Raw genomic sequence first — 45,424 nt, 5'->3', positions numbered from 1 at the left:
AAAAATACTTGAAGTGAGCGTCAATACCCCAGAATTTTATGGATATAGTAAACGAGAGAAGACAGAAGAATTCAAGTTAGCGTACAAAAAAAGAGCCTGTCATGAAGGAAAAAACGGAGAAATAAAAAGATTTCATGGTTTAGACCGAGCCCGTGGCTATGGTCTAAAAAGTATGCAAATGCAAGCAAAATTAACGGTATTAGCGGTAAATTTAAAGAGGATAGCCAGCCTGGTATCCTCTTGTTTTGATAAAAAATATTGTGTTATGGAAGTAAAACTGTTCTTTATGGGAAATTACTTGAAATATTTACTCAAGACTGCTTGAAATAGGGTATTTTTTCAGTGATCTCGAACCGTCCCCTTGACACCCCCCAGGCTGTCTCGCCAAGTAATTTGTAGATGGTTTTGTAACAGTCTGCCGTTCCCTTGACAATCATTTCGGGTGTTTTTCTTGATTGAGGGACATAATTATGGTACAATAAACCCATAAAGGGGGGGGAGTTGTGCCTCAAATTATTCCAATTCGTGATTTAAAAAACACCAGTGAAATATCTCAAATGTGTCATGTCTCCAACGAACCTATTTTTATTACAAAGAATGGTTATGGTGATATGGTAATCATGAGCATGAAAGTATACGAAGAAAAAATGTTTATGCTTGATGTTTATAGCAAACTTATTGCAGCCGAGGAGCAGATAGTGGAAGGGAAAACATTTGATGCTGAAGTGGCTTTAAAAAGTATACGAGATAAATATAATGTATAAATTGATTGTTTCAGAGCTTGCATATCAAGATTTGGACAATATTGTTTCGTACATCGCCATACAATTGGCTAATCCAAAGGCAGCCGGGGATTTTCTTGATGAAATGACTGCATGTTTTGGTTTTCTAAAAAGAAATCCGCTGATGTATGGACAATGTCAAGATAAACGACTGGGAAAAGAAGGCTACCGTAAAGCGTTAATTAAAAATTACGTGCTTGTGTACAAAGTTAATGAAGCATCCCAAACAGTCAGTATTATGCGTTTTTTCCACGGTACACAGGATTATATAAAATTAATATGATTGGCATAAGGCATCCTGTTTCTGGCAGGTGTTTTTTTTATGCTCTAGCAAGCTGCTACTGTCACCACGCAGACAGAGGTTATTGTCTAATTTAGAAAGATTCTTGCCCGAAATGAAGGTATTAGTCATAATTGCAAGAAATAGTTAGTATCGATTGAAGGGAGGTTTTCGTTTGTACATTCAATTTTTAGGAGCTGCAGAAACGGTAACGGGTTCTTGTTTTTTAGTTGATACAGGTTCCACCAGAGTTATGGTGGACTGTGGTTTATTTCAAGGTTCCAAGGAAATTAAAGAGCGCAACTACCGAAATTTTCCCATCAGTCCGGGCAGTGTGGACTTCGTGGTACTAACCCATGCCCATATTGATCACAGTGGGTTGTTACCGAAATTTATTAAACAAGGCTTTAAAGGAAAAGTCATCACCACCTCTGCCACCGTAGATTTGTGTGAAATACTATTGCCCGATTGCGGTCATATCCAGGAGATGGAGGTTGAACGGAAAAACCGCAAATATCGCCGTCAGGGTCGCAAGTTAATTGAGCCTATTTACACCGCGGATGATGGTGCCTATGCATTGAAGTTTTTTGAACGGGTAGATTACGATACAACAGTATCTGTTGGTTCCGATGTACGAGTTTGTTTCCGGGATGCCGGGCATATTTTAGGTTCCTCCATGGTTGAAATGTGGGTGAGGGAAAATGGCCAAGAAACCAAGCTGGTTTTCTCCGGCGATATTGGCAACACCGGCCAGCCTTATCTTAAGGATCCTTCCGTGATTGCCGAAGCCGACTATGTCATTATGGAATCCACCTACGGTAACCGTGAACATCAGGATTTGGACAATAAGCTGGAGCTTTTGCAGCAGGCCATTGTAGATACCTATAACAAAGGCGGTAAATTAATTATTCCTGCCTTTGCCGCCGGGCGTACCCAGGATGTTCTCTACAGCATCAATGTGCTGAAGATGAAAAAGGCCATTCCGGAAATGCCCATTTATATCGACAGTCCCATGGCTATCAATGCCACCGAGATTTTCAAAAAGAATTGCAACCTCTACGATGAAGAGACCAAGGAATTAATCTCCAAAGGCTGCAACCCACTGGAAATGTCCAACATCAGAACTACATTAACAATGGAAGCATCCAGAGAACTGAACTTTATGAATGGCCGGGCCATTATTATCTCTGCCAGCGGGATGTGTGATGCAGGACGCATTAAGCACCATCTGCGTCATAACCTATGGCGCTCGGATTCTACTATCCTGTTCGTAGGCTACCAAGCTGAAGGCACCCTGGGTCGCCGCATTCTTTCCGGTGAAAAGACTGTCCGCATACACGGGGAGGAAGTGGTGGTCAAGGCAGAAATTCGCCGCATTGATGGTTATTCTGCCCACGCGGATCAAACGGCTCTCCTCAATTGGGTCAAACAGTTTAGTAATAAATTGAAGAAGGTCTTTGTGGTACACGGGGAAGCAAAGGCTGCTGCCAACCTGGAAAGCTTGATTAAAGCAGAGGGTATAGAGGCTAGTGTGCCTTACTGGTTGGAGAAGATTGAATTGGCTAAGGTCCAGCAAGCTGTACCGGAAGTTCTTCTGGAAACTTGGGGTAATATTCAAAAGAGAATGCAGGGCATGCTACAAGGGGAGTTGTCGCCTACCAAGTATTCTGTACTGCTGCGGCAGTTGGCTGAGCTAGAGGCTCAGATGAACCAGGTGCTGCCCGAAGAAAAAACACAATCCAATGTAAGCTAAAGAGGGGGGACTCGGGTGCACGGTATCACGATGGAGCGTAGAGGACCACTGCAATATATTCAGTTTGCTTCCTTTCAACAAACGGGTAAAATCACCCATGGTTTTACCACTCGTTTGGGTGGGGTCAGTTCAGTTCCCTATGATGGCCTCAATATGGCTTTCCATGTGGGGGATGATCCGGAAAAGGTGAGAATGAACCGTAAGCTGGTTTGTGAAGCCCTGGGTGTGAAAGCAGAGGACTTGGTGGCTGGTGTACAAGTGCATGGTAGTGAGGTAGCAGTGGTAACAGCCGAAGACAGGGGACGGGGTGCATTAGACTATGCTACCGCTCTGAGCGATACCGATGCCCTCATCACCAATGTTCCCGAGGTTCCTCTATCCAGTTATTATGCCGACTGTGTGCCGATACTCCTGTATGACCCGGTAAAAACCTGCGTGGGTTTGGCCCACGCAGGTTGGCGGGGCACTGTCCAAGGAATTGCCGGCAAGACGGTAGCTCGCATGAGTGAAGTATACGGCTCTAATCCAGCCGATATTTTGGCAGCCATAGGTCCCTCTATTGGGCCTTGCTGTTACCAAGTGGACGTACCTGTACAGCAAGCCTTAGCAAAGAAATTTTCCTACTGGCAAGAGTTGCTTACTCCAGCCGGTACCGATCGCTGGCTGTTAAATTTATGGGAAACCAACCGTAAAATTTTACTGGCTGCCGGTGTGTCGGGGAACCATATTACGGTGGCAAGCCTTTGTACGTCCTGCCGTCATAAGGAGTTATTTTCTTACCGGGCAGATCGGGGAAAAACCGGACGGATGGCATCTCTCATCATGATAAAGGGAGGCTAGAAGATGCCCAAGATTCTCATTGTGGACGATGAACAACCCATTCGCGAACTGGTGAGATTTAATCTGGAAAAAGAGGGTTTTCAGGTACTGCAGGCTGCTGATGGCAACATGGCTTTGGAAATAGCCAGAAAAGAGACACCGGATATTATTGTGCTGGATGTAATGCTTCCCGGACAGGATGGCTTTGCGGTATGTCGGTCATTACAGCAGGATCATACTACCCGTACCATACCCATTATCATGCTTAGTGCCCGGGGAGAAGAGTTGGATAAAGTACTGGGGCTGGAGATGGGTGCAGATGATTACATTACGAAGCCCTTTAGTCCCAGGGAACTTATTGCCAGAGTGAAGGCTCGGCTGCGACGCCAAACGGTAGATCATCAGGTTTCCGAAGAACCGGGGAGAGTCATTATTGGTAAATTGATTATTGATCCGGATCGTTTTGTGGTGTCCTACAATGGCATCAAACAAGATCTTACCCCGAAGGAATTTGAATTGCTGCGTTATTTGGCCAGCAATCCGGGCAAAGTATTTACCAGGGATTTTCTCTTAGAGCAAATCTGGGGGTATGATTTTTCCGGCGATTCCAGAACCGTGGACGTACATATCAGACACATACGCCAGAAATTAGAGCAGATTCCTGAGGCACCACAGCTGATTGATACGGTGCGAGGTGTTGGTTACCGCTTTAAGGAGGTCTAAGAATCAAATGCTCACGAGCATTCGTCAGCGTGCCATTGGTAGTTATGTATTACTGTTTGGCATCTTTATTCTGCTGACCCTTTTTCATCGATGGGGTTTGGTAAATCTTTTAACGGTACTGTTGGGTTCTTTTTGGGCTACAGTCTTTTTGGCTTGGCTGACAGCCAGGCGTTTAATTACTCCGGTGGAACAAATTACCTCAGCGGCTCAGGAGATGGCCGGGGGGGTATTAGATACGGAAATCCGGGTGCAGGGTGAACACGAGTTGGACGAACTGGCCTGGAGTATTAACTACATGGCACGGCAATTGCGCAAAAACCTCTTTCTGATTACAGAGGAACGCAACCGTGCCAGAGCTATTTTAAACAGCATGGCCGATGGTGTGATTGCTCTGGATAAAAATGGGAGGGTTATTTTAATTAACCCGGTGGTGGAGAGCATTTTTGATATTAAGGAAGAATGTTGGATTGGTACTGAGTTAATTAAAGTAATCCGCAATCACGAACTAGAGCAGCTTTTTATCCGTGCCTTGCAGGACATGCAGCCGGTGTTAAATAACGAGTTGCAAGTACTTACCCCGGAACCCCGGTTATTTAGGGTACAAATATCCCCTTTGAAGGGTGCTCAGCATAAGAAAATGGGCGTAGTGGGTCTTCTTACAGATGTAACAGAAAGAAGAAAATTAGAGCAAATGAGAACAGAGTTTGCGGCGAACGTTTCCCACGAACTGCGGACACCTTTAACCTCCATTAACGGGTTTGTGGAAACTCTGTTGGATGGTGCTATGGAACAACCCCACGTTGCGAAAAACTTTTTAGAGATCATTCATACAGAAGGCAAGCGATTGGCTAATTTAATCGATGATTTGTTAAAGCTCTCCCGTTTGGAAGATCGGCGCACCATCCTACACAAGCAGCCGGTTGATTTAGCTGATATTATCCATAACACCATCAAGATGTTTGAAGGCTTGGCCCAGGATAAAAATATCGAATTGACCGAAGTCATTCCCAGCGATTTGCCACCGGTACCGGGGGATTTCGGTTTTCTATCACAGGTGATCGTCAACTTGGTGGATAACGCCATTAAATATACCCTAACAGGTGGGAAAGTTAACGTTGAAGTGACGTTTAATCAGCAGTCAATCACAGTGACTGTCTCTGACACGGGTATTGGCATTTCGGAGGAGAGTCTACCAAGGGTCTTTGAGCGGTTCTATCGAGTGGATAAGGCCAGAAGTCGCGAAATGGGGGGAACTGGCCTTGGTTTGTCCATTTCCAAGCATATTGTGGAAGCTCATGGGGGGAAAATAAAAGCAACCAGCAGCCAGGAAGGAAGTACCTTTTATTTTACCTTGCCTTTAGATTAGAAAGACTTGGCTTGCGCCAAGTCTTTGACGCAGGCAGAAGCCGTAGTTTTTCTTATACTTTCGTCAATAGAATCTTTATACTCTCTGAAAGTGGAACTAACCGTTGGTTGAAAGACCTAGGTAACAGCAGTCTGTTTATTAACAGGATTTTAACATTATGACAACAAAGGGATAACATGATGTTGTTACACTTGAGGCAATGCGAAATGATGGGTTTGTTCATATAGGGGGTAACACGGTGGCTTATAAAATCACAGCAAAAGGTTTAAACCTATATTACCGGGAAATGCAGGCATTGAACAAGATAAACTTAGACATTGAAGAAAGGCATGTGACTGCACTGATCGGACCTTCGGGATGTGGTAAGTCCACCTTTTTACGTACTTTAAATAGAATGAATGACTTAATTGAGGGTGTGCGGGTAGAGGGACAGATTTTGCTGGATGGGGAAGATATTTACCAATCGTCAGTGGATGTAGTGGCCCTGCGGAAAAAGGTGGGGATGGTATTCCAACGTCCCAATCCCTTCCCCATGACGATTTATGAAAATATTGCTTACGGGCCCAAAATCCATGGTCAAAGGAATCGACGCTTATTAGACCAAATAGTGGAAAGCAGCTTGCAAGCCGCAGCTCTCTGGGAAGAGGTTAAGGATCGCCTCCACAAGCCGGCCTTGGGACTATCCGGTGGTCAGCAGCAGCGACTTTGCATTGCCAGGTTGTTGGCGGTAGAACCGGAAATTTTACTGATGGATGAGCCAACTTCCGCCTTAGACCCCATTTCTACCTTAAAAGTAGAAGAATTAATTCGGGAACTAAAGAGTAAATATACCATTGTGATTGTCACTCATAACATGCAGCAGGCCGCACGGGTTTCTGATACCACAGCCTTTTTCTTAAGCGGTGAGTTGGTTGAGTTTGGCGACACTGAGTTAATCTTTACCGGTCCTAGGGATAAACGTACGGAAGATTATATTACCGGTCGCTTTGGTTAAAGACTCTTGATGACAGTAAGGGGGTTTCAACTTTGTCCACCCGGCAATCCTTTGATAAAGCGCTGGCGGATTTGCAGCAGGATGTTCTGCGAATGGCCAGTGTAGTGGAAAAATTGATTTATAATGCAGTTAAATCCTTGGCTACCCAGGACCCCATCTTAGCAGGTGAAGTCATCGAGGGGGATGATCTGGTAGATGAGCAGCGTTTTCAAATTGAAGATAAAATCATCAAAATTATTGCCACCCAGCAGCCGATGGCGAAGGATTTACGTATTTTAATCACAGGTATCCGCATTATTATAAGTTTAGAGAGGATGGCAGACCACTCGGTGGATATTGCCAGGGTTACCATGTGCCTGGTAGAGGAGAAACTGATTAAACCACTGGTGAGTATTACAGCCATGGCCAAACTGGCCCAACAAATGGTTAGGGATGGGTTGGATGCCTATGTGCATAACGATCCTGATAAAGCCAGAGAAATGTGTGAGGCAGACGATGAGGTGGATCATATTTACCACCAAACTTACAAACACTTGGTTTCCTTTATGAAAAGAGATCCTGATACCATTGGTCAGGCAACCTATTTATTGTTTGTGGCCAGATTCCTGGAGCGCATTGCCGACCATGCCACAAATATTGGGGAAGCGGTGATTTTTCAAGCAACCGGAGAATGGAAAGAACTAAACTAAACGAGAAGAAAATGTGCGAAAGTTTAAAAACGCCCTAAAGGGCGTTTTTTTTACAAAGGAATTCATCTACTACCTGTCGAAGCCTTTTATGGTAATACAAGGCAGGTGTGGTCATGACAGAAAATTTTTCATATGAGGAAAGACAAAGGAGACCCAGGAAAAAACGGGTTGTCAAAAAAGGTCGGTTGTTATTTTTTGGCCTCCTATTTGCCACAGTCTTGCTGTGTTCATTGTGGTATCTGGTGCTTGGCATCAAAACCCTAATTTTTCATCAACTGCTAGAAATTCAAGATTTGCAGTCAAGTGTTGTGAGACAGGAATTTTCTATACAGGGAGTTTTAATTAAGCAGGAATACCCGATATCCTTACCCTTAAAGGGGAGTATGAAATTTACTGTATCTGACGGGGAAAGGGTTAAAGCCGGTACTCAGCTTGGTATACTGAGTGCTTCCGATTTGGAGTCGGCTTCCGGTGCCAAAACCTATACAGTAAAGTCAACTACCAGTGGTATGCTATGTACTCATGTGGATGGTTTTGAAAATATTCTCATTCCTGGCAATATTGACATTGTACAAATCCCATCTTTGGATAAAATAAATAGTAATGGTGTTCCCCCTACTGTGGTGGAAAAGGGACAAGTAGTGGCTAAAGTTATTGATAATCTAGCACCGATCTACGTCTATGGCCATGTCACCAAGGAACAACTTAGTAAAATTGAGGCTAAAAAAGATTCCGGTGTTAAGGTGCACTGGCAACAGCATCTGTTAGAGGCCAAAGTAGATAAGCTGATTTCTAATGAGCAGCCGGGAATGCTATTAATATTGAAAAATTATCCCGATGAAATTATGCATCAGCGTAAAATTGATTTTCAGTTGGTAATCGGTGAATTGGAGGGCCTACTGGTGGATGAAGCATCCCTGGTGTCTAAGGATAATAGCCCAGGTTTATATATCCTCTGGAAGGGTTTGATCCGTTGGGTTCCCGTAGAGATTACCAACCGCATGGCAGGAAAAGTACAGATAACTGGACAAGATCTTCAACCCGGCATACGCTATATTTTAAACCCTGAGTACGCACGGGAGGGAGACAGGATACAATAAGGCGGGAGAAAACTTGAGCATAAGTCAAAATATTACTTTGATCAAAGAACAAATTGCCAGAAGTGCTGAGAAATCCGGCAGAAATCTAAACGACATTAAGCTTATCGCGGTTAGCAAGAATATGACTGCAGATAAAGCCAGAGAAGCTGTTGCTGCTGGCTTGGTTGATTTAGGTGAGAACCGGGTACAAGAACTGACGGACAAGCATCCTTTAGTAGAGGGAGCCCACTGGCATCTGATAGGACATCTACAGACCAATAAAGTTAAATACATTGTGGGTAAGGTTGTCATGGTTCATTCACTGGATCGTTGGTCTCTGGCGCTGGAACTGGACCGACGGGCTAGGGAAGCAGGGATTGTCATACCAACTTTGGTGCAGGTAAATGTGGCAGGCGAAGAAACCAAATTTGGTCTCGCGGTACCGGAAGTGAGAGAGTTTATTAGCGAAGCAGCAACTTTACCGGGTATCTCTATTCAGGGGCTAATGACCATTGCACCCTATGTAGAGAATCCAGAGGAAGTAAGGCCGGTGTTCAAACAGTTAAGAAATATCTCCTACGGCCTAAGGGAAATCCCCGGTGTAAGGATGGAACAGCTTTCGATGGGGATGAGCAATGATTTTGCAGTCGCCCTAGAGGAGGGCTCCACCATGATAAGAATTGGTACAGCAATCTTTGGCAGCCGGAAATAAGGAGGGATACTTATGGCCATAGGGATGTTTGATAAGATGCTCGCCATGATGGGTTTTGATGATGTGGAGGAATCAAAGGAGGAAAAGGAATTCGAAAGGAATGAAGTACAACCACAAACCACGCGTAAAAACGCTCCCGTGGTAAGTCTGCATACCGGACGGCAGTTTCGAGTGGTGGTCTGTGAGCCTGCTTCCTTTGATGAGGCCCAAAATATTGCCGATAACCTGAAAAACCGTCGGGCAGTGGTGGTAAACTTGGAAAAGGCCGGTGCTGAGCAAGCCCGGCGCATTGTTGATTTTGTCAGTGGGACAACCTTTGCTTTAAGCGGTAATATGGAAAAGGTGGGTCAAAATATTTTTCTTTTTGTACCTAATAACATAGACATTGCCAATGAAACCAGGAGAGAGTATAAAGAGAAAAGCATTTTTTCCTGGGCTAAGTCACAATAAGAATAGAACGGGGTTGAAGTATGTATAACATCATTTCTTTTCTTAACATTGCTTTTTGGGTTTATGAGATGATGCTGTTAGCCAGGATTTTGCTGTCCTGGTTTCCGCATAATCCTCACAATTCGGTGGTTCGCTTTTTGTATGAGACGACCGATCCTTATCTCAACATCTTTAGAAGAATCATCCCACCTTTGGGCATGATAGATATTTCACCTATTGTTGCTTTCCTGGTGTTACGGATGATTCAGAACTTAATCTTTGGCTTGGTGAGATAAATGAAACTGAACCGCCAGTCTTTCTTAAATCACCTCAACGATCCAGAGGAAAAGGCATTGCTGGCTAAGGTTCTGGACAGCGTTGAAAGGGTTCTCAAGCAGCACTGTCCAATCATCACAAATTTTTATGACCCGTACCATACGGGTCTGATCATTTCTATGCTGGAACGTATCCCCGATTTGGATTTTGCCACCTTTGGCGGATACGATGCCGCTGAGAGAGTTCGCACAGCCATTTTTCCAAGTTATTTAGACGAGTCTGAAGTGGATTTTCGGATTTCTTTATTGGCAGTGGAAGGTAATTTTAAACTGGTTAAGGTAAACCACCGGGACTTTTTAGGTTCCATTCTAGGTCTGGGTATCAAAAGAGAACTGATAGGAGATCTCATTGTCACTGAGGAAGGCTGTCAGGTGGCAGCTACGGAGGAAGTGGTAGCCTATCTTAGGGCCAATCTAACCAAGGTACACAAAGTAAAAGTGGAAGTAAGGGAAATAACACCCGCAGAGCTTACGTTACCAGACTTAAAAGTGAAGGAGATCAATACCACTGTAGCTTCTTTGCGGTTAGACGCTATAGCGGCAGCGGGCTTTGGCACTTCCCGCAGCCGTATTGCCAGAGAAATTCTCTCAGAAAAACTGAGTATTAACTGGCAGAGTTGCTCAGATGTGGCCGCACAGCTCAAGGCAGGAGATATACTTTCGATGCGAGGGCGCGGCAGGGTTGAGGTGGCGGAGGTTAAAGGAAACACCAAAAGTGGCCGAATAGGTATAGTATTAAAAAGATATTTGTAATACGAATCCACATTAAATAAGTTCCCTTAAAGTGGATTCGTAGAAACAGTATAAAATGGCAGCAAAGTGGTATAACCGGAGGTGTTTTTCAGATGTCTGTTTTAACGCCCTTAGAAATTCAAACCAGGGAATTTACCAAGACCTTGCGTGGCTACGATGTAAAGCAGGTAGATGCCTGGGTGCAAAAAATTAAAGAAAATTATGAAAAAATTTATGTGGAGAACCACGAACTCAAAGAACGTCTGGGCAAAAGTGAGGAAAGTATTGTTCACTACCGGGATCTTGAGGATGCGTTACAAAGGACATTGGTCATGGCCCAAAAAGGTGCCGAAGACATGCGTAGCAATGCTGAAAAAGAGTCAAAAATGATGTTAGAGCAGGCGGAAACTTCAGCTAAGGCCATGAAGCAGAAGGCTGAGGAAGAGGCAGAACGGCTGGTCAACGATGCTTCTCGCAAAGCAGAAGAAATGCTAAAAATAGCCGACGAGCGAGTGGGTGCTATCCTGGAGGAATACCGCAGGCTGGAGAAACAAGCCAATATCTTTAAGGTGAAGTTTAAAGCATTTTTAGAGGCTCAGCTTTCAATGGTTGAGGGGAATCTGGACGTGACTGAGGAAGAAAATGGCGAGAAAGAAAGCGCCTAGAATACTGGTAAGCCCGACTGTTTTAAGAAATATTGACCTTTGTGTCAGATTTGGATATAATAATGACGTTTAAATATGCTTATCTCCAGTGAACGGGAAAGTAAATTGGTGGGAGTCTGTACAGAGAGTCCGGGATTGGTGCAAGCCGGGCCAGAGCCATCCTTTGAAGATCACCCGGGAGGTGCCTACTGAAACCCTGGATTAGGGGAGTAAGTTTGGCCGTTAACATCGACGTTAAAGGTGTATCGAGTGTTCAGGTTTTATCTGTTCATGAGGGTGGTACCGCGGGTTATCAGCTCGTCCCTTTTTAGGGACGGGTTTTTTATTTTGCATAAACAAACGTCAGGAGTGAACGATATTGGATTACAGCAAAACCTTAAATTTGCCCCAAACCGAGTTTCCCATGCGGGGCAATTTACCCCAAAGGGAACCGGAAATTTTAAAACAATGGCAAGAGATGGATCTGTACAATAAGGTTCAGGAGAAGAACCAAGGCAAGACTAAGTATATTCTGCACGACGGTCCTCCTTATGCCAACGGGCATATTCACCTGGGGCATACCTTGAATAAAGTTTTGAAGGATATGATTGTTAAATACCGCTCCATGAGTGGTTACGACTCCCCCTATATCCCAGGCTGGGATACCCATGGTCTGCCCATTGAGCAACAGGCCATCAAGCAACTGGGTATTAACCGTCACCAGATTGATCCGGTGGAGTTTCGCAAAAAGTGCAAAGATTATGCCTTGGAGTTTGTCAATATTCAAAGTGAAGAATTTCAGCGTTTGGGCGTACGGGGAGACTGGGCGCGTCCCTACATTACTTTACTGCCTCAGTACGAAGCCACTCAGATCCGTGTATTTGGTGAAATGGCCAAGAAGGGCTACATCTATAAAGGCTTAAAACCGGTTTACTGGTGTGCCAGTTGCGAAACGGCCCTGGCCGAAGCGGAAGTGGAGTATGCCGACAAGACCTCACCGTCCATTTATGTAAAATTCGCTGTTAAAGATGGCAAGGGCGTGCTGCCCGAAGATGCAGCGTTGGTTATTTGGACCACCACTCCCTGGACCTTGCCCGCCAACGTAGCCATTAGTGTACACCCGGAATTTGAGTACGTTTTAGCGCTGGTGAAGGGGCAGAAAGTAGTAGTGGCTAAAGAACTGCTGGCAGCCTTTAAGAAGGTAATGGAAACAGAAGAAGCAGAAATTTTGGCCACTTATAAAGGGGAACAGCTGGACCGGGTGGTTTGCCACCATCCCTTTGTGGAGCGCGATTCCCTGATTATCTTAGGCGATCATGTTACGCTGGAGGCCGGTACCGGTGCGGTACACACCGCTCCAGGACATGGTGAGGATGACTTTATTGTAGGGAAAAAATACAATCTGCCTGTGCTGGCTCCCATAGACAACAAGGGTAAGTTCACTGCCGAGGGCGGCAAGTTTGCCGGCCAGTTTATTCTAGATGCTAACAAAACCATTATTGACGAATTAAAAGAACGGGAAGCACTGATGGGACATGCTCAGATTAAGCACCAGTACCCCCACTGCTGGCGTTGTAAGCAACCCATTATTTTCCGGGCCACGGAGCAGTGGTTTGCTTCGGTGGAAGGTTTCCGTCAGGATGCCTTGAATGCCATTCGTAATGTTAAATGGGTACCGGAATGGGGCCAAAACCGTATTTACAACATGGTGGAGGGTCGCGGCGACTGGTGCGTCTCTCGTCAAAGGACCTGGGGTGTGCCTATTCCCATTTTCTACTGCAACGACTGCGGCAAAGAAATTATTACCGAGGAAACCATCGCTCATATTCAAAAACTGTTTAAAGAGTATGGTTCAGACATTTGGTTTGCCAAAGACGCCAACGAATTAGTGCCACCGGGCCTCACCTGCCCCTGCTGTGGCAAAGGTAAGGACTTCCGTAAAGAAACCGATATCATGGATGTTTGGTTTGACTCCGGCTCCAGTCACTTGGCCGTATTGGATCAGCCCGAGCTGTGGCCGGAACTGCAGTGGCCGGCAGACTTATATTTGGAAGGCAGCGATCAGCACCGTGGCTGGTTTAACTCTTCCCTGTCCACCTCGGTGGCTGTTACTGGTAAACCACCTTACAAAGCTGTACTAACCCATGGTTTCCTGGTGGATGAAAAGGGACGCAAGATGTCTAAGTCCCTGGGGAATGTGGTAGATCCCCTGAAAGTAATTAACCAAATGGGTGCCGATATTCTGCGGTTATGGGTTTCTTCTGCAGACTACCGCAGTGATCTGTCAGTATCTCCTAACATTATCAAACAGATGACCGAGTCCTACCGGAAGATCAGAAATACTGCCCGGTTCCTATTGGGCAATCTGTATGATTTTGATCCGGCTAAAGATAAGGTAACCTATGAAAAATTGCCCGAACTGGATCGGGTAGCCCTATTGGAACTGCACAAGTTAATTAAGCGGGTACTTAGTGCCTACGAAAACTACGAGTTCCACGTTGTTTACCATGCTGTTCACAATTACTGTGTAGTGGATCTCAGCGCTTTCTACTTGGATATCATCAAGGATCGCCTGTATACGGCACCACCGGCTTCCCTGGAGCGCCGGGCTGCTCAGACCGTGCTCTACGAAGCACTGGATGCTTTGGTGCGGCTACTGACACCGGTACTGGCCTTTACCACTGAGGAAATTTACAAACATATGCCAGTGGTTGGCGAGAGATTAGCCAGTGTGCAGTTACTGGATATGCCCGAAGTAAATGAGGAATATCTGGATGTGGAACTGGAGAAAAAATGGGATAAGTTTCAGGAAATCCGCAAAGAGGTACTAAAGTCTCTGGAACTGGCTCGCCAAAATAAAGTTATCGGTAACGCTTTGGAAGCGAAAGTAGATCTCTACGTCGCTGGCGAAGTGGCAGACCTGTTGCAACCGATGGCAGATGAGCTAACTACTCTGTTCATTGTTTCCACAGTAAACCTACAGCAGCTCAAAGCTGCACCGGCAGAGGCAGTCCGAGCAGAAGAACTGGAGCTGGCTGTGCTAGTAACTCCAGCTGAAGGTGATAAGTGCGAACGCTGCTGGATGTATCATGAAGCAGTGGGCCAAGATACCGAACACACCACCCTGTGTCCTCGGTGTGCGGGAGTGGTGAAGGAACATCATAGTTACTAGATAAAGCCAACAAAAAAATTCAAGAAACTATAAAATCCAGCCTCAGGGGGCTGGATTTTTGTTTCACTTTCAGAAATTAAAAAGTATAAGAAAAACTAAGGCTTTCGCCTGCGTCAAGGACTTTGCGAAGCCAAGTTTTTCTAATAATGCTTTTTCATCTTTTCGAATAAAAAATAAATTATTGATTATAGTCAAATTATTGTTTTTTTTCAAAAAGTAATCATTGCTATACATAACTTTTTTTGGCATAATAAATACAATCTAACAAAATTTGGTACAGAAGTTGTAAATTACAAAAGTAGTTACCTCCGAGCTTTGGAACCTGTGATAGTAGATTATGGTTCTCTAGCCGTTAGGGTTCACCTGGAAACGGGTGCGCCTCCCGTGTGGAAAGGATGGTAGGTTTATTAAACATGCCTTTAACCGCACTTTTATGCGGTTTTTTTGTATATAAAGATAGAGTTCTCCGAGCCATAATACCTAATACTGTTGTGATGGTGCTATGGCCGTATAGGGTTAATCGGGAAACGGGTTAGCCTCCCTTTGGAAAGGAGAGCGCATTATTCCGCCTTGTTATGTAGGGTTGGTTTGTGCTGCTTTCTTTAGGAGCATATGCCGACTTTTTTGTTGTTTAGAAATGTAATCATTAAACTATAGTAAGACTTAACTTTGTGGTCGGAGGCGATGGGATGACAACAAAGATTAGTGATACGGATGCTATTTTAACCTTGGCCTTAGTTATTGCAGATATGGCTACACTGATTGAGCACGATGTGGTGCACAGAAATATTATTAACGTTACTAATGAGCTAGTTTGTAATGCCTCAGAGAAACCATTGTCAAATGATTTTTTTAATACTTTGGATATTTTAGTGGACCTATTAAAGCGGGAAAAAGAAAATTCGTTTAAAAGAATAGACGGGTACTGAGTATCTGTCATCATAGAATATAAACGCTAATCAGGCCAACACCGAGTTATAAAAGAAAGCACGGTGTTGGCCTGATTAGCGTTTATATCTATAGGTTTATTTTGGCCTCTCTCACGGTGACTGAGTTCGGGCTTGAGCAACCACTCTTTCCGGAAAAGCATGTTTAAATTGTATTTTTGCCCATTCTCTATAGGAGGTGCCAGCGTTAAAAAGGTCTTCGAGTATTTGTTTCATTTCTTCGAGTTCTTTTATGTCACCAGAGGGTAGCTGTTGGACAACGGAAGAGGTACTTTCTGGTGTCACAGTTCCGGCAGACTTTTCCCACCGCGTCTCAAGTTCCTTCCTAATAACTTCCTTTTTTTCCTCTAACAACTCAGCCTGAGTTTGTAGGTGTTCCGGCAAACTATTTTGCAGGGGCAGTTTATTGTTAACCAGGTAACTGTAATAAGAATTTATGGATGGCTGATTATTTAGTTGTTCTACCAATTTCTTAATTCTTTCCTCGGGAGATGTAAACATCTCCCCTTCGCCGTTTATCAGCCATGATTCTGAGACACCATACCGAACACAAATATGTTTTAGTAAGGAATCAGAAGCCTTTTTTGAGGCACTTTCAATATTTCCGACATGACTTCTATCTATGCCCAAGTCCTGAGCCATCAAAGACTGGGTTAAGCCAAGGGTATCCCTTAGTAATTTAAATCTTTCTGAAATACTCATATACATTCCTTCTCAGAAGTATTTATTAATAACGTCGATTCTTAGAAGCATATTGCTGTTGACTTGGTGTCTCAGAAGCATTATACTGACGTTAACTATTAAGGTTAAAAATACCAATTGAATCGATAATTTTACAAGCATCGGTGGGAAAGGAGAGTGCGAATGAAAAATTCTTAAGATTATTTTGGATAAGCAACACAAAAAACCAAAAAATGAAAACAAAAAACGAGCAGTTAAAAACCACTATACATCAAATACTTTTATTTTACTTTAAATATCGGACATTTTCTTACTGATAGTAACAAATTTTAAGTTTTCTGACAAGGGTTTTAGAAAAACAATAGTAGAAGATACATGGCTCATCCAAAAATATTTAGTTGATTAGTTTATGAAGTTAGTATTCTTAGTTTAATAAATTAAGAAAGTTAAATGGGAGAGCTAAAATGTACAGGGATATACCACTTGAAGAAGCAGTAGCCATCTTAATGAAGTATACAAAACCGATTGGTTTTGATGAAATCGATATAATTGATGCTTTGGGACGAGTTTTAAATGAGAATATTATTACTAGTTTTTCTCTTCCTCCTTTTAATAGGTCTCCTTTGGATGGATATGCTGTTATAGCCGAAGATACAATTTCCGCCAGCAAAGAACAGCCAATCCTTCTGAGGGTAAATCAAAATATCTTTGCCGGTGATTTGCCGTTAAGGCCCATAGTATCTGGAGAAGCTGCTGCTATAGCTACCGGTGCACCAATTCCCCCTGGTGCCAATGCCGTAATAAAAATAGAAGACACGCAACTGGTAGAAGACAACGTCTTACTATTTTCTCAACTTAAACCGGGTGATAATTTTATCAATCAAGGTGACGATGTTCCCGCAGGAGAGCAGATCCTTTCCAAAGGGATGCTGATTACTCCTGCCGTTATAGGCTTATTAGCTTCTTTAGGAAGAAAAACTGTAAAAGTTTTTAAAAGGCCTAAAGTAGCAGCCTTATCCATTGGTGATGAATTAGTAGGGATTGATGAACCCAGGGCGCCAGGGAAAATATACAACAGTAATCTCTACGCAATTTCTGCTCAGATAACGGAGGCAGGGGGGGTGCCGGTTCCCTATCGGAATACTGTTGATGACAAGAATCAGATAGCTTTTTTGCTGGATAGTTGCTTACAGGAAAATGATATGGTCATTACCACGGGCGGGGTATCAGTGGGCAAAAGAGACTATGTCAAAGAATCCATAACCCTAAGTGGGGCTAACACCCTTTTTTGGAAAGTAAATATAAAACCGGGAACCCCGGTTGTCTGCGGTGAGAAAAATGGTCGCCTGATCGTTGGCCTATCTGGAAATCCCGCAGCAGCTATGATTACTTTTTATATGCTGATTAGACCTGTTTTACAAAAAATAAGTGGTTTGCAACAGGTAAATTTACCCCATGTAACGGCTATTATGGAGGAACCCTTTACGAAAAAAAGCAAGCAACGACGCATGATGCGGGCAAATGTTTACTGGAAAAACGGTTATTATCATGCTGTTCCAAGTGGCACGCAGAGTCCGGGGGCTTTAAAATCAATGTTGCAATGCAATGCACTTATTGATATCCCTGGGGGAAAAGGCCCACTAAATATTGGTGAAGAAGTGAAGGTCATATTATTATCGCCTAACTATATTTTATAGTATTGTTATATTCTAATAATTCATAATATTTTAAATATTTTAAATAGATAAGGAGGTGGGTAAATGGCAAACATTCCCATGGTATCAGTTGTAGGAAAATCAGACGCTGGCAAAACAACCTTTATAGAAAAACTAATTAAAGAGCTAAAGTACAGAAATATCAAGGTATGTACAATAAAACACGATGTCCATGGCTTTGACATTGATAAACCAGGCAAGGATACCTGGCGCCACTCCCAAGCTGGTGCAGATACAGTGGTCATATCTTCACCTCAAAAAATGGCCATGATTACAAGGGTTTTTGAGGAATTAAACTTAGATCAGATTGCAGAAATAGTTAGTGATGATACTGACATTATCATAACGGAAGGTTATAAAAGATCGAATAAACCTAAAATTGAAATCAGTCGTTCCGAGAGAGGCACAGAACTTTTGTGTACTCCGGATGAACTAATTGGGTTGGTAAGTGATATACCCTGGAGTATAGGTGTGCCAGTTTTCCAACTTGATGATGCACCAGGGGTTGCAGACTTGTTGCAGGATAAATTTAAACTGCGCTCCTGAGGGTAAAATCTAAAGAAGGGAGTGTGGGTTTAAAAAATCCGACCCAATTAGTGATATTTCAATAGTTAAAACTAATTTTTTGAGTCCCATATATACAAGGGGGGATCAGTACATCATGCGGAAGATGAATAGGCGCGATTTTTTGAAAAATATAAGCCTTGGAACTGCCGGGTTAACTTTGGTAGCTACTCCTGCCCTAGCCGGAGAGTCCCAGGGTAAAATTACCGGAGAAAAACTACCTGGCAAAATTAGAAAAGTTAAAGAAACCTATTCTATATGTTGTTTCTGTGGCTGCGGTTGCGGCCTATTGCTGTATTCTAACGAAGAAGACCGTTTAGTCTTTTGTGAAGGTTACCCAGACCATCCAGTTAATGCCGGAACCATTTGTCCTAAGGGAAACGGCATCATTGAAGGAAATACCGTTATCAACAAAAAAAGAAACCGTGAATCTAACAGACGGCGGGTTACCAAACCCCTTTACCGTGCTCCTGGTAGTAGTAAATGGGAAGAGAAAAGCTGGGACTGGGTTATGGCTGAGATTGCTCAGCGGGTTAAGAAAACCCGTGATGAATCCTTTGTGGAGAAGGATGAGCATGGCGTAACTGTCAACAGGACAACTGCCATGGCTCACGTTGGTGCAGCAGCCCTTGATAATGAAGAGATTTACCTATTGCACAAAATGTACAGAGCCCTGGGCATGCTCAATATTGAACACTGTGCCCGCCTCTGACACTCGTCCACGGTAGCCGGTCTGGCTCCCAGTTTCGGACGCGGAATTATGACCAATCACTTTGTTGATTATAGAAATGCCGATGTAATTTTAATCATTGGCTCAAATACTGCCGAAAACCACCCCATGGGCATGAAATGGGCCATGAAAGCCAAGGAAAAAGGTGCTCAACTTATTGCCGTTGATCCAAGGGTAAGTAAATCAGCCAGTATGTGTCATGTCCATGCACGGCTACGGCCTGGTACCGACATTGCATTCATTAATGGCATGATGAATTATATTATTGAGAACGATCTTTGGTTTAAAGACTATGTGCTCAATTATACCAATGCCAGCTTTTTAATACACCCAGATTATCAATGCGAAGACGGTGTCTTCTCAGGCTTTACAGATATTGATGGAAAACTAAGTTATGATACCGCTACCTGGCAATACCAAATGGATGGCGATGTCATCAAAAAGGATCCCACCTTACAAGATCCCAATTGTGTTTTCCAAATCCTCAAGAAGCATGTAAGCCGCTATGATATTAAGACTGTCTGTCAAATTACTGGTACATCGGAAGATACATACAGAAAGGTCTGTGAAATGTATGCTTCCAGTGGCAAGCGGGATAAAGCAGGCTGTGTTATCTATGGTATGGGTATAACCATGCACTCCGTTGGCACACAAAATGCCAGAGCACTTTGCATACTGCAACTGCTCCTTGGCAATATGGGTATTCCCGGCGGTGGTGTCAATGCTCAGCGTGGTGAACAAAACGTTCAGGGTTCCACCGATATGGCTATGTTGCATGGCAATCTACCCGGTTACCTAGGCATGGTTTACGCCAATAAACACAAAACATTGGCGGAGTATATTGAAAAGGAAACCCCCACGGGATATTGGTCTAATAAACCTAAGTTTTTAATCAGTCAGTTAAAGGCATGGTACGGGGATAAAGCAACCCCAGAAAATGATTTTTGTTATGATTGGCTGCCTAAACATGACGGAAAAAATCGCTCCTATATGAGTTTATTCAATTACATGGACACAGGTGAAGTTAAGGGATTTTTTGTAGCCGGTCAGAACCCCTCCGTTGGCGGACCCTCCACTATCCAAGCCAACCAAGCCATGGAAAATTTGGAGTGGCTGGTGGTTTATGATATTTTTGAAATTGAAACAGCAGCTTTTTGGAAACGACCAGGGGCTGATCCAAGTAAGATCAAGACCGAAGTATTCCTTTTGCCGGCGGCCATGTCCTTTGAAAAGGAAGGCTCGGTTACCAATGCCGGGCGCTGGATGCAGTGGCGTTATAAGGCTGTTAATCCGCCCGGGGAAGCTAAATCCGACCTCTGGATGTTCTATAACTTGTTTAATACCATCCGCAAAGAATATCAAAAGGGTGGTAAATTCCCTGATCCAGTATTAAATATGGTCTGGGATTATGATCTGCCGGGTGAAGAAGAACCGGATATTGCCAAGGTAGCTAAAGAAATTAACGGCTACGAGGTTGCCACCGGCAATGTGCTATCGGGTTTTGCTAAGTTAGCAGCGGATGGTTCCACGGCTTGCGGCAACTGGGTTCTCAGTGGCTATTGGTTTGAGGATAAGGATGCCAAGGTGCCGGCTTGTAAACGCCGCATCAACAAAGATCCCTCTGGCATGGGAGTTTTCCCGCAATATGCCTTTTCCTGGCCAGCTAACCGCCGTATTGCTTACAACCGTTGTTCTGCCGACCCTGCGGGCAACCCTTGGAATCCCCAGAAGCCCTATGCCAGATGGGATGCACTGGCGGGCAAATGGGTAATCCCAGACGTACCCGACTTTAAGGCCACAGAACCAGCACCTAATCCCAGTGACCCTCCTATTCCGGTGCCACCGGAGAAGTCGGCTGTGGATGCCTATATTATGTCCGAGGATGGTCATGGGCGCTTATTTGCGGTCAAGGGCTTAAGTGACGGCCCATTGCCGGAACACTATGAACCCTATGAAAGTCCCTTTAGAAATCTTATCTCTCAGCAACAAAATAACCCTATGGCACTTACCTTTAAGACCGGTTTATTTAGCAAAATAGCAGAAATTGGTAGCGAGAAATATCCCTGTGTGGCCATTACTGTTCATCTGGTAGAACATTACCAAAGTGGTGCAACCACACGGAATTGTCCCTCCTTAGCTGAAATTTCAGCTCATATGTTTGTTAACATTTCACCTAGTTTAGCCCAAAAAATTGGGGTTAAGAATGGTGATGATGTTATTGTGGAATCTGTTCGGGGCCAAATCACTTGTAAGGCGGCTGTTAACGGTGTCTGTGTGCCGCTAATGGTCAACGGCAAAGAAACCGAAGTGATATCTATGCCTTACTCCTGGGGCTTTATGGGTATAGCCACAGGTGCCTCGGCCAATGATTTGACTCCCTCGGTGGGTGATCCGAACAGTAACATACCGGAATACAAAGCATTTCTTTGCAATGTAAGAAAGGCAAACAAGAGTTGAAACTAGCAAGTTTTTATTGGAGGTGTAATAAATGGCCAAGGGAGTCCTTGTGGATATAACAAAATGTATCGGCTGTAAAGCCTGTCAGGTTTCCTGCAAACAATGGAATGATCTACCTGCTAAAATTCCCGAGTTTGTAGATGGTTTAACTGGGCCACCGGATATGGATGGTGATACCTATACCGTTGTCAAATTTAAAGTGGTGGAAATGGCTGGTGAATATAAAATTCGCTCGGCTAAGAAGCAATGCATGCATTGCCAACACCCGGCTTGTGTATCGGCATGTTTTGCCAAAGCCTTGGAGAAGGACCCCAAGACTGGTGCAGTAATATACCATCCGCACCTTTGTGTTGGTTGCCGTTACTGCATGTTGGCTTGTCCCTTCGATATTCCTAAGTATGAGTGGGAAAAGACCTTCCCGTTGATTGCCAAGTGCCAATTTTGCTTTGATCCCCAGGATAAATATGATCGCTTGAGCTATGGTAAACCACCAGCCTGTGTGGATACTTGTATAACCGGGGCTCTCGTTTATGGTGAGCGGGATGAGTTGTTAAAAGAAGCCTGGAACAGAATCAATAGTGACCCTTCCTATATTAAAAAGGTATTGGGGGAAAAAGAAGCCGGTGGAACCTCCTGGCTATATATTTCCGATGTGCCCTTTGAAGACTTTGGCTTCCGTCCCAATCTGGGTACCAGACCGTTACCCGAGTACTCTCACGACTTCCTGAAGTATACACCGATTATTGCGGTGGGTTGGGGTACTTTACTGACCGTTCTGTATCATTATACAAAACGGCGTGAACAAGTCGCTTCCGAAAGCGATAACAAAGATGTTCACCTGTAGGCAACGGATAAATGGCAAACCAAATGGTTATTAGGGGGGAAAACAATGTCGGCAGATAAAGGGTTGTTTCAAGAAATAGCTGCATATAAATGGAAATTTACGATGACCACTGCCCGCAAAATATTAATCCTGTTGGCTGGCCTCGGTGTGGTATGTATGCTTTACCGACTGGCTACTGGTTTAGGAAGCGCTACCAATCTTAATGATCAGTGGCCCTGGGGCCTATGGATTGGCTTTGATGTTCTGACCGGTGTTGCGTTGGCAGGTGGGGGGTACGGTACGGCCATTATCGTGCACGTACTGCATAGAAACAAGTATCTTGCCATTGCCCGTAGCGCTATGTTAACTTCACTGCTGGGTTACCTATTAGTTATGGCTGGTTTGTTTATGGATATTGGTCAATGGTTTAACTTTTGGCGACCCTTTGTATCCTGGGGTCATACCTCGGTGCTCTTTGAAGTTTTCTGGTGTGTATCCTGTTATACCACCGTGCAGGTACTGGAATTTGGTGAAATCGTCACCGAAAAGGTTGGTACCAAATATCATAATTTCTTTAAAAAGGCCTTACCTGTATTGATGGTCTTGGGAATTATTTTCCCTACCCTGCACCAGTCCTCTCTTGGCGCACTGTATGTCATTATGGTTGATAAGCTATACCCACTATGGTGGTCTCCATATATTGGTTTAATGTTCCTAATGTCTTCCTTCTTTGTAGGACCCGCTATGATTTGTGTTGAAACAGCCTTGGCGGGTAAGGCTTTCAAACATGAAGTGCCAATTTCTGTTTTACGTGGATTGGTACGGATAGCCGGTGTGTTTATGATTCTGTATCTTGGATTGAAGTTCTATGATCTGGCTGCTAGGGGAGTTGTTAACCTGATCTTTGCAGGGAATTTAGAAGGAAATATGTTTATGGCAGAGATTATCTTGGGAGTTATGATCCCGGTCTACATCGCTTTTAGTAGCATGAGCAATACAAGGAAGGGTTTAATCACCTTTGGTATATTGGTCAGCGGGGGGCTAATTTTCAACCGCATGAATGTGGTGTTTACCGGAATGTCCGCCGCCCTTGGTGGTTGGTATTTCCCTTCCATCATGGAATGGGCAGTTAGTATTGGTTTGATCTCCATTGGTTGTTTAGTATATTGCTTTATTGCTGAAAACTTTAACATTTTAGTACACGAGGATCACCAGGGGGCAAGTACGTAAACAGATACTAAAGGAGTTGCTCTAGTGGAGACAATGGATCGCATAAAGAGATTGGCGGATTTTTATCTCGAGCTAATGGATCTGGAAAAAGATAAGCCATTCTTGGAGTTTACAGTTAGTTTTGACTCCGAACAAATGCAACAGTGGAGCCAGGGCCAAGCGGCCCTGGCTATAGCCCCGCCGGAAATCGAGGCAGCCGGTGTATTTACACATTTTTACTCGGTGGCAAAAGCCTGTCAAAGGTGGCAGGTTGGGCCAAAGCCAGTAACGGAAGAGTTTTTAAAAGGCCTGGAAGAATTATCCCAGGGGCAAAGGGAAGAATTAATAGTGTCTTTGTTCCGAGTGAAAGGTAAAAATTTTAAAGTTCCCGAAGAGATAAAAGCTCCTTCAGGTCTGTTGGAGTTCATTGCCGCCAACGCCTTTAAACCCCTTTTAAAGAAATATGGGGACATGGTACTAAGTCAGGTTAAAATAAGTAACTGGCGGAAGGGATACTGCCCGATTTGTGGAGATCAGCCAACTCTGGCTAAGCTTACCGGTAAAGATGGGCATCGTGAGCTATATTGCGAGCGTTGTGAAATGAATTGGCATTTTGAACGATTGGGCTGCCCCTATTGCGAGGAGGAGGGTGCTTCAGAAGCTTCCTTTATTGCGATTGATGAAAACAAACAATACCGTGTGTATCTATGCGATAAATGTAAGCGCTATTTAAAAACGGTGGATGAGCGGGAATGTGGAGAAGTTGATCTGCTTTGTGAGGATTTAGCCACCACTGCATTGGATGAAATAGCGCAAGCGGAGGGATACCAGAGGGGTAATCATAAAGATTACTGCTTTAGTGGGGTTATTACCCGCTAAATAATAATATTACAAGCGCGCCTGCTTGTTTCCCCCTTCTGTTGGGGGATTTTTTTTGTTTGTTGACCTTTATGTTTTTCTACTTCTTTTTGTAAGGGAAGCGCAGGAAACTGGACTACCGAAAAAATACTTGACTTGAACTTAACTTCAAATGCTAGACTTATTTTAAGTAATAAGTTAGCATCTCTTTGGATAGGATCAGGGTGATAAACCACAGGTGTGGAAGAAGAATTTTTTGATTAGTGCCATGGAAAATTTTCTTATGTGCTTAGTGTATTATCTGTTGATGGATAGTTTTGGCCCAAAATGATATGCTAGCGGATACCAGGAGGCTTATAAGTATGAAAGGACGGTTCGGAAAAGTGTTGTTAGTTTCCTTAATAATTATTGTTGTAATAGCTTTAAGCATAGGTCTTTATCTGCAGCATCCTAAATTTGGCACCCTGCCGGCAGGTGCACGACTTGAACGAATCAAGAATTCACCGCATTACGCTGGCGGGCAATTTCAGAATTTACTTCCTACACCCGAAATTATTGGAGACAATCTCTTTTCTACATTGTGGAATTTTCTTTTCGTCAAAAAAGAACGTCTGGTGCCGGTAGACGACATTCCTTCCATAAAGACAGATATTATGGCTTTGGATAAAGACGAGGATGTAGTTATCTGGCTGGGTCATTCTTCCTACTTTGTGCAGCTCGGGGGCAAACGGATTTTGATTGACCCGGTGTTTAGCCCTTCTGCAGCACCTGTTTCCTTTGCCAACAAAGCTTTTAAAGGAACCAATCCATATACAGCAGATGACATACCAATCATCGATTACCTGCTCATTTCGCATGATCATTGGGATCACTTGGATTACCCCACGGTTATTTCCCTAAAACCAAAAATCAGAAATGTGATCTGTGGTTTAGGAGTAGGCTCATATTTTGAAGAGTGGGGCTTTGCAGCGAATATAGTCCATGAAGCAGATTGGTTTACTGCAGTAAAGTTGGAAAATGATTTCACTGTTCATGTGCTGCCAGCCCGGCATTTTTCCGGGCGTATGCTGACCAGAAATAAGACGTTGTGGACAAGCCTGGCTCTAGTAACCCCTGAGCACCGGATATTTTTTAGCGGCGACGGTGGCTACGGACCGCATTTTAAGCAAATTGGAGAAACTTTTCAAGGGTTTGATCTTGCCATTATGGAGAATGGTCAGTATGACAAAAATTGGCCCTATATACACATGATGTCGGAGGAAGCAGCCCAGGCGACCGAAGACCTGAAGGCCAAGGCCTTGCTACCGGGGCATGCAGGCAAGTTCACCATTGCCAATCATCCATGGGACGAACCATTTCAACGAATCAATGCTGCCAGTCAGAATAAGGACTATAGGCTGCTTACGCCAATGATCGGCGAGCTAGTAGAGCTTGCCAATGAGCAGCAAGTTTTTGCTCCCTGGTGGGAAGGGATGAATTGAGAGGATTAGGCAATCATTTGTTATAAATAAGATACTGCTTGGCTGCATAATGTAGGTAATTATGATAGTGAGCCTTACCCAAGGCTTAATTGCCACGACAAACCATATCTATCTTCAATCCAACAAAATTTTTCGCTAAAGGGATACGCTCCTAGCGGCATTAAAACTTTGCCATCTTGAGATAATTGCTCAAAGAGCCTAGTTACCTCTTCTTCAGTATTACACGTTACATACAGAGATGTTGCAGGAGTAAACGTAAATGCATGTTTAACACTACTATCAATACACATAAACATTTGTCCTTTTAGGGAAAATGTAGCGTGTAATACGGATCCCTCAACACCAGCTTCGTTTGGTCCATAACGAGTTATATGAATTATTTCTGATTGGTCAAATAGAGAGGTGTAAAAATTCATGGCCTCTTCAGCTTTACCAGTGAACATTAAAAACGGAGTGATTTTTGGGTGTGAATTTTTCATGTGATCTCTCAGCATCCTCTTTTTCAAATTAAAATGTAGGTTACAATATATCATAGTGAAAGGGATTTAGGGGTAGAAAATTAGAGTGGAGTTTCCGAAGAGTTAGTGCTTCTGAGGGCGGTCAAATCAATAAGCCCTTTTTTGGCTCGCTGTGTAATAATACCCCCGATGCGTCCAGATTCGGCAGAAGTCAAACCTCCCCAGCCTTCTTGCTTCACTTTATCACTAAGGCCCAATTCTCCAGCGATCTCTAATTTTAATAAATCCATTGGTGTAGGCTTCTTTTCTTTTTTATCAGGTCTTTTATTTTGTCTGCTAGATTTTGTCTCTTGGCTGATTTCCATATCTGTCGCCTCCTTAGGAACAAGAAACCCCCCCGAAAAAGGGAGGCTTCTTTTACCGGTTTATCACCATAACTCCCAAGGAACCTCGTCCTCTAAGACCCACAGAGAGTGACGGAGCTATCCAGAGGGCAAGTTTATGAATGATAAAACCGGCTGGTATCATTATTTCCTGGATTGGCAGAAATATTTATCAATGATTCAAGTTTTAACGACATATGATAGCGTAGGATTAATAATTTTTACTAATCTGAAAAAATTTTTTTTACTTACAAGGATTTTTTAAGTTGTAACAGAAACTTATCTTTATCGGATAATTGAATACTTACGGATGATGGCTGTGGGAGAGACCCGAAAAGAGGGCGCCGAAGGAGCACGAGGGCTTACCGTGCTGTGGTAACCGTTTAAACTCTCAGGCAAAAGGACTGCGGCCAGACGTACTCTGGAGAGTTCCCACCTATTAATAATGTGGGACACCAAAGGGGAAGCCTCTAGGAATAGAGGTCATCTTTCAGGTTAAAAGGACAGAGCTATACCAGCGTGGTATAATTCTGTCCTTTTTGTATTCTGGTAAAGAATTCTTACCCGGAACATACTATGACAAAGGAGGTGGAGGGTGTGTCTATACTGAAGCGTACGCCTCTTTATGATGCTCACCTAGCTGCCGGGGCTAAAATGGTTGAATTTGGCGGTTGGCAAATGCCAATTCAGTATGAAGGAATACTGAAAGAACATCAGGCTGTGAGGACTGCAGCCGGTTTATTTGATGTTTCCCATATGGGGGAAATCGAAATTGCTGGGGTAGGTGCCAGGAATCTGCTGCAAAGACTAATCACTAACGATGTCGAGCGATTGAAGCCTGGCTGTGCTCTATATTCACCCCTGTGTAACCCCGCGGGGGGTACCATTGATGATTTACTGGTGTACCAATTGGAGCACAATCGGTACCTGTTGGTTGTTAATGCTTCTAATATTGATAAAGATTATCGCTGGCTTCAGAATCAGGCTGTGGACCAAGAGGATGTCACGATGCAAAATGTGTCTGAAGTGACTTGCCAATTGGCTCTGCAAGGACCCGTTGCTGAAAAGGTTTTACAAAGGCTTACCGCCATTAATCTGAATGAAATTAAGTATTTTTGTTTTGTTTACGGTTTGGTAGAAGGGGTACAATGTCTTATTTCCCGTACAGGTTACACGGGGGAGGACGGTTTTGAGTTGTATTTTGCCTCCGAACATGCAGAAACTCTCTGGCATGCTATCCTAACGGCAGGGCAGGGGGAGGGTGTTCAACCAGTGGGTTTGGGGGCCAGGGATACCCTGCGCTTTGAAGCCTGTCTGGCTCTCTACGGACATGAACTGACCGACGAAATCTCGCCTCTGATGGCTGGTTTAGGTTGGACAGTGAAGTTAAACAAACCTGATTTTATTGGTCGGGAAGCCCTTAGCAAAGAAAAAGCAGGAATTAGCCACAGGCTGGTGGGTTTAGAAATGATTGAACGAGGCATTCCCCGTCAGGGCTATCTCCTGCAAAAAGAAGGGCAAGAAATTGGCTGGGTAACGTCCGGTACCTTTGCCCCGACTCTGGCTAAAAACCTTGGCTTGGCCTATGTATTGGCTCAGTATGCAGAGTCTGGCAGCGAAGTGGATGTAATGATTCGCAATAAGCCTGTCAAAGCGCGGATAGTACCAAAACCATTTTACAAACGGGGGGTATAAGTTATGAAATTACAAGCAGATTTAAAGTACAGTAAAGAGCATGAATGGATTAGGGTAGAAGGAAGCAGAGCGGTGATAGGAATTACCGATTTTGCCCAGGATTCTTTAGGAGATATCGTTTTCGTTGAACTACCCTCTGTGGGAGAAAGTCTGGAAGTAGAAGACACCTTCGGCGTAGTAGAATCTGTGAAAACTGCCAGCGACCTCTATGCACCGGTAAGTGGTAAGGTAGTAGAAGTAAATGAAGCCTTAGCGGACTCTCCTGAATTGGTTAATCGGGAGCCTTACGGTCAGGGTTGGATGATTGTGGTAGAAATATCCGATGTGTCTCAGTTGGAAAACCTAATGGATGCCGAACAATATCAAAAGATGGTGGAAGAAGCCTAAGGGAAGAAGGTTGGTAAGCGTGAGATTTATTCCCCATACCGATGCTGAGCGACAACAGATGTTGGAGTTCATTGGCATTGAGCACACAGATCAGCTATTTCAAGATATTCCCCCGGATATCAGGCTTAACCGTGAACTGAGGGTGGCTGGGGGTCTGACCGAACGGGATCTTGCCAGGCATCTGGCCTCCTTAGCCAAGCAGAACACGGGAGTGGAGGAGAGCATTTGTTTTTTAGGAGCAGGTGCCTATGATCATTATGTCCCCAGTGCGGTAAAACATATCTTAGGCCGGGCAGAGTTTTATACCGCGTATACTCCTTATCAACCAGAGATCAGCCAGGGAGTTCTCCAGTCTATCTATGAATACCAAAGTATAATTCGTTTGCTGACGGACATGGATGCTGCCAATGCTTCCATGTATGACGGGGCCAGTGCCCTGGCCGAGGCAGCGCTCATGGCTTGTGCAGCCACCAAGCGGCACCGGGTAGTGATTTCCTCTGCTGTTCATCCAGAATATCGGGATGTTGTAAAAACGTACCTCTACGGACCCGGTATCAACCTGGTAGAGGCCCCCTACCTAGGGGGAGTAACCTCTTTGGAGGATGCAGTAGCCTTGTTAGATAAAAATACCGCTGCCCTACTAGTACAGTATCCTACCTTTTTCGGCGGCATCGAAGACCTGACTAAGCTGGCCGAGGCAGCCCACGCAGTGGGGGCCTTGCTGGTGGTTTGCGCCGATCCCATTGCTCTGGGTTTACTAAAAGCCCCAGGACAATGCGGGGCGGATATTGTGGTGGGAGAGGGTCAGTCTCTGGGGCTGCCTCTTTCCTACGGGGGTCCTTACCTTGGCTTTTTAGCCTGTAAGGAAAAATATCTAAGAAAAATGCCCGGACGTATCGTGGGGCAAACCGTGGATGTTGATGGCAAACGGGCCTTTGTCTTAACCTTGCAAGCACGGGAGCAGCATATTCGGCGAGATAAGGCTACCTCTAATATTTGTTCCAACCAGGCACTCTGTGCCCTGGCAGCAACTGTTTATGTAAGCCTTATAGGTAGGCAGGGATTAACGACGGTGGCAGAGCTTTGCCTCCAGAAGGCGGCTTATGCCAAAAACCTGCTGGCTAAGCTACCTGGCTACGAAGTTTGGTCAGGCCCAACCTTTAAAGAGTTTGTTATCAAGACACCGATAGCTCCTGAGAAAATTAATCAAGAATTACTAAAATACAACATCATGGGCGGTTTCGATTTAGGGCGTTACTACCCCGAACTGGCTGGGCACATCCTATTATGCGTAACCGAGAAAAGAAGCCGGCGGGAAATTGATCTGCTGGTGGATCGATTGGGGGCACTCTCATGACCGAAAAATTAATCTTTGAACTGGGTTCCCCGGGACGCCAGGGGGTAACCTTTGCAGACAACGACGTACCCGAGGTATCCCTGGATCAACTTTTACCGGAGGCATATCTACGGGAACGGCAAGCCCCCTTACCGGAAGTTAGCGAGTTGGATGCTGTCCGTCACTTTGTACGGTTGTCCCGCCTAAATTTTGGTGTGGACGTAGGTTTTTATCCACTGGGTTCCTGCACCATGAAGTATAATCCCAAGGTGGCCGAAGATGCGGCGGCACTGGATGGGTTTGCTAATTTGCATCCCTACCAACCCGAGGAGCTGGTCCAAGGTGCCTTACAACTCATGTACGAAACCCAGCAGGATTTAGCTGAGCTTACGGGTATGGATGCCTTTACCCTGCAACCGGCAGCCGGTGCCCATGGGGAAATGACCGGCATGTTAACCATCAAGGCCTATTTGGAGAGTAAAGGAGAAACCAGTCGTAATAAAGTTATCGTACCGGATTCTGCCCATGGTACCAACCCTGCCACTGCCGCTCTTTGTGGATTTAAAGTGGTGGAAGTGAAGTCCGATGAGCGGGGCAATGTTGATATTGAGGCATTAAAACAAGTAATAGGTCCTGATGTGGCCGCCTTAATGCTAACCAACCCCAGCACCCTGGGATTATTCGAAGATAAAATCAAGGCCATTGCTGATTTAGTACACGCAGCAGGTGGTTTGCTCTATTACGATGGGGCCAATTTAAATGCGGTCATGGGTTATGCCCGTCCGGGAGATATGGGTTTTGATGTAGTTCACTTAAACTTGCATAAGACCTTTGCTACTCCCCACGGTGGTGGCGGGCCTGGTGCCGGACCGGTAGGGGTTAAAGAAGCCTTAGCCCCCTTCTTGCCAAAGCCCGTAGTCACCAAGGAAGGGGAACATTATCAACTGGATGAAAATCGCCCCCAGTCTATTGGTCGGGTGAAGGCTTTCAATGGTAACTTTTCCGTTGTGGTAAAGGCCTATACCTACCTGCGTGCCTTAGGTGGTCGAGGTTTAAAAGAAGTGTCCGAATATGCGGTGTTAAATGCCAACTATCTTATGAAGAGGTTAGCGACGCACGTGAGAATCCCCTATCAAAGGGTGTGCATGCACGAATTTGTTGCCTCTCCTCCCCAAGAATTAACAGAGCAGGGAGTTAAAACCTTGGACATAGCGAAACGCCTGCTGGATTACGGCTATCATCCCCCCACCGTTTACTTCCCCCTGATTGTGGAGGAAGCTATTATGCTAGAGCCAACGGAGACTGAGAGTAAAGAAACCTTGGATCAATTTGCTGATAATTTTATCAAAGTTTTAGAAGAGGCCAAGGAAAACCCTGAACTGGTAAAGCAAGCACCCTATACCACACCGGTACGACGGTTAGACGAGGTAACAGCTGCTCGTAAGCCTGTGCTGGGCTGGCTTCCCGAATAAGAAAAGAGACAGGCAGCCAGTTGCTCGGAAAAGCTTAGCTATGATATACTGTGACGGTCAGGCAAAGGGCCGGGCCATTAAGGCAGCGGATAATCCCGCGGGACTTCATCTGATCCTCAAAGATGAGGTCCCGCGGGATTTCTTATTAGGGAGGGCTGGCATTGAACGATGTTCAAGGGACGAAAATAAAAGTGGCGCGCCTGTCCATCATTTCTAATACCTGTCTAACCACTGGAAAATTACTGGCGGGGCTAAGTATGGGTTCTGTGGGAGTGATATCTGAAGCGGTTCACTCCGGTTTAGATTTAATTGCCTCTGTAATAGCCTTTGCGGCAGTTCGCCAGTCTGGTAAGCCGGCAGACAAAGAGCACCCCTACGGTCATGGTAAGTTTGAAAACCTGGCTGGTATATTGGAGGCAATACTCATATTGCTGGCAGCCCTGGGTATTTTCATCCATGCCATACCCCGGATATTGCGGGGTGGTGGAGAAATTGAATCCCTGGGTTGGGGTGTGCTGGTGATGGGTATTTCAGCTACTGTCAATTTTTTCATATCACAAAAATTAATTAAAGTGGGTAAAGAAACCGATTCTCCAGCCCTGGTGGCAGATGGCTGGCATCTGCGGACAGATGTTTATACCTCAGTGGGAGTTCTTATCGGCTTAGGGGCCATATATCTAACTGGCTATACCATCCTAGATCCCATTATCGGCGTAGTGGTGGCTCTGCTCATTATTAAAGCGAGCATTGATTTGATTAGAGAATCTATGGGTGTAATGCTGGATGTTAGCTTGCCGCCAGAAGAAGAAGAGATCATTAAAACGGTACTGCAGCGGCATTCGGATCAGTTCCTGGAATTTCACGGTCTGCGCACCCGCAAATCGGGTCCTTACCGCTATGTGGATCTGCATTTAGTGGTACCCCGACATATTCCCGTAGGCACAGCCCATCTTCTCTGTGACAGTATTGAAGTAGAAATTGAACGGGAACTATCGGGGGTTCAGGTGTTAATCCACTGTGAGCCCTGCGAAGCCGCAAAGGAGCTCCTGGAAACGGCGAATTGCAGCACTTCACCCTGCCAATCCAAGGGTTGTCCACTGTCACTTTGTCCGATAAAGGATGAAGAGAAGCGATAAAAAGAGGCTGTTCACAATGAACGATGTTGTAGCAAAAAGAGTGACGCAAAGTAGTTTTGCGCCACTCTTTTTTTATGCAGTTCACATTAAGCCCGATCTACAGCTAAAATGACAAAGGGCATGCACAGGATATAAATCAACATTAAAATTCCTTCCACGCATTGTCACCTCCTCGCTATAGCCTCTAAATGAAGTCAAACGAACGCTGTGATATAGTAATTCTATTCTACAAAGACGTTTTCCTTTCTGGATAAAAGCCTTTGTTGATTTGTTAAAAAGTTGATTTGTCAAAAACAGATATTGATTGAGAGATTATGTGTATAATTATACGGTTAATAAAAAATTTTAGGCACCCTTTAATTCTTTGCTACCGGGTTGTGCTTCGATACTGTCTTTTAGCTCTGCCACCAGCATACCTATAAGAATGAGCAGACAACCTAACCACTGTCGCTCTGTTAGGATTTCTCCAGCCCATAGCCAACCGGTAGCAGCGGCAAATACCGGTTCCATTATAAAGATGATGGCGGTATGGGTAGGGGAAGTATGGCGTTGTACTGAGTTCTGAATCAAGAAGGCCAAGGCGGTGGCAGGTATAGCGGTGATTAAGAGGCCCAGCCAGACCGGTCTGGTGAATTGTGCTGGCAGGGTTTCCCAGGTTGCCCCACAAGCCAAACTGATGACTGCCACTACACCAATCTGTAGGACGGCTAACAGCACTGGGTCATGCCGGGGAGCATATTTTCCCACCAAGAGAATGTGTCCTGCATAAGAAAGGGCACAAAAGAAAGTTAGAGTATCGCCGTAATTAACTCCGAAATCATTATTGAGAGAAAGCAAAGCCAGACCCACGGTGGCACAAGTAATACCGATGATGGCCGTAGTCTTGGGAAGCCTCTTGGACAAGAGGGATGAAATAAGGGGCACCAGTACCACCGCCAGCCCAGTGATAAATCCTGCATTCGATGCTGTGGTATATTGTAGGCCCACGGTCTGAAAGGCATAACCGACAAACAGAACAGCACCGATGATGAAACCCGCCTTTAGCGTATCTTTATTTAAAAAGGCAAAGCGTCGCCAGTAAAGCAAAGTTAAAAAAGCAAAAGCAATGGCAAACCGTATCCCAATAAAGTAATAGGGACCGATGCCAGATAGGGCATCCTGTACTACTACAAAGGTAACCCCCCAGATAAAGGTTACCCCGAGCAGAGCCAGGTCCGCTTGTATTTGTTTCAATCTAGTCATACAGGAACAACCACCTTCACCCGTTCGTGAGCAATACACCCGTTTATTTTCTCACCGAATGGTTTAGGTGTCAAACCTTGTACAAAGGAGTTTGGACATATTTTTCGTAAAATTTATTAAATATGGGGGAGGAATTTGTTGACCTGGGGCGAATTTAAAATTATAAATTGCATTAAGTAATTATACGGTAATGGCAATTTTTTGCACAGGTTGTACTGCAATCATGATTATTATTTTAAGGAGGAGATTCTGTGAAAAAGGCTGTCAAATTTGCCCTGCTGGCCTTGATGTTGTTATCCCTGGCAGTGGCTGCAGTAGGTTGTGGTGGCAAGGAAGCCCCTAAGGAACCTGCTAAGGAAACAGGAAAACAAGACGTTGCCAAAACGAAGTTGGTTGTGGGTGCTGATGCTACCTTTGCGCCCTTTGAGTTCACCGATCCGGCTACCGGCAAGTACACCGGTTTTGATGTGGAATTAATCCAAGCTATCTGTGAAGAAGCAGGCTATGAGCTTGATTTTCGCAGCATGGGCTTTGACGGTTTAATTGCTGCTCTGCAGACCAATCAAATTGATGCCGTAATCTCTGGCATGACGATTACCGAAGACCGTAAAAAGATTGTTAACTTTAGTGAGCCCTACTACAAATCCGGTTTAGTGGTAGCTGTTCAGGAAAAGAATAACCAAATTAAAAATTTTGATGAGCTGCAGGGTAAGAAAATTGCTGTTCAGAGTGGTACCACTGGCGCCTTGCATGCTGAGAAAGCTACCAGCAAAGATAAAATCACCTATTTCACCAGTAGTGACCAGGCCATGTTAGAACTGAAAAATGGCGCCGTTGATGCAGTGGTGATGGATTATCCGGTAACTGCTTACTTTATCCAACAAGGGAATAAAGATGTTAAAATGGTGGGTGAAATCCTCTCTGCCGAAGAATACGGTATTGCTGTTCCCAAGGAAAAAACAGAGACCTTAGAGAAGATTAACACCGCTCTCAAAACGCTAAAAGAGAATGGCAAGTACGGTGAGATTTACAAGAAGTGGTTTGGTGAAGAACCTAAATAGAGGGTCGACTGACAACCCGATATCATGTACAATAGAGTATGCGTAACATTCAATGTTACGCATATTTTTGCGATTAACTCAATTAGGTGGTGATCATGTGTATGTGCTTGAAATTTGGCAGGAGGCTTTTCCGGTACTATTAGTAGGCCTCAGGCTAACCATAGAATTAACAATTTTGGCGGTATTATTTGGCTGTGTTATTGGTTTGATTGTGGCTTTGGGTAAGATGAGCCGCATGCCGCTGATCAAAATTCCTTCCGTTATCTATGTGGAGTTTTTCCGGGGCTCACCGCTCTTGGTGCAAATCTTTTTGGTGTACTTTGGTTTGCCTAAGTTGGTGGGACATCCCATGGATCAATTTTGGACTTCAGTGGCGGTATTGAGTTTAAATAGTGGTGCCTACTGTGCCGAAATCTTCCGAGCGGGTATACAGTCCATTGAGCGGGGGCAAATGGAAGCAGCCCGTTCCTTGGGCATGAACCATATCCAGGCGATGCGGTATGTGATTTTACCCCAGGCTTTTAAGCGAGTTATTCCTCCTTTGGGTAATGAATTTATTGCCATGATGAAGGATACTTCTCTGGTGTCTGTTATCGGATTAATAGAATTGACCCGTTCTGGGCAGCTGATTATTTCCACCACCTATACTGCCATTGAAATTTGGTTCCTAGTGGCAATTTTCTATATTATTATGACCGTTCTTATCTCCGAATTCTTTGTTAACCGCATGGAAAGGAGGCTGCAGGCCGGTGATCGTAGCTAACAATGTGCACAAAGCCTTTGGCCAATTACAGGTCCTCCAGGGTATTGATTTACAAGTAAGGGAGCAGGAGGTTGTCGTTATTATCGGACCCTCAGGTTCCGGTAAAAGTACCTTTCTGCGCTGTTTAAATCTACTTGAGGAACCCACATCAGGGGTGATTACCATTGATGGTATGTGTGTAACGGACAAGACCTCTGACATCAATAGAATTCGTCAAAATGTGGGCATGGTGTTTCAACGATTCAATTTGTTCCCTCATAAAACAGCTCTAGAGAACATTACGTTGTCTCCCCTCAAGGTTAAGGGCATATCTTTACAGGAAGCTAATGCCATCGCTAAGGATTTGTTGGCCAAGGTGGGTTTGTCCGATAAGGAAACTTCCTATCCAGATCAACTTTCTGGGGGCCAGCAGCAGCGGGTAGCCATTGCCAGAGCTTTGGCCATGAAACCCAAGGTGATGTTATTTGATGAACCTACTTCTGCACTTGATCCCGAAATGGTGGGTGAAGTGCTTACCGTTATGAAAGATCTGGCCCGGGAAGGCATGACGATGGTGGTTGTGACCCACGAAATGGGCTTTGCCCGTGAGGTTGGTGATCGGGTACTGTTCATTGATGAAGGTAGGGTCGTTGAAGAAGGAACACCGGAGCAAATTTTTGGTAACCCCAAAAATGAGCGAACCCGAGCATTTTTAAATAAAATTCTCTAATATTAAAAGCCCTACCCTATTCGGTGGGGCTTTCAACATGAAAGCAAACGGCGACTGAATCGGTAGTGGCCTATAAGCAGAAAACCCCACTAGAACTCTAGCAGGGCTTTCCATCTTACTACTTAAATAGCTTCTTTCATTAAATGCAGATAGTCTTCGCCAAGTTTGGTTAAGGAGCAGATTTTACTCTTTCCTTCGGAAGTAACTTCTACCAGGCCGAGGGCAAATAGCTGCATGACCACATGATCCAGTACAGCTCGTTTTACCTTGGCCGTTAAGGACAGCTCTTCTTTGTTCATCTTACCTTCATCAATGAGTGCCCTGAGCACTCGTTCTGCTTCTACAGGCAGTCGATTATTCACTTCCTTAAAATATTGTGACATGGTCAATTCTTTCATTAATTACAACCCCTTTGCTAAGAAACTAGTTGATATTAGTAAGATTATTGACAAAATAGTAAGTGTTTATTCGTTAGTTTGCAAAATTTTTTATTTCTTACCGTATTGGGTTTCTGGTGTTTTCCTTTACCTGGGGGGATTGCTGCTTTATAATTTAAACTATAATTTAGTGGAAATAACCGGGGGATATACATGCGTAGACCAAAGATGTGGCGTGTAAAAGCGCCGAATCCTGCTTTACAACAGATTCTTTCCTGGGAAGTGAGTATTTCTAAGGTACTTGCTCAGTTGCTAATTAACCGGGGAATATATACAGTTGATCAAGCCAGGGACTTTTTAGGCAGTGAACTGGGCAGAATGTTCAACCCGTGGCTGATGAAGGACATGGAAAAAGCCGTAGATCGGGTTTTGGCAGCCAAAGATAAGGGTGAGCAAATTCTGGTATACGGTGACTATGATGTTGATGGGATCACCGGTACCAGTGTTTTGGTGCTGGCCTTGCGGAAAATAGGTTGTCGGGTGGATTATTTTATACCTCTTCGTTTGGAGGAAGGTTACGGCCTCAATAAAGATGCTCTGACAAGGGCTTCGGAACAAGGGATTTCTCTAGTGGTCACTGTGGATTGTGGCATTAGTGGAACTGAAGAAGTGGCTGCAGCTAGGGCGCTGGGGTTGGATATGGTGATTACAGATCACCACGAACCCCCAACCTGTTTACCTGACGCTGTGGCAGTGATTAACCCGAAAAGGCAGGACTGCACGTATCCCTTTAAGGAGCTGGCCGGGGTTGGTGTGGCCCTTAAGCTGATACAAGCTTTGTACCAAAAGGTCGGTTTAGACCAACATGATTGGGAAGAGTATTTAGATTTGGTTTGTTTGGGTACTGTAGCAGATATTGTCCCCTTACAGGGAGAAAATCGTATTCTGGTAAAACACGGTTTAGCCAAAATGGCCAACACTAGGCGACCTGGCTTACAGGCTCTTATTAAAATAGGTGGCATTAAGACAGAAGGTATGGGTACCCGGGAACTTGGTTTTGGTTTGGCACCCCGGTTAAATGCTGCTGGTAGAATGGGCGATGCCTCTTTGGGGGTAGAACTTCTGTTAACCCCTGATCCGGCAGTGGCTGAGCAATTGGCCGAAGACTTAAATCGGGGAAACCAAGAAAGACAACAGGTGGAGGCAGGGGTATTGGCTGAGGCCTTGGCCCTGGTGGAAGCTGATCCCGAATTAGCGAACGCCAAGGTGCTGGTGTTATCTTCTACTCATTGGCATCCTGGGGTAATCGGCATTGTAGCCTCCAGGCTGGTGGATCGTTTTTATCGCCCGGTTTTTATGATTAGTATAGAAGAGGGCAAGGGAAAGGGTTCCGCTCGAAGTATACCGGGCTTTAATTTATATCAGGCGATGGTTAGCTGTCAGGAGTACTTTGACCAGTTTGGTGGTCATGCTATGGCTGCAGGGTTTAGTATTCAAGAAGATCAAATTATCGGTTTTCGGCACGCTGTAAACCGACTGGCTGGGGAGATTTTAACGGAGGAACACCTAACACCAAACCTTGATTTGGATGCCCTGGTGAATTTAACCGAGTTGTCCTTAGATACGGTTCAGGAACTGGATCAGTTGTCTCCCTTTGGCCAGGCCAATCCCGGACCTATCTTAGGATGCTGCGAAGCTACGGTATTGAATTGCCGGGAAGTAGGTAAAAACGGCGGCCATCTAAAGATGAGAGTGCGGGAGGATCAAATTATCATGGATGGCATTGGTTTTAACCTGGCTTCTTACAGTGAGATGCTGGCCACCCATGATACCATAGACATGGCCTTTATGCCGTCTATTAATGTTTGGAATGGACGATCCTCAGTTCAACTGGAAGTGAAGGAATTTAAAGAAGTCGGAAAAGTTGATACCTTACAGGAGGAAATAGGATCTTCTCAGGAACTGTACCAGCTCTTTACCAGATCATTACAATTGCCGGATCAAGAGATTCTAAGAAGTCTGGTGCCGTGGGGTATTCTTACTCTGTATCAACGGTCCGAAAATGTTTGTCTAACACCTAGTGATCGTGCTACTATTGAGGCAAATATTGAAATTGAGGATTTTAGGGATTGTCCCGACCGAATGGCACAATTGAAGCATGTGTTAAATCGTCAGAAGTCCAGCCTAATTCTGGTGGAAAGTACAGCCCAAGCTATTCAGATTGCTACACTACTCAACCAGACAGCCTTTGCTGGTATGGATAGAATAACTGTTTATCATCCCCTGCTAGGGATGCAAGAATCTAAGCAATTAGTAGAGTTTATCCAAAACGGACAAGTGCAGATTTTGGTTTCTACCTCTCCGGCACCCTGTGATTATCATCTATTTGAGCAAGTAATTCTTTTTTATCTGCCTTACCAGCCGGAGGAATGTGTGCTTAAGAATCCGGGACAGACTAAGCTTGTGTTGTTGGGAGGGCCAGCCCAGGTTGCAGATGCCTGTGATAAGTTGCAAGCTCTGGCTCCAGAACGAGAATTGCTCGGTGAATTATTTAAACTGCTTAAAAAGAAAATTGATTCCCAGGGTAAGGGGCAGGCTACACTGGAAGAATTGTGCCGTTACGTAAGGACTTTTTCCCCAAAAGCTGCTAGCCATACGGTGGAAATTGCTTTGGCGATTTTCCGGGAACTGGGAATTATAGAATATAGCACCCGGGGAAATGTTTATTCTTTTAGCATCGATCTTAGTATCAGATCTGATTTAAAGAACTCTCAAACCTATCAATGGGCTTTACATACAAAAGAAGAAGCACTGCGTTTCCAAAAAACATATTTAACTGCGCAAGCAGAGCAATTATGGCAGCTCTTTACCAGGGCTTAAGGGGGCATCCTAAATGGATTTAGCCAATAAGGTACGATTAATTAAAGACTTTCCTAAGCCAGGCATTAATTTCCGGGATATCACAACCCTACTTCAAGAGGGGGAAGCCTTTCAACAGGCTGTCAATGATATCCTAGAATTGTGCCGGGATCTGGAAGTGGATCTAATTGCTTGTCCGGAATCTCGGGGGTTTGTGCTAGGAGCACCCTTGGCTTATGCAATGGGTAAAGGTTTAGTGCTGCTAAGAAAACCAGGCAAGTTACCCGGTAAAATAGTGCGGCATGAATATAACTTGGAATATGGGACAGATGCCTTGGAAATGCACGAAGGAGCCATCTTACCGGGGCAAAGGGTGCTTTTGGTAGACGATGTATTGGCTACCGGAGGGACGGTGTCTGCTGCTGTGGAATTGATTAAAAAGTCAGGGGGGCAAGTGACCGGACTGGTGTTCTTAATTGAACTAGTGGGCTTAGATGCCCGACAAAAGCTAAGTGAATACCCTATAGTAACACTTATGCAGTTAGAGGCATAAATTATATTTTAAAAACTATAGCCTAAAGCCAAATTGAGGAGGTGAAGCATGTCTTCATTATTTGAACTGGAACAAAAGGTGTTGTTGTATAATCCTTCGGTGGACATTGCTTTCCTCCGCAGTGCTTATAATTATGCGGAAAATGCCCACAGAGGTCAGAAGCGTATTTCCGGGGAAGATTACATTGTCCACCCCTTAGCCATTGCCATTATCCTGGCAGAACTACAGTTAGATGTTCAGACAGTGGCTGCAGGGTTGCTTCATGATGTGGTAGAGGATACCGGTATTACTTTGGAGGACATTGAAAATAATTTTGGTCAGGAAGTTGCTATTATGGTGGATGGAGTGACCAAATTAGGGAAACTCCAATTTCAAACCAAAGAAGAACGACAGGCCGAAAACCTTCGTAAAATGTTTCTGGCTATGGCTAAGGATATTCGGGTAATTTTAATAAAACTGGCTGACCGACTGCATAATTTACGCACTCTGCAGTTTCAATCGGAACGTAAGCAGAAGGAAGTGGCAGAGGAGACCCTTCACTTTTTTACACCCATGGCTCATCGCTTGGGAATTTATAAGATTAAGTGGGAGTTGGAAGATCTCTCCTTTCGTTATTTGGAACCTGAAAAGTACCAGCACATGAAAACGCAAATTGCCAAATCCCGTGCCAAACGTGAAGAATATATTCAAGAGGTAATTAAAGAACTGGCCGAAAGATTGGCAGCGGTCAATATCAAAACAGAGATTCAAGGACGTCCGAAGAACCTTTATTCCATTTATCAAAAGATGGTGGAGCAGCAAAAGGAATTAAAGGATATTTTTGATGTTCAGGCGGTACGGGTGCTGGTGAATTCGGTTAAGGACTGCTATGGAGCACTGGGCATTGCCCATACTCTGTGGAAGCCTATCCCGGGCCGTTTTAAAGACTATATTGCTATGCCAAAATCCAATATGTATCAATCCCTGCATACCACGGTCATTGGACCCAACGGGGAACCGGTGGAAATTCAAATTCGCACTTGGGATATGCACCGGGTATCGGAATATGGTATTGCTGCACACTGGCGCTACAAGGAAGGCAGCCAAGGAGAAAAGGATTTCGATAAAAAGCTAGCTTGGATCAGGCAAATGCTGGATGCCCAGCACGATGCCCGGGATGCCAAGGAATTTATGGAAAACCTAAAGATCGACTTGTTTTCCCAGTCGGTATTTGTTTTCACTCCCAAAGGCGATGTTATGGAACTGCCTGCGGGAGCGATACCCCTAGATTTTGCTTACCGAATTCATACGGATGTAGGACACCGTACTGTGGGAGCAAAGATAAACGGGCGCATTGTGCCCTTGGATTATAAATTGAAAAACGGTAATATTATTGAGATTATTACCTCCAAGGCCAGCAATGGTCCCAGTCGAGACTGGTTAAATATCGTAAAAACACCCCAGGCGAAAAATCGCATTCGTTCATGGTTTAAAAAGGAACGCCGGGAAGAGAATATTAACCGGGGTAAAGATGCTCTTGAGAAGGAAGCTCGTAAACAGGGCTTGGAATTGGAACTGGTTCGTGGTGAAAGACTGCAAGAATATGCCCGTAAGCTGGTTCAGGCTTCTATTGATGATTTATATGCAACCATTGGAGACGGCCAATTAATTCCCAGTCAGATCGTTAGTAAGATTCGGGATGAATATCGCGCTGAGAAGGAACGCCGCCCTCTGGTGGAAGAAATGATGAAAAAAGCCGAGGGTAAGGCATCCGAGTGGGGTAAACCCACCCAGGGCATCCGGGTAAAGGGTATTGATAACCTATTGATACGCCTGGCCCATTGCTGCAATCCGGTGCCCGGTGACCCTATCGTTGGCTATATCACACGGGGCAGAGGTGTTTCTATCCACCGGGAAGATTGTCTGAATATCCAGCCAATCCAAAATGAAGAACCTGAACGGGTGGTAGAAGTGGCCTGGGATAAGGAATTCCAGTCCCCCTTCCAGGTAAAATTAGAAGTTACCGGCTTGGATCGTCCTGGTTTCTTGAACGAAGTGTTAAATGTACTGCTTGACCTAAAAATTAATGCCAGTCGAGTGAACGCCCGCTCCAAAAAAGATCAAGTGGCCAGTGTCGAATTGGCACTTCAGGTGCGGAACACCGAGCAGTTGGATTATTTAGTGAACAGAATCCACAAAGTAAGGGATACCTATGGTGTGAGAAGGGTGTCAACGGGATAAAAGATGGCCTTTGACCGTTAGCCCTTGGTCCATTGGGGCTTAGAGCGTAAACAGTTTTTATCCGAGTACTACAAAAATTAATTGAACTCTTAAAAGTGGCTAATACGGAGGTGCAATCTTGCGCGCTGTTGTTCAACGAGTGCTTCGAGGATCAGTTACAGTAGACGACACCACCGTCGGCCAGATTGACCAGGGGTTGGTTGTGTTGCTGGGGGTAGGGCAGGGAGATACTGTTGATGATGCCCGATATCTGGCAGATAAAATTTGTCAACTGCGGATCTTTACTGACGAGCAAGGTAAATTGAATCTTTCGGTTCAGGATGTGGGTGGCGGTGTGCTAGCTATATCCCAGTTCACACTCTACGGGGATTGCCGCAAAGGCAGGCGACCGGGGTATTCAAAAGCGGCCCTGCCGGAGGAAGCCAAGGAACTTTACGAGAGTTTCGTACAGAGACTCATTTGCAATGGGTTACCCACTGCCACGGGGATTTTTCAAGAACATATGGTGGTGGAAATTATTAATGACGGCCCGGTTACACTATTATTGGATAGCAACAAGATTTTTTAGCACTTTCAGAGAGTAAAAAAATTCTATTGAAGAAAGTATAAGAAAAACTAAGGCTTACTTGCCTGTGACCTTTAGGTTATGCCCTTCAGGGTACGCCTGCGTCAAGGACTTGGCGTAAGCCAAGTTTTTCTATACGATTTGGAGGATGATCCTTTGATTATCGAGATTTTACCGGTCGGGAACCTGGAAGCTAACTGCTATATTATTGGCTGTCCGGCAACTCGTCAAGCAGCAGTGGTGGATCCCGGAGATGAAGCAGGACGGATTCTGGAAAAATTAAAGCAATTAAATCTACAAGCTTCCACCATTATTTTGACGCATGGCCACGCGGACCATATTGGTGGAGTAGGGGAACTAAAAAAAGCCACCGGGGCTTCAGTGATGATTCATGCCCAGGATGGGGAGGCACTGACAAATCCCGCCTTAAATCTGTCCGCTTGGCTTGGAGAGTCGTTAGCATTTAAGCCTGCAGATAGATTGCTGCAGGATGGTGATACCGTTACTGTAGGGGATATTACTTTGGAAGTGATCCATACGCCAGGCCATACCCCAGGTGGTATTTGCCTGAGAGCAGGTAACGTACTGTTTAGCGGGGACACACTGTTTGCCCAGTCTATCGGACGCAGTGATTTTCCTGGGGGCAGTCAGAGCACCCTGATTCAAGCCATTAAAAAGAAATTGCTGGTACTGCCTGAGGAGACAACCATTTACCCAGGCCATGGAGGTTCTTCCACCATTGGCAGTGAGAAAGTCCATAACCCCTACCTATAAAAAAAACGCCACTCTGCTGTGGTGTTTTTTTATAGGCAAAATATTCAAACAATGATAAAATAAGCAGGAATACAATATCAACAATGGGCCTTAGCTACCGGGGTGGAACTATAATATTAAAACCCTTAAACTGTTGGAGCAGTTTAAGGGTTGGGATGAAAACCTCGGTAAACGAAGCACACGAGCCATTGTTTGGATATTGTATTCCCTGCTATTATGTAAGTATTTCTCAGGATTGTCAATATTATAAGGGAATAACTGTAAAACATGGCTATTAATAAAAAGGGGGTTAAAACATGCTAAACCGAACCAAAACCAGTGCCGATGTAGAACTAATCATCGACTTATATGAACGAGAAAAGGCATCATTAACGGCGATAATTGTCAACATCCGTGAAATTATTTTACATAATCAAACGGATGAGCAAGCCACCGTAGAAAAAATAAAAAGATATCTAAATGAGCAAGGGATAGAAGTCTAAAGTAGTGAAACCTCGGCTCCAGGTTATTATTTCCTTTTAATAAAATAGCCCCTGGGATCGATTTCCTCCCGAATAAGTCTTAGTTCCTCCACCGTAGGAGGTGCAAATTCGTAGACCTTCTCGTCCACCAGCAATTCAAAACCAGTATTTTGCTGCACACTTTCCACGGTTTCACCGGGCATGGTGGCTATCAGCTTCATGCGATGGGTCTTTTCATCAAAGCCCAACAGGGCTTTGGTGGTGATTACCCTGTAAGGTCCTTGCCCCACTAAACCGGCTCGTCTGCGAGCACCTTCACTGCCATCCAAATAGCCGGGGCTGGTAAGGTATTGCAATTTTTCTACAAATCTTCTTCTTTCATGAGCCATAATGATGATGGTACGTTCACAAGAGGCCGCCATGTCGCTGGCACCGCCACTCCCAGGGAGCCGAAGCTGGGGTTTTTGATATTCTTCAGGAAATTGCCCCATCATCGTGGAGTTCAGATTGCCGTATGGGTCAATCTCTGCTCCGCCAATAAAACCAAAGTCACAAAATCCCCTTTGGGTCAATTCAAAGGCGGTGTTTAAACCCTGTAGGTAACTGGCTTTGCTGGTGGTACGGGAACAGCCTACGGATAAGGGTAAACCTCTGTCCAAAGTAGGGCCAACTGCCCCGGCCTCAAAAACAGGAATAATTCCTGGGGCGTGGGTGAATTGAGCTAGGGTAATGGCTACCATAGGTAAACCAGTACCGGCAAAAATTACTTTATTATTTTCCAGTACCCGGGAGCCAGCCACTACGATCATTTCCTGAGGGGTAAAATTAGTGTGCATTCTTTCCATCCCCTTGCTTATCATCGCCGGTTTCCTGCATTAGAACGGCTTCTCGGAGTTCAATTTGTTGAATATGCTTTAATTGTCGGTAGGGAATCTGTTCCAACATACCGTCCGAGTCTGTAACACCATAGATATATTGATCATAGTAACGTTGTAGCGG

The 45,424-nt window shown here is 44.6% G+C and carries 44 protein-coding genes, 1 pseudogene, 3 riboswitches and 1 other annotated feature (1 of these 49 cut by a window edge); of the genes and pseudogenes, 38 read left to right on the top strand and 7 right to left on the bottom strand.

Features of this window, described 5'->3' with window-relative positions:
- From BUA78_RS03435 to BUA78_RS03355, 17 genes and pseudogenes are all read left to right on the top strand, one after another.
- Positions 1-241 (top strand): annotated as a pseudogene (locus tag BUA78_RS03435) (transposase); the annotation flags it as partial.
- A gap of 262 nt (positions 242-503) precedes the next feature.
- A complete protein-coding gene (locus tag BUA78_RS03430; protein WP_072910982.1) occupies positions 504-764 on the top strand; it encodes a type II toxin-antitoxin system Phd/YefM family antitoxin in 261 nt (86 codons plus the stop codon).
- Positions 757-1,065 (top strand): type II toxin-antitoxin system RelE/ParE family toxin, encoded by a 309-nt coding sequence (locus BUA78_RS03425; RefSeq protein WP_072910981.1) that lies wholly within the window; start codon positions 757-759, stop codon positions 1,063-1,065. The genes BUA78_RS03430 and BUA78_RS03425 overlap by 8 nt, the downstream gene beginning before the upstream one ends.
- A gap of 172 nt (positions 1,066-1,237) precedes the next feature.
- Positions 1,238-2,815: an MBL fold metallo-hydrolase RNA specificity domain-containing protein gene (locus tag BUA78_RS03420; protein WP_072910979.1), complete on the top strand. Its 1,578-nt coding sequence runs from the start codon at positions 1,238-1,240 to the stop codon at positions 2,813-2,815.
- 15 nt (positions 2,816-2,830) lie between these two features.
- Positions 2,831-3,655, top strand: a complete 825-nt coding sequence (gene pgeF, locus BUA78_RS03415; protein WP_072910978.1) for a peptidoglycan editing factor PgeF — start codon at positions 2,831-2,833, stop codon at positions 3,653-3,655.
- Positions 3,656-3,658: 3 nt separating this feature from the next.
- A complete protein-coding gene (locus tag BUA78_RS03410; protein ID WP_072910976.1) occupies positions 3,659-4,357 on the top strand; it encodes a response regulator transcription factor in 699 nt (232 codons plus the stop codon).
- Positions 4,358-4,364: 7 nt separating this feature from the next.
- Positions 4,365-5,723: a two-component system histidine kinase PnpS gene (gene pnpS, locus BUA78_RS03405; RefSeq protein WP_072910975.1), complete on the top strand. Its 1,359-nt coding sequence runs from the start codon at positions 4,365-4,367 to the stop codon at positions 5,721-5,723.
- A gap of 238 nt (positions 5,724-5,961) precedes the next feature.
- On the top strand, positions 5,962-6,717 hold the full coding sequence (gene pstB, locus BUA78_RS03400) for a phosphate ABC transporter ATP-binding protein PstB (RefSeq protein WP_274377367.1): 756 nt from the start codon (positions 5,962-5,964) through the stop codon (positions 6,715-6,717).
- Positions 6,718-6,749: 32 nt separating this feature from the next.
- Positions 6,750-7,406: a phosphate signaling complex protein PhoU gene (gene phoU, locus BUA78_RS03395; protein WP_072910972.1), complete on the top strand. Its 657-nt coding sequence runs from the start codon at positions 6,750-6,752 to the stop codon at positions 7,404-7,406.
- Positions 7,407-7,519: 113 nt separating this feature from the next.
- On the top strand, positions 7,520-8,506 hold the full coding sequence (locus tag BUA78_RS03390) for a biotin/lipoyl attachment domain-containing protein (RefSeq protein WP_072910970.1): 987 nt from the start codon (positions 7,520-7,522) through the stop codon (positions 8,504-8,506).
- Between the two features lie 13 nt (positions 8,507-8,519).
- Positions 8,520-9,197, top strand: coding sequence for a YggS family pyridoxal phosphate-dependent enzyme (locus tag BUA78_RS03385; RefSeq protein ID WP_072910969.1), 678 nt, complete (start codon positions 8,520-8,522; stop codon positions 9,195-9,197).
- Positions 9,198-9,209: 12 nt separating this feature from the next.
- Entirely contained in the window at positions 9,210-9,647 is a 438-nt protein-coding gene (locus BUA78_RS03380) for a cell division protein SepF (protein ID WP_072910967.1), read from the top strand.
- A gap of 20 nt (positions 9,648-9,667) precedes the next feature.
- On the top strand, positions 9,668-9,922 hold the full coding sequence (locus tag BUA78_RS03375; RefSeq protein WP_072910966.1) for a YggT family protein: 255 nt from the start codon (positions 9,668-9,670) through the stop codon (positions 9,920-9,922).
- Positions 9,923-10,714, top strand: coding sequence for a YlmH family RNA-binding protein (locus BUA78_RS03370; RefSeq protein WP_072910964.1), 792 nt, complete (start codon positions 9,923-9,925; stop codon positions 10,712-10,714).
- Positions 10,715-10,806: 92 nt separating this feature from the next.
- Complete coding sequence (locus tag BUA78_RS03365) at positions 10,807-11,358, top strand: DivIVA domain-containing protein (RefSeq protein ID WP_072910963.1); 552 nt, start codon at positions 10,807-10,809, stop codon at positions 11,356-11,358.
- Positions 11,359-11,437: 79 nt separating this feature from the next.
- Positions 11,438-11,666 (top strand) — a binding site (T-box leader).
- Between the two features lie 50 nt (positions 11,667-11,716).
- Positions 11,717-14,509, top strand: a complete 2,793-nt coding sequence (gene ileS, locus BUA78_RS03360; RefSeq protein WP_072910961.1) for an isoleucine--tRNA ligase — start codon at positions 11,717-11,719, stop codon at positions 14,507-14,509.
- A 294-nt stretch (positions 14,510-14,803) separates the two neighbouring features.
- Positions 14,804-14,922: riboswitch (molybdenum cofactor riboswitch) on the top strand.
- A 39-nt stretch (positions 14,923-14,961) separates the two neighbouring features.
- A riboswitch (molybdenum cofactor riboswitch) is annotated at positions 14,962-15,079 on the top strand.
- 119 nt (positions 15,080-15,198) lie between these two features.
- Entirely contained in the window at positions 15,199-15,438 is a 240-nt protein-coding gene (locus BUA78_RS03355; protein ID WP_072910960.1) for a hypothetical protein, read from the top strand.
- A 111-nt stretch (positions 15,439-15,549) separates the two neighbouring features.
- On the opposite strand, the gene BUA78_RS03350 is transcribed toward BUA78_RS03355, so the two are convergent.
- Positions 15,550-16,158, bottom strand: coding sequence for a helix-turn-helix domain-containing protein (locus tag BUA78_RS03350; protein WP_072910958.1), 609 nt, complete (start codon positions 16,156-16,158; stop codon positions 15,550-15,552).
- A 443-nt stretch (positions 16,159-16,601) separates the two neighbouring features.
- Between BUA78_RS03350 and BUA78_RS03345 the strand changes: the two genes are divergently transcribed.
- The 7 genes from BUA78_RS03345 (at position 16,602) to BUA78_RS03315 (ending at position 25,974) form a co-directional block, all read left to right on the top strand.
- A complete protein-coding gene (locus tag BUA78_RS03345) occupies positions 16,602-17,834 on the top strand; it encodes a molybdopterin molybdotransferase MoeA (RefSeq protein ID WP_072910957.1) in 1,233 nt (410 codons plus the stop codon).
- Positions 17,835-17,897: 63 nt separating this feature from the next.
- Positions 17,898-18,398, top strand: coding sequence for a molybdopterin-guanine dinucleotide biosynthesis protein B (mobB, locus tag BUA78_RS03340; protein ID WP_072910955.1), 501 nt, complete (start codon positions 17,898-17,900; stop codon positions 18,396-18,398).
- A 115-nt stretch (positions 18,399-18,513) separates the two neighbouring features.
- Positions 18,514-21,603 (top strand): formate dehydrogenase-N subunit alpha, encoded by a 3,090-nt coding sequence (gene fdnG, locus BUA78_RS03335; RefSeq protein ID WP_084082288.1) that lies wholly within the window; start codon positions 18,514-18,516, stop codon positions 21,601-21,603.
- Positions 21,604-21,634: 31 nt separating this feature from the next.
- Positions 21,635-22,447 (top strand): 4Fe-4S dicluster domain-containing protein, encoded by an 813-nt coding sequence (locus tag BUA78_RS03330; protein ID WP_072910954.1) that lies wholly within the window; start codon positions 21,635-21,637, stop codon positions 22,445-22,447.
- Positions 22,448-22,492: 45 nt separating this feature from the next.
- A complete protein-coding gene (nrfD, locus tag BUA78_RS03325; protein WP_072910952.1) occupies positions 22,493-23,656 on the top strand; it encodes an NrfD/PsrC family molybdoenzyme membrane anchor subunit in 1,164 nt (387 codons plus the stop codon).
- Between the two features lie 33 nt (positions 23,657-23,689).
- Complete coding sequence (locus tag BUA78_RS03320; protein ID WP_072911012.1) at positions 23,690-24,514, top strand: formate dehydrogenase accessory protein FdhE; 825 nt, start codon at positions 23,690-23,692, stop codon at positions 24,512-24,514.
- Between the two features lie 341 nt (positions 24,515-24,855).
- Positions 24,856-25,974: an MBL fold metallo-hydrolase gene (locus BUA78_RS03315; protein ID WP_072910951.1), complete on the top strand. Its 1,119-nt coding sequence runs from the start codon at positions 24,856-24,858 to the stop codon at positions 25,972-25,974.
- A gap of 74 nt (positions 25,975-26,048) precedes the next feature.
- Here the strand turns inward: BUA78_RS03315 and BUA78_RS03310 are convergent, their stop codons facing one another.
- Entirely contained in the window at positions 26,049-26,453 is a 405-nt protein-coding gene (locus BUA78_RS03310) for a VOC family protein (protein ID WP_072911011.1), read from the bottom strand.
- An 80-nt stretch (positions 26,454-26,533) separates the two neighbouring features.
- Complete coding sequence (locus BUA78_RS03305; RefSeq protein ID WP_274377368.1) at positions 26,534-26,722, bottom strand: alpha/beta-type small acid-soluble spore protein; 189 nt, start codon at positions 26,720-26,722, stop codon at positions 26,534-26,536.
- Positions 26,723-27,125: 403 nt separating this feature from the next.
- Positions 27,126-27,232, top strand: a riboswitch (glycine riboswitch).
- Positions 27,233-27,412: 180 nt separating this feature from the next.
- Between BUA78_RS03305 and gcvT the strand changes: the two genes are divergently transcribed.
- The 5 genes from gcvT to BUA78_RS03280 all read left to right on the top strand — a co-directional run bounded on the left by gcvT (position 27,413) and on the right by BUA78_RS03280 (position 32,841).
- Positions 27,413-28,510, top strand: a complete 1,098-nt coding sequence (gcvT, locus tag BUA78_RS03300) for a glycine cleavage system aminomethyltransferase GcvT (protein WP_072910948.1) — start codon at positions 27,413-27,415, stop codon at positions 28,508-28,510.
- A 3-nt stretch (positions 28,511-28,513) separates the two neighbouring features.
- Positions 28,514-28,897, top strand: a complete 384-nt coding sequence (gcvH, locus tag BUA78_RS03295) for a glycine cleavage system protein GcvH (protein WP_072910946.1) — start codon at positions 28,514-28,516, stop codon at positions 28,895-28,897.
- A gap of 19 nt (positions 28,898-28,916) precedes the next feature.
- The gene (gcvPA, locus tag BUA78_RS03290) at positions 28,917-30,254 is read left to right on the top strand and encodes an aminomethyl-transferring glycine dehydrogenase subunit GcvPA (protein ID WP_072910944.1); all 1,338 of its coding nucleotides are present in this window, start codon (positions 28,917-28,919) and stop codon (positions 30,252-30,254) included.
- Entirely contained in the window at positions 30,251-31,705 is a 1,455-nt protein-coding gene (gene gcvPB / locus BUA78_RS03285) for an aminomethyl-transferring glycine dehydrogenase subunit GcvPB (RefSeq protein WP_072910932.1), read from the top strand. Before gcvPA ends, gcvPB begins: the two co-directional genes overlap by 4 nt.
- Before the next feature lie 161 nt (positions 31,706-31,866).
- Positions 31,867-32,841 carry a cation diffusion facilitator family transporter gene (locus tag BUA78_RS03280; protein WP_072910931.1) on the top strand — a complete coding sequence of 325 codons (975 nt, stop codon included), beginning with the start codon at positions 31,867-31,869 and terminating at the stop codon, positions 32,839-32,841.
- Between the two features lie 345 nt (positions 32,842-33,186).
- Here the strand turns inward: BUA78_RS03280 and BUA78_RS03275 are convergent, their stop codons facing one another.
- Positions 33,187-34,083 (bottom strand): DMT family transporter, encoded by an 897-nt coding sequence (locus BUA78_RS03275; RefSeq protein WP_072910929.1) that lies wholly within the window; start codon positions 34,081-34,083, stop codon positions 33,187-33,189.
- 251 nt (positions 34,084-34,334) lie between these two features.
- On the opposite strand from BUA78_RS03275, the gene BUA78_RS03270 reads away from it, so the two are divergent.
- The 3 genes from BUA78_RS03270 to BUA78_RS03260 all read left to right on the top strand — a co-directional run bounded on the left by BUA78_RS03270 (position 34,335) and on the right by BUA78_RS03260 (position 36,616).
- A complete protein-coding gene (locus BUA78_RS03270) occupies positions 34,335-35,144 on the top strand; it encodes a basic amino acid ABC transporter substrate-binding protein (protein ID WP_072910927.1) in 810 nt (269 codons plus the stop codon).
- A 97-nt stretch (positions 35,145-35,241) separates the two neighbouring features.
- Complete coding sequence (locus BUA78_RS03265; RefSeq protein WP_072910926.1) at positions 35,242-35,907, top strand: amino acid ABC transporter permease; 666 nt, start codon at positions 35,242-35,244, stop codon at positions 35,905-35,907.
- Complete coding sequence (locus BUA78_RS03260) at positions 35,894-36,616, top strand: amino acid ABC transporter ATP-binding protein (protein WP_072910924.1); 723 nt, start codon at positions 35,894-35,896, stop codon at positions 36,614-36,616. Before BUA78_RS03265 ends, BUA78_RS03260 begins: the two co-directional genes overlap by 14 nt.
- A gap of 122 nt (positions 36,617-36,738) precedes the next feature.
- Here BUA78_RS03260 and BUA78_RS03255 read toward each other — a convergent pair whose 3' ends face one another.
- Positions 36,739-37,014 carry a transcriptional regulator gene (locus BUA78_RS03255; protein WP_072910923.1) on the bottom strand — a complete coding sequence of 92 codons (276 nt, stop codon included), beginning with the start codon at positions 37,012-37,014 and terminating at the stop codon, positions 36,739-36,741.
- 192 nt (positions 37,015-37,206) lie between these two features.
- Here BUA78_RS03255 and recJ point away from each other — a divergent pair, with 192 nt between their 5' ends.
- The 6 genes from recJ (at position 37,207) to BUA78_RS03225 (ending at position 44,446) form a co-directional block, all read left to right on the top strand.
- On the top strand, positions 37,207-39,873 hold the full coding sequence (gene recJ, locus BUA78_RS03250) for a single-stranded-DNA-specific exonuclease RecJ (RefSeq protein WP_072910921.1): 2,667 nt from the start codon (positions 37,207-37,209) through the stop codon (positions 39,871-39,873).
- 13 nt (positions 39,874-39,886) lie between these two features.
- The gene (locus BUA78_RS03245) at positions 39,887-40,405 is read left to right on the top strand and encodes an adenine phosphoribosyltransferase (RefSeq protein WP_072910914.1); all 519 of its coding nucleotides are present in this window, start codon (positions 39,887-39,889) and stop codon (positions 40,403-40,405) included.
- Between the two features lie 48 nt (positions 40,406-40,453).
- Positions 40,454-42,625: a RelA/SpoT family protein gene (locus BUA78_RS03240; RefSeq protein ID WP_072910901.1), complete on the top strand. Its 2,172-nt coding sequence runs from the start codon at positions 40,454-40,456 to the stop codon at positions 42,623-42,625.
- 118 nt (positions 42,626-42,743) lie between these two features.
- Positions 42,744-43,193 (top strand): D-aminoacyl-tRNA deacylase, encoded by a 450-nt coding sequence (gene dtd, locus BUA78_RS03235; protein ID WP_072910899.1) that lies wholly within the window; start codon positions 42,744-42,746, stop codon positions 43,191-43,193.
- Positions 43,194-43,346: 153 nt separating this feature from the next.
- The gene (locus BUA78_RS03230) at positions 43,347-43,964 is read left to right on the top strand and encodes an MBL fold metallo-hydrolase (RefSeq protein WP_072910898.1); all 618 of its coding nucleotides are present in this window, start codon (positions 43,347-43,349) and stop codon (positions 43,962-43,964) included.
- A 296-nt stretch (positions 43,965-44,260) separates the two neighbouring features.
- Positions 44,261-44,446: a peptidase gene (locus BUA78_RS03225; protein WP_072910896.1), complete on the top strand. Its 186-nt coding sequence runs from the start codon at positions 44,261-44,263 to the stop codon at positions 44,444-44,446.
- 26 nt (positions 44,447-44,472) lie between these two features.
- Here the strand turns inward: BUA78_RS03225 and BUA78_RS03220 are convergent, their stop codons facing one another.
- Both BUA78_RS03220 and BUA78_RS03215 read right to left on the bottom strand, forming a co-directional pair.
- Positions 44,473-45,261: a CoA-transferase subunit beta gene (locus BUA78_RS03220; protein ID WP_238456700.1), complete on the bottom strand. Its 789-nt coding sequence runs from the start codon at positions 45,259-45,261 to the stop codon at positions 44,473-44,475.
- Positions 45,251-45,424, bottom strand: partial view of a CoA transferase subunit A gene (locus BUA78_RS03215; protein ID WP_072910895.1) — the end only. Its footprint extends 861 nt past the window's final position; 174 of the gene's 1,035 nt are visible here — the last part of the coding sequence; its start codon lies off the right edge, out of view; its stop codon occupies positions 45,251-45,253. Before BUA78_RS03215 ends, BUA78_RS03220 begins: the two co-directional genes overlap by 11 nt.

Source organism: Desulforamulus aeronauticus DSM 10349, from assembly GCF_900142375.1.
In the GTDB taxonomy this organism is placed as follows: Bacteria; Bacillota; Desulfotomaculia; order Desulfotomaculales; family Desulfotomaculaceae; genus Desulfotomaculum; species Desulfotomaculum aeronauticum.
Note: the sequence above shows the minus strand (reverse complement) of the source record. Positions and strands in the feature narration are given on the sequence as shown.

Bases quoted from the DNA above. Each gene is read 5' to 3' on its own strand.
- BUA78_RS03425 (WP_072910981.1), top strand. From the start codon at position 757: ATGTATAAATTGATTGTTTCAGAGCTTGCATATCAAGATTTGGACAAT.
- BUA78_RS03410 (WP_072910976.1), top strand. From the start codon at position 3,659: ATGCCCAAGATTCTCATTGTGGACGATGAACAACCCATTCGCGAACTG.
- pnpS (WP_072910975.1), top strand. From the start codon at position 4,365: ATGCTCACGAGCATTCGTCAGCGTGCCATTGGTAGTTATGTATTACTG.
- BUA78_RS03390 (WP_072910970.1), top strand. From the start codon at position 7,520: ATGACAGAAAATTTTTCATATGAGGAAAGACAAAGGAGACCCAGGAAA.
- BUA78_RS03380 (WP_072910967.1), top strand. From the start codon at position 9,210: ATGGCCATAGGGATGTTTGATAAGATGCTCGCCATGATGGGTTTTGAT.
- BUA78_RS03375 (WP_072910966.1), top strand. From the start codon at position 9,668: ATGTATAACATCATTTCTTTTCTTAACATTGCTTTTTGGGTTTATGAG.
- BUA78_RS03370 (WP_072910964.1), top strand. From the start codon at position 9,923: ATGAAACTGAACCGCCAGTCTTTCTTAAATCACCTCAACGATCCAGAG.
- BUA78_RS03365 (WP_072910963.1), top strand. From the start codon at position 10,807: ATGTCTGTTTTAACGCCCTTAGAAATTCAAACCAGGGAATTTACCAAG.
- BUA78_RS03355 (WP_072910960.1), top strand. From the start codon at position 15,199: ATGACAACAAAGATTAGTGATACGGATGCTATTTTAACCTTGGCCTTA.
- BUA78_RS03350 (WP_072910958.1), bottom strand. From the start codon at position 16,158: ATGAGTATTTCAGAAAGATTTAAATTACTAAGGGATACCCTTGGCTTA.
- BUA78_RS03345 (WP_072910957.1), top strand. From the start codon at position 16,602: ATGTACAGGGATATACCACTTGAAGAAGCAGTAGCCATCTTAATGAAG.
- mobB (WP_072910955.1), top strand. From the start codon at position 17,898: ATGGCAAACATTCCCATGGTATCAGTTGTAGGAAAATCAGACGCTGGC.
- BUA78_RS03330 (WP_072910954.1), top strand. From the start codon at position 21,635: ATGGCCAAGGGAGTCCTTGTGGATATAACAAAATGTATCGGCTGTAAA.
- nrfD (WP_072910952.1), top strand. From the start codon at position 22,493: ATGTCGGCAGATAAAGGGTTGTTTCAAGAAATAGCTGCATATAAATGG.
- BUA78_RS03320 (WP_072911012.1), top strand. From the start codon at position 23,690: ATGGATCGCATAAAGAGATTGGCGGATTTTTATCTCGAGCTAATGGAT.
- BUA78_RS03315 (WP_072910951.1), top strand. From the start codon at position 24,856: ATGAAAGGACGGTTCGGAAAAGTGTTGTTAGTTTCCTTAATAATTATT.
- BUA78_RS03310 (WP_072911011.1), bottom strand. From the start codon at position 26,453: ATGAAAAATTCACACCCAAAAATCACTCCGTTTTTAATGTTCACTGGT.
- BUA78_RS03305 (WP_274377368.1), bottom strand. From the start codon at position 26,722: ATGGATTTATTAAAATTAGAGATCGCTGGAGAATTGGGCCTTAGTGAT.
- gcvH (WP_072910946.1), top strand. From the start codon at position 28,514: ATGAAATTACAAGCAGATTTAAAGTACAGTAAAGAGCATGAATGGATT.
- gcvPB (WP_072910932.1), top strand. From the start codon at position 30,251: ATGACCGAAAAATTAATCTTTGAACTGGGTTCCCCGGGACGCCAGGGG.
- BUA78_RS03275 (WP_072910929.1), bottom strand. From the start codon at position 34,083: ATGACTAGATTGAAACAAATACAAGCGGACCTGGCTCTGCTCGGGGTA.
- BUA78_RS03255 (WP_072910923.1), bottom strand. From the start codon at position 37,014: ATGAAAGAATTGACCATGTCACAATATTTTAAGGAAGTGAATAATCGA.
- recJ (WP_072910921.1), top strand. From the start codon at position 37,207: ATGCGTAGACCAAAGATGTGGCGTGTAAAAGCGCCGAATCCTGCTTTA.
- BUA78_RS03245 (WP_072910914.1), top strand. From the start codon at position 39,887: ATGGATTTAGCCAATAAGGTACGATTAATTAAAGACTTTCCTAAGCCA.
- BUA78_RS03240 (WP_072910901.1), top strand. From the start codon at position 40,454: ATGTCTTCATTATTTGAACTGGAACAAAAGGTGTTGTTGTATAATCCT.
- BUA78_RS03225 (WP_072910896.1), top strand. From the start codon at position 44,261: ATGCTAAACCGAACCAAAACCAGTGCCGATGTAGAACTAATCATCGAC.
- BUA78_RS03220 (WP_238456700.1), bottom strand. From the start codon at position 45,261: ATGCACACTAATTTTACCCCTCAGGAAATGATCGTAGTGGCTGGCTCC.